At 40.0% G+C, this 57,671-nt stretch carries 48 protein-coding genes (1 of these 48 running past the window's edge); 27 read left to right on the forward strand and 21 right to left on the reverse strand.

The window, feature by feature from the left end; all coding sequences use genetic code 11:
• Positions 1 to 318: 318 nt before the first annotated feature.
• The 3 genes from abc-f to DC498_RS19555 all read right to left on the reverse strand — a co-directional run bounded on the left by abc-f (position 319) and on the right by DC498_RS19555 (position 6,817).
• Entirely contained in the window at positions 319 to 2,289 is a 1,971-nt protein-coding gene (gene abc-f, locus DC498_RS19545) for a ribosomal protection-like ABC-F family protein (RefSeq protein ID WP_116875849.1), read from the reverse strand.
• A gap of 109 nt (positions 2,290 to 2,398) precedes the next feature.
• Positions 2,399 to 5,704 (reverse strand): protein O-mannosyl-transferase family, encoded by a 3,306-nt coding sequence (locus DC498_RS19550; protein WP_116875850.1) that lies wholly within the window; start codon positions 5,702 to 5,704, stop codon positions 2,399 to 2,401.
• A 183-nt stretch (positions 5,705 to 5,887) separates the two neighbouring features.
• On the reverse strand, positions 5,888 to 6,817 hold the full coding sequence (locus tag DC498_RS19555; RefSeq protein WP_116875851.1) for an AraC family transcriptional regulator: 930 nt from the start codon (positions 6,815 to 6,817) through the stop codon (positions 5,888 to 5,890).
• Positions 6,818 to 6,954: 137 nt separating this feature from the next.
• Between DC498_RS19555 and DC498_RS19560 the strand changes: the two genes are divergently transcribed.
• Both DC498_RS19560 and DC498_RS19570 read left to right on the forward strand, forming a co-directional pair.
• The gene (locus tag DC498_RS19560; protein WP_116875852.1) at positions 6,955 to 8,487 is read left to right on the forward strand and encodes an aldehyde dehydrogenase family protein; all 1,533 of its coding nucleotides are present in this window, start codon (positions 6,955 to 6,957) and stop codon (positions 8,485 to 8,487) included.
• Between the two features lie 187 nt (positions 8,488 to 8,674).
• A complete protein-coding gene (locus tag DC498_RS19570; RefSeq protein ID WP_116875854.1) occupies positions 8,675 to 9,031 on the forward strand; it encodes a DUF779 domain-containing protein in 357 nt (118 codons plus the stop codon).
• Between the two features lie 9 nt (positions 9,032 to 9,040).
• Here DC498_RS19570 and nagA read toward each other — a convergent pair whose 3' ends face one another.
• From nagA to DC498_RS19585, 3 genes are read right to left on the reverse strand one after another with little or no spacing between them, the layout of a single operon-like run.
• Positions 9,041 to 10,144 carry an N-acetylglucosamine-6-phosphate deacetylase gene (gene nagA, locus DC498_RS19575; protein ID WP_116875855.1) on the reverse strand — a complete coding sequence of 368 codons (1,104 nt, stop codon included), beginning with the start codon at positions 10,142 to 10,144 and terminating at the stop codon, positions 9,041 to 9,043.
• 6 nt (positions 10,145 to 10,150) lie between these two features.
• Positions 10,151 to 10,966, reverse strand: a complete 816-nt coding sequence (locus DC498_RS19580; RefSeq protein WP_116875856.1) for an amidohydrolase — start codon at positions 10,964 to 10,966, stop codon at positions 10,151 to 10,153.
• A 54-nt stretch (positions 10,967 to 11,020) separates the two neighbouring features.
• Positions 11,021 to 11,677 (reverse strand): response regulator, encoded by a 657-nt coding sequence (locus DC498_RS19585; protein ID WP_116875857.1) that lies wholly within the window; start codon positions 11,675 to 11,677, stop codon positions 11,021 to 11,023.
• A gap of 368 nt (positions 11,678 to 12,045) precedes the next feature.
• Between DC498_RS19585 and DC498_RS19590 the strand changes: the two genes are divergently transcribed.
• Positions 12,046 to 13,293: an OmpA family protein gene (locus tag DC498_RS19590; RefSeq protein WP_116875858.1), complete on the forward strand. Its 1,248-nt coding sequence runs from the start codon at positions 12,046 to 12,048 to the stop codon at positions 13,291 to 13,293.
• An 85-nt stretch (positions 13,294 to 13,378) separates the two neighbouring features.
• Here the strand turns inward: DC498_RS19590 and DC498_RS19595 are convergent, their stop codons facing one another.
• Entirely contained in the window at positions 13,379 to 14,710 is a 1,332-nt protein-coding gene (locus DC498_RS19595) for a caspase family protein (protein ID WP_116875859.1), read from the reverse strand.
• A 210-nt stretch (positions 14,711 to 14,920) separates the two neighbouring features.
• Here DC498_RS19595 and DC498_RS19600 point away from each other — a divergent pair, with 210 nt between their 5' ends.
• Complete coding sequence (locus DC498_RS19600) at positions 14,921 to 16,351, forward strand: tetratricopeptide repeat protein (RefSeq protein ID WP_116875860.1); 1,431 nt, start codon at positions 14,921 to 14,923, stop codon at positions 16,349 to 16,351.
• Positions 16,352 to 16,384: 33 nt separating this feature from the next.
• Here the strand turns inward: DC498_RS19600 and DC498_RS26015 are convergent, their stop codons facing one another.
• The 3 genes from DC498_RS26015 to DC498_RS19610 all read right to left on the reverse strand — a co-directional run bounded on the left by DC498_RS26015 (position 16,385) and on the right by DC498_RS19610 (position 19,422).
• Positions 16,385 to 16,585, reverse strand: coding sequence for a hypothetical protein (locus DC498_RS26015; RefSeq protein ID WP_133176911.1), 201 nt, complete (start codon positions 16,583 to 16,585; stop codon positions 16,385 to 16,387).
• A gap of 137 nt (positions 16,586 to 16,722) precedes the next feature.
• Positions 16,723 to 17,598 (reverse strand): NAD(P)-dependent oxidoreductase, encoded by an 876-nt coding sequence (locus tag DC498_RS19605; protein ID WP_116875861.1) that lies wholly within the window; start codon positions 17,596 to 17,598, stop codon positions 16,723 to 16,725.
• Positions 17,599 to 18,009: 411 nt separating this feature from the next.
• Positions 18,010 to 19,422, reverse strand: a complete 1,413-nt coding sequence (locus tag DC498_RS19610; RefSeq protein ID WP_116875927.1) for an MATE family efflux transporter — start codon at positions 19,420 to 19,422, stop codon at positions 18,010 to 18,012.
• A gap of 828 nt (positions 19,423 to 20,250) precedes the next feature.
• Between DC498_RS19610 and DC498_RS19620 the strand changes: the two genes are divergently transcribed.
• The 7 genes from DC498_RS19620 (at position 20,251) to DC498_RS19650 (ending at position 27,952) form a co-directional block, all read left to right on the forward strand.
• Complete coding sequence (locus tag DC498_RS19620) at positions 20,251 to 21,459, forward strand: nucleoside permease (RefSeq protein ID WP_116875863.1); 1,209 nt, start codon at positions 20,251 to 20,253, stop codon at positions 21,457 to 21,459.
• Positions 21,460 to 21,492: 33 nt separating this feature from the next.
• The gene (locus tag DC498_RS19625; protein ID WP_116875864.1) at positions 21,493 to 22,683 is read left to right on the forward strand and encodes a Gfo/Idh/MocA family protein; all 1,191 of its coding nucleotides are present in this window, start codon (positions 21,493 to 21,495) and stop codon (positions 22,681 to 22,683) included.
• A 247-nt stretch (positions 22,684 to 22,930) separates the two neighbouring features.
• Complete coding sequence (locus DC498_RS19630) at positions 22,931 to 23,308, forward strand: hypothetical protein (protein ID WP_116875865.1); 378 nt, start codon at positions 22,931 to 22,933, stop codon at positions 23,306 to 23,308.
• A gap of 153 nt (positions 23,309 to 23,461) precedes the next feature.
• Positions 23,462 to 23,953 carry a YqgE/AlgH family protein gene (locus tag DC498_RS19635; protein ID WP_116875866.1) on the forward strand — a complete coding sequence of 164 codons (492 nt, stop codon included), beginning with the start codon at positions 23,462 to 23,464 and terminating at the stop codon, positions 23,951 to 23,953.
• Between the two features lie 136 nt (positions 23,954 to 24,089).
• The gene (locus tag DC498_RS19640) at positions 24,090 to 24,512 is read left to right on the forward strand and encodes a hypothetical protein (RefSeq protein WP_116875867.1); all 423 of its coding nucleotides are present in this window, start codon (positions 24,090 to 24,092) and stop codon (positions 24,510 to 24,512) included.
• A 12-nt stretch (positions 24,513 to 24,524) separates the two neighbouring features.
• The gene (locus tag DC498_RS19645; protein ID WP_116875868.1) at positions 24,525 to 25,964 is read left to right on the forward strand and encodes a TlpA family protein disulfide reductase; all 1,440 of its coding nucleotides are present in this window, start codon (positions 24,525 to 24,527) and stop codon (positions 25,962 to 25,964) included.
• A gap of 44 nt (positions 25,965 to 26,008) precedes the next feature.
• Positions 26,009 to 27,952 carry a peptidylprolyl isomerase gene (locus tag DC498_RS19650; RefSeq protein WP_165813905.1) on the forward strand — a complete coding sequence of 648 codons (1,944 nt, stop codon included), beginning with the start codon at positions 26,009 to 26,011 and terminating at the stop codon, positions 27,950 to 27,952.
• Positions 27,953 to 28,039: 87 nt separating this feature from the next.
• Here DC498_RS19650 and DC498_RS19655 read toward each other — a convergent pair whose 3' ends face one another.
• Positions 28,040 to 28,525 (reverse strand): DinB family protein, encoded by a 486-nt coding sequence (locus DC498_RS19655; protein WP_116875870.1) that lies wholly within the window; start codon positions 28,523 to 28,525, stop codon positions 28,040 to 28,042.
• A gap of 323 nt (positions 28,526 to 28,848) precedes the next feature.
• On the opposite strand from DC498_RS19655, the gene DC498_RS19660 reads away from it, so the two are divergent.
• The 3 genes from DC498_RS19660 (at position 28,849) to DC498_RS19670 (ending at position 34,189) form a co-directional block, all read left to right on the forward strand.
• The gene (locus tag DC498_RS19660; protein WP_116875871.1) at positions 28,849 to 31,830 is read left to right on the forward strand and encodes a SusC/RagA family TonB-linked outer membrane protein; all 2,982 of its coding nucleotides are present in this window, start codon (positions 28,849 to 28,851) and stop codon (positions 31,828 to 31,830) included.
• Positions 31,831 to 31,842: 12 nt separating this feature from the next.
• The gene (locus DC498_RS19665) at positions 31,843 to 33,525 is read left to right on the forward strand and encodes a RagB/SusD family nutrient uptake outer membrane protein (protein WP_116875872.1); all 1,683 of its coding nucleotides are present in this window, start codon (positions 31,843 to 31,845) and stop codon (positions 33,523 to 33,525) included.
• Positions 33,526 to 33,652: 127 nt separating this feature from the next.
• Positions 33,653 to 34,189 (forward strand): hypothetical protein, encoded by a 537-nt coding sequence (locus tag DC498_RS19670; protein WP_116875873.1) that lies wholly within the window; start codon positions 33,653 to 33,655, stop codon positions 34,187 to 34,189.
• Between the two features lie 159 nt (positions 34,190 to 34,348).
• Here the strand turns inward: DC498_RS19670 and DC498_RS19675 are convergent, their stop codons facing one another.
• On the reverse strand, positions 34,349 to 35,116 hold the full coding sequence (locus tag DC498_RS19675; RefSeq protein WP_116875874.1) for an exodeoxyribonuclease III: 768 nt from the start codon (positions 35,114 to 35,116) through the stop codon (positions 34,349 to 34,351).
• Positions 35,117 to 35,240: 124 nt separating this feature from the next.
• Here DC498_RS19675 and DC498_RS19680 point away from each other — a divergent pair, with 124 nt between their 5' ends.
• Positions 35,241 to 38,369, forward strand: a complete 3,129-nt coding sequence (locus DC498_RS19680; RefSeq protein WP_116875875.1) for an AsmA family protein — start codon at positions 35,241 to 35,243, stop codon at positions 38,367 to 38,369.
• 114 nt (positions 38,370 to 38,483) lie between these two features.
• Here the strand turns inward: DC498_RS19680 and DC498_RS19685 are convergent, their stop codons facing one another.
• Positions 38,484 to 39,296 carry a hypothetical protein gene (locus tag DC498_RS19685; protein WP_116875876.1) on the reverse strand — a complete coding sequence of 271 codons (813 nt, stop codon included), beginning with the start codon at positions 39,294 to 39,296 and terminating at the stop codon, positions 38,484 to 38,486.
• A gap of 502 nt (positions 39,297 to 39,798) precedes the next feature.
• Between DC498_RS19685 and DC498_RS19690 the strand changes: the two genes are divergently transcribed.
• Both DC498_RS19690 and DC498_RS19695 read left to right on the forward strand, forming a co-directional pair.
• On the forward strand, positions 39,799 to 40,158 hold the full coding sequence (locus tag DC498_RS19690; protein ID WP_116875928.1) for a PadR family transcriptional regulator: 360 nt from the start codon (positions 39,799 to 39,801) through the stop codon (positions 40,156 to 40,158).
• A gap of 14 nt (positions 40,159 to 40,172) precedes the next feature.
• Entirely contained in the window at positions 40,173 to 42,425 is a 2,253-nt protein-coding gene (locus DC498_RS19695; protein WP_165813906.1) for a PspC domain-containing protein, read from the forward strand.
• A 163-nt stretch (positions 42,426 to 42,588) separates the two neighbouring features.
• Here DC498_RS19695 and DC498_RS19700 read toward each other — a convergent pair whose 3' ends face one another.
• The 4 genes from DC498_RS19700 to DC498_RS19715 form a co-directional block, all read right to left on the reverse strand.
• Entirely contained in the window at positions 42,589 to 43,974 is a 1,386-nt protein-coding gene (locus DC498_RS19700) for a DUF3748 domain-containing protein (RefSeq protein WP_206197702.1), read from the reverse strand.
• 138 nt (positions 43,975 to 44,112) lie between these two features.
• Positions 44,113 to 45,423 (reverse strand): MFS transporter, encoded by a 1,311-nt coding sequence (locus DC498_RS19705; RefSeq protein WP_116875878.1) that lies wholly within the window; start codon positions 45,421 to 45,423, stop codon positions 44,113 to 44,115.
• 15 nt (positions 45,424 to 45,438) lie between these two features.
• Positions 45,439 to 46,260 carry an undecaprenyl-diphosphate phosphatase gene (locus DC498_RS19710; protein WP_116875879.1) on the reverse strand — a complete coding sequence of 274 codons (822 nt, stop codon included), beginning with the start codon at positions 46,258 to 46,260 and terminating at the stop codon, positions 45,439 to 45,441.
• Between the two features lie 87 nt (positions 46,261 to 46,347).
• Entirely contained in the window at positions 46,348 to 46,596 is a 249-nt protein-coding gene (locus tag DC498_RS19715) for a DUF3098 domain-containing protein (protein WP_116875880.1), read from the reverse strand.
• A gap of 228 nt (positions 46,597 to 46,824) precedes the next feature.
• Here DC498_RS19715 and DC498_RS19720 point away from each other — a divergent pair, with 228 nt between their 5' ends.
• Positions 46,825 to 47,958: a formimidoylglutamase gene (locus DC498_RS19720; protein ID WP_116875881.1), complete on the forward strand. Its 1,134-nt coding sequence runs from the start codon at positions 46,825 to 46,827 to the stop codon at positions 47,956 to 47,958.
• A 41-nt stretch (positions 47,959 to 47,999) separates the two neighbouring features.
• Positions 48,000 to 49,346, forward strand: coding sequence for a D-alanyl-D-alanine carboxypeptidase/D-alanyl-D-alanine-endopeptidase (locus DC498_RS19725; RefSeq protein ID WP_116875882.1), 1,347 nt, complete (start codon positions 48,000 to 48,002; stop codon positions 49,344 to 49,346).
• Positions 49,347 to 49,399: 53 nt separating this feature from the next.
• On the opposite strand, the gene DC498_RS19730 is transcribed toward DC498_RS19725, so the two are convergent.
• The 4 genes from DC498_RS19730 to mqnB all read right to left on the reverse strand — a co-directional run bounded on the left by DC498_RS19730 (position 49,400) and on the right by mqnB (position 52,630).
• A complete protein-coding gene (locus DC498_RS19730) occupies positions 49,400 to 50,365 on the reverse strand; it encodes an AAA family ATPase (protein WP_116875883.1) in 966 nt (321 codons plus the stop codon).
• The gene (gene pnuC, locus DC498_RS19735) at positions 50,362 to 51,030 is read right to left on the reverse strand and encodes a nicotinamide riboside transporter PnuC (protein WP_240628053.1); all 669 of its coding nucleotides are present in this window, start codon (positions 51,028 to 51,030) and stop codon (positions 50,362 to 50,364) included. The genes DC498_RS19730 and pnuC overlap by 4 nt, the downstream gene beginning before the upstream one ends.
• 18 nt (positions 51,031 to 51,048) lie before the next feature.
• A complete protein-coding gene (locus tag DC498_RS19740; RefSeq protein ID WP_116875884.1) occupies positions 51,049 to 51,900 on the reverse strand; it encodes a 1,4-dihydroxy-6-naphthoate synthase in 852 nt (283 codons plus the stop codon).
• A 70-nt stretch (positions 51,901 to 51,970) separates the two neighbouring features.
• Positions 51,971 to 52,630: a futalosine hydrolase gene (gene mqnB / locus DC498_RS19745; protein WP_116875885.1), complete on the reverse strand. Its 660-nt coding sequence runs from the start codon at positions 52,628 to 52,630 to the stop codon at positions 51,971 to 51,973.
• A 135-nt stretch (positions 52,631 to 52,765) separates the two neighbouring features.
• Between mqnB and DC498_RS19750 the strand changes: the two genes are divergently transcribed.
• From DC498_RS19750 to DC498_RS19785, 8 genes are all read left to right on the forward strand, one after another.
• On the forward strand, positions 52,766 to 53,176 hold the full coding sequence (locus tag DC498_RS19750; RefSeq protein WP_116875886.1) for a 6-pyruvoyl trahydropterin synthase family protein: 411 nt from the start codon (positions 52,766 to 52,768) through the stop codon (positions 53,174 to 53,176).
• Complete coding sequence (locus tag DC498_RS19755) at positions 53,136 to 54,737, forward strand: right-handed parallel beta-helix repeat-containing protein (protein WP_116875887.1); 1,602 nt, start codon at positions 53,136 to 53,138, stop codon at positions 54,735 to 54,737. The genes DC498_RS19750 and DC498_RS19755 overlap by 41 nt, the downstream gene beginning before the upstream one ends.
• Before the next feature lie 77 nt (positions 54,738 to 54,814).
• A complete protein-coding gene (locus tag DC498_RS19760) occupies positions 54,815 to 55,228 on the forward strand; it encodes a 6-pyruvoyl trahydropterin synthase family protein (protein WP_116875888.1) in 414 nt (137 codons plus the stop codon).
• Positions 55,229 to 55,255: 27 nt separating this feature from the next.
• Positions 55,256 to 55,852, forward strand: coding sequence for a GTP cyclohydrolase I FolE (gene folE, locus DC498_RS19765; RefSeq protein ID WP_116875889.1), 597 nt, complete (start codon positions 55,256 to 55,258; stop codon positions 55,850 to 55,852).
• A gap of 10 nt (positions 55,853 to 55,862) precedes the next feature.
• Entirely contained in the window at positions 55,863 to 56,579 is a 717-nt protein-coding gene (locus DC498_RS19770; protein ID WP_116875931.1) for a helix-turn-helix transcriptional regulator, read from the forward strand.
• 52 nt (positions 56,580 to 56,631) lie between these two features.
• On the forward strand, positions 56,632 to 57,084 hold the full coding sequence (locus DC498_RS19775) for a GyrI-like domain-containing protein (RefSeq protein WP_116875932.1): 453 nt from the start codon (positions 56,632 to 56,634) through the stop codon (positions 57,082 to 57,084).
• A 7-nt stretch (positions 57,085 to 57,091) separates the two neighbouring features.
• Complete coding sequence (locus tag DC498_RS19780) at positions 57,092 to 57,445, forward strand: DUF1801 domain-containing protein (protein ID WP_116875890.1); 354 nt, start codon at positions 57,092 to 57,094, stop codon at positions 57,443 to 57,445.
• A 105-nt stretch (positions 57,446 to 57,550) separates the two neighbouring features.
• Positions 57,551 to 57,671, forward strand: the beginning of a protein-coding gene (locus tag DC498_RS19785) for a glycoside hydrolase family 43 protein (protein WP_240628054.1). 740 nt of this gene lie beyond the right edge of the window; only the first 121 of its 861 coding nucleotides appear in the window; it begins with the start codon at positions 57,551 to 57,553; its stop codon lies beyond the right edge, outside the window.

Below are 57,671 nucleotides of genomic sequence, written 5' to 3' on the forward strand. Positions count from 1 at the left end.
AATTGACTGCCGGAAAGGTTTTGTGGTATCTTTTTCCATAACATGCAATATGCTCATCAACTCTTATACCTTTTCTATTTTTAATTATTAACATATGTGCATATCGTTTAATACAAGAGGCCTATTATCAGGAAAAAGGCAGTTCAAAAATCATACTAAAAAAGGGAGATGCAATAAAATGCCCTCCGGGTATTCCGCATTGGCATGGTGCAAGTGACGATATGGAATTTGTTCAGGTAGCCATTACAGGCAGAGAAAAAGGTGAAACGGTTTGGCTGGAAGAAGTGACGGATAAAGAGTATCATGATTAATACTGCATTATTTCGTTTTCTCTTCCAGCTCCATCAATTTGTCAAATATTGTTTCGTATTCAGCATTTGTTTTTTCTAGCGCGGTTGTGCACTGTTTATATGCTGTTTCGGTGGTGAGGAACTTTGTTTTATCCGAGTATATTTCCGGCAGGGCTAACTGATCTTCTAATTCCTTTTTTTGTTGGTTGAGACCTGCTAATTTTTCTTCCAGCAATTGCAGATTGCGTTGCTGCTTTTGTAATTCTTTTTTTAATTCCTTGTCAATCGGAGCATTTGATTTTTGAACCGGTTGTGGCTTTACTTCCTCAACAGGTTTTTGCTCCGGTTGCTTTTTTTCCTGCCTGGGTTGAGCCGGGTTTTGTTTTGCTGCTTCCGCTTTTTTTCTTTCCTTCCATTCCATCCATTCTTCATAGCCGCCGGCAAAATCTTTTATTTCGTGGTTATCAATCTCCCATATACGATTGGCAGCTTTGGAAATAAAATGACGGTCGTGGCTTACCAGTATTACCGTGCCATTATACCGGTTCAATGCTTCAATCAGCAGGTCAATGCTCAGCAGGTCAAGATGGTTGGTAGGCTCATCCAGTATAAGAAAGTTAGCTTTGCTAACAATGGTTTTCGCCAATGCTACCCTTGCTTTTTCTCCCCCGCTCAATACTTTTATTTTCTTTTCAACATCATCCCCGCTAAATAAGAAACAGCCTAACAATGTTCGCAGTTCCTGCTCCGTTTTCTGGCTGCCGGAGTTTTTCATTTCTTCCAAAATATTATCCTGTATGTTCAATGCCTCCAACTGGTGCTGGGCATAAAAACTCTCTTCTACATTATGTCCCCAAATTCTATCTCCTTCAAAAGGCTCTGTACCGGCTACAATGCGCAGCAATGTAGATTTACCCTTACCATTAGCGCCTATCAATGCAATCTTATCTCCACGGTTAATTTCCGCCGCGGCATTTTCAACAATGGTGTTACTGCCGAACCTTTTTGTTACATGCTTTAATGTGCATATTACTTTACCCGGCACTTTATCTAACTGGAAATTGATCTTTATTTCAGGGCGATCCAATGCTACATCCTCTATGCGCTCCAGTTTATCCAAACGCTTCATGGCACTTTGCGCCGCTGCAGCTTTGGTAGCTTTTGCACGAAAGCGTTCTATAAAACGTTCCTGCTGGCGTATATACTCCTGCTGGTTTTCAAAGGCGCGTTGCTGTAATTCAATGCGCATGGCTTTCTCGGTTTCATAAAAATCGAAATTGCCATTATAGAAATGCAGTTGCTGCTGGTATAGCTCCACAATTTTTGTAACCATCCGGTTCAAAAAATATTTATCGTGGCTTACTATAACAACAGCACCTTTATAGTGTATCAGGTATTTTTCCAGCCATTCAATAGAAGGAAGGTCAAGGTGGTTGGTAGGCTCATCAAGCAATAATAAATCAGGCTGCTGTAAAATCATTTTTGCCAGCAGCACACGCATCCGCCATCCACCACTAAACTCTTTATAAGGGCGCTGCAGATCGGTATTGGCAAATCCCAATCCCTGCAACACTTCTTCTGTTCTGTGATGAATATTATAACCGCCAAGCGTTTCTATCTCGTGCAGCTTATCCGAATATTCGTGCAGCAGGTCTTCATTCTCATGTTCTTTTTCAAGCCGCCTGCCTAATTTCTCGATTTCTTTTTCGAGCAATAATATTTTTTCGAAAGCGCTTAACGCTACCTGCAATATCGAGTCGTTGGTATCAAAGCTTAATAAATCCTGGTGAAGATAACCTATAGTTGTTCCGCGTCCGCGCTCAACACTTCCCGCTGAGGGAAGGTATTCACCAACCAGTACTTTAAGCAAAGTTGACTTCCCGGTACCATTGTACCCGATCAGCCCGATACGCTCGTAAGGCTGAATATGCCAGGTGGCATCGCGTACGATAGTTCTGGCGCCAAATTCAAATGTTACATCCTGCAAACCTGCCAGCATAATTCTAACTGTTGTTCTGTATACGGTATTTCATTGTGAGAAGAAAAAAGACAGACGTGAAAATTTCACATCTATCTTCTGTCGTTTCACAAAATAGTACTCTGGTTTTTTATTTTTTAGTACTGTCTGCTTCAGGAGATGAATCCTTTCCTGCCGCCGGGCTTTCTGTTTTAATTACACCAGGCGTTTCGGGATTATTGTTAACAGCGGGTGTGTTATATTTTCCTTCTATATAAGCCAAATAGCTTTGTATCTGGAAAGTGCGTTCAATTTCGCTATAAAGCCCACGCTGCTTATTGCTAAGCGCATCAGGATTTTGCATTTGCTGTACCAGTTCCTGTACCGGCATATTTCCCAATGCGGCATAATAATTCATCTGCTGCTCAATATCTTTCTTTACGGCCTGCAAAATTTTATCACCTAATGCTTTATAATCTGAACTATATGCCGCCTCTGCCATTGAAAGGCTTACTACGTTCTGCTGGTTATCCCTGCTCACTAAACCATAAGGCATATTTTTAGTGTCAATGCCTTTGTCAACTTTCTCCAATAGTTTTCTTGCCTGCTCTTTCCTGCCATCGTTTGCCATGCTTTGTGCAGCGGAGGAATAGGCCTGGCGAATGGTCATTAAGTGGCGACGGTTTTCTTCATCAAAATATACCCCGGGAGTGCCTGCATTGCCAAAACGGAATTTCTCCGTCATGTTTTTATAGGCCACTTCATCATTGACATTACCATCGTTCATTGATGTTCTTGGTTTGGGTTGAACCGGCACAAGACGGTAACTTAAACCATCAGCACGCAAGTATTGGCTAAAGCCAAGTGAACCGAACGGAGCAGTAAAATATATAGGACGTTTCCATTTATTGGCTGCTATTACATTCAATACCGCAAGATCGTTTTTCATTAACGCGTTTTTGTTAGGCGATAAATCAAAACGCAGCTCATTGACCACTACGTCATCCTGGTTAATGGTGCCGTTTTGGCGAACCAAAGCGGTATCTACAGGCACACTGAACTTACGAACCGGAAAAGTATTAAATGTATTATTAACACCGTAAGTAATCTGGTTTTTAGGGTCGTCACTTCCAATGATCTGTGTAAGTACCTGGTCGAGGTACACGTATTGGTTTTGAGGAATGCCGGGATTTTCTTTGAAGTATACCACATTTCTCTTGTCGCCCTCTGTTTTTTCCGGGCCCCATAATAGATCAATAGGATCACTATCATTTACTTTATAGTGCAACTGGTTAATATACCAGTCTATACCCAGCAAACTATAGTTGATTACTCTCACATCTTTACGAACGCCTTCCACTTCCTGCGCAAACCACAAGGGGTAAGTATCATTATCACCAAAAGTGAACAGTATTGCGTTGGGCGCACAGCTTTCAAGATAATCTCTTGCCAGGTCGGGCGCTAGTGTTTTTTTACTTCTGTCGTGATCATCCCACTCCTGGAAGCCCATAATAACGGGAACGGCCAAGGTACATACTGCCGCCGCGGCATAACCTGCCAGCTGGCTGCTCATTACTTTCTGAAACCATTCCTTTACCATCATTACACCAAGCCCTATCCATATAGCAAATGCATAATAAGAGCCTGCATACGCATAATCACGTTCACGAGGCTGGGGGCCCGCTGCATTTAAATAAAACACTATCGCAAAACCAGTGAAGAAAAAGAGCAGGAATGCAACCAGGAAATCTTTTTGATCGCGCTTGTATTGATACCACATACCTATTAAGCCAAGTATCAATGGCAGCGCAAATAATTTGTTATTGGCTTTATTGGCCTTCAGTGTGTCAGGCATTTTGCTCTGGTCACCATAAAACAGGTTGTCAATAAAAGAAATGCCGGTAATGGTATTGCCGTCTCTTACATTGCCCAGTCCCTGCAGGTCATTTTGCTTGCCAACAAAATTCCAGCCGAAATAACGCAGGTACATCCAGCCGATCTGGTAACCTATTGCCCAGCGTATATTGTCAATATAGGTTGGCTTGGCATCTTTATCAATTCCAAGCCAGCTACGGTAATAATCCGCGTGCCCCTGGTCGTTGCTCGCATCCCATATACGGGGAAGGAACATCATATCTTCAGCATCATATTCATATTCAATATTGTCACCAATATTGATATATTTTTTATCTCCCTTTTGCCAACGGGTTCCTTTAACATTCATTACAGGTAAACCATCGCTGGTTCTTTTTACATCTGCCGCAAAGGTTTGTCCGTATATCAGGGGAAAATCACCATATTGCTCACGGCCTAAATAACCTGTTAAGCTCATCGGGTTATCTACGTTATACATATCTACAGATGGATTTGCCGCAGAGCGTATCATGGTAGTAAGATAGGTAGAGTAACCAATCAGCATAAAGGCAAAACACCAAAGCCCAAGCTTTAAGAAGTTGAGTATTTTAGTGCGGTTATGATAAGAAGCGTATATAGCGAGCGCCGTTCCTGCTACAAACAACAGGAATGTTAGTACGGATGAAATAAATGGGAATGCAAAGAGGAAAATAAAAGCGGCAAGCCATATAGCAAAGCCTGTATAATTATTAATGAGCTTATCTGCCCTGCGTATACCAATTATAATAACAGCAGAAAGCAAAATAAAATAGGTGGTAAAGCCTGAGAAGAAAGGAAGGCTTAGCCCGTTCACAAACCAGCGGTCAAAAATACCGGCGCCGGTGATGGTGTACTGTATAACAAATTTTTGAGTAAACCCGGTAATAACACAACCCACTACAAAAGCCCAGAAAATGCCCCATTTTGTGGTATGGTATCTTTTAAAATAATATACCATCACAATGGCAGGAATAGTAAGCAGGTTTAAGAGGTGAATACCTATAGAAAGACCAATAACATAAAATATCAGCACAATCCATCTGTCTGCGCCTGGTTCATCAGCCGCATGCTCCCATTTTAATATCATCCAGAATACCAGCGCGGTAAGGAAAGAAGAAGAAGCGTACACCTCGCCCTCAACCGCGCTGTACCACAATGAATCACTGAAAGTACTTGCCATAGCGCCAACAAAACCTGCAGCCATTATCGTAAATATCTGCTCACCCGTAAGTTCCTTACTGGCCTTTTGGTATATTTTGCGGGCAAAGTGCGTAATAGTCCAGAATAAAAAGAGGCTGGTAAAACCACCTGCAAGCGCACTCATTACGTTAACAGCTTTTGCTGCAGTCATGGGGTTATCACCAAACAGTACTATGAAAATGCGCCCCATTATAACAAACAAAGGCGCCCCCGGCGGGTGGGGTATCTGCAGCTTGAAGCAGCTACTTACAAATTCGCCGCAATCCCAAAGGCTACCTCCGGCCTCAGCGGTTAATATATATACGGCACAAGCTATAACACAAACAATCCATCCAGTGATGTTGTTAATCCTGTTGAAATTCATATTAGTACTGTCTTTTATAAGATTGGCAAACCTACACGAAATTTGATAAGCTACAAAACTAAGGGAACGTTAATTTAAGGAGCTGAAAATAAAGAGAATGGGGTTAAAATTCAATTTGGAGTTTGAGGTTTGTCGTTTATCGTTTCAGACCTCACATTTATGCTCTCCTCAATTTCATATATATTAAGCGCTTTTCCTGCTCACCGCCCTGTATGCGCCGGGAGTAATGCCTTCCGTTTTCTTAAACAACCGCACAAAATAGTTAGGATCGTTAAAACCGCTTTGCCAACTGATCTCTGTTACAGATAAATTTGAATCAGAAAGTAAATGTTTGGCAAGTTTTACTCTTTCACGGTTAATATAGTCTACAGGTGTAATGCCAAATTGATCTTTAAACAGTTTAAAGAAAGCGCTCCGGTTCATATGGGCTTTAATGCTCAGATCATCAACCTGTATTTTATCGCTGATATGATTACGGATATAATCCAGTATGAATTGCAGCCTGCCGGAATTGGAATTGGTTTGCGAATCTTTTGAGATCTGTTGCAGATACTGGCTTTGAACAAGCCGTATCAGCAGTTCTTTAAGATTAAGGTCTGCGTATATATTTTTTACGACACTCTCACTCCTGCATATCCTGATCAATTTATTTATAAGGTCAGATACATCATTATCGTTGTGAAAATGATACTGGTTAAACTGAAGCTCCCAGGCATGATCATGTTCACGGGTGTTATAATATTCGTTAAGATAATTGAGTGTATTATGAATATAGCTTTTATCTACAGCCAGTGCTATACACTGTGTAGGATTATCCTGCTGCGCTTCGGGAAAATCAATTTTCATGGTTTCGTTAGCAGGTACTATAACCGTTTCTCCTGGAAGATAATCAAAAGGATCATCGCCTAATAAATGCATAACCTTTTTGCCTCTTACCATACTGGTAATAACAAAATCATTAAAGGTTAAAGGAACAAGATAGGCCTGCTGGTAGGATTCAAACACATTCATCTCACAGTTCTCCATATTAAATACCTGCCTGTTTTCTACCAGGGTTTGCAGGTATTTGGGATGGGTGAGGTCAATATGTTGTATGAATTTACCCTTTGACATAGCTACAATTTACAAAGCCTGCCTGTTAATATATAATTAAAATACAATTGTGCTACTAAAAGATACAATTGTGAGTGGCTTTCAAAATTCTTATAACCAAATTTAGGGTATTAATTCACTAACAAAAGCTTGCACATATGAGTACTACAGCAAAAGCTACCAGTAAGTCTACCCTCGCGTCCCGCCCGGCATTCAGAGAAAAATACGATCATTTTATCGGAGGTAAATGGGAAAAGCCTGAAAGCGGTGAATACTTTGATAATGTATCTCCAATTGACGGAAAAGTATTTACAAAAGCAGCCAGGGGCAATGCCAAAGACATTGAAAAGGCTATTGACGCAGCTCATAAAGCATTTGAAACCTGGAGTAAAACTGCGGCGGCTTACCGAAGTAACCTGTTATTAAAAATCGCACAAATTGTAGAGGACAATCTCGAATATCTTGCTACGGTAGAAACAATAGATAATGGCAAAGCCATCCGCGAAACAAGGGCGGCAGATCTGCCATTGGTAGTTGACCATTTCCGCTATTTTGCGGGTGTTATCAGAAGTGAGGAAGGAACAGTAAGTGAGCATGATGATACAACCGTGAGCATCAACCTGCATGAGCCTATTGGTGTGGTAGGACAAATTATTCCCTGGAACTTTCCATTACTGATGGCAGCCTGGAAAATAGCACCGGCACTGGCTGCGGGCTGTACCGTAGTAGTGAAGCCCGCAGAACAAACGCCCACAAGCATTATGTGCTTACTGGAACTGATTGAAGATGTGTTGCCTGCAGGTGTATTAAATGTAGTGACAGGTTTTGGTATAGAAGCCGGTAAACCCCTCGCGTCTTCTCCAAGAATAAATAAAGTAGCTTTTACAGGTGAAACAACTACCGGAAGACTGATCATGCAGTATGCGTCTGAAAATCTTATTCCCATAACAATGGAATTAGGTGGCAAAAGCCCGAATATCTTTTTTGAAAGCGTGGCAGATGCAGACGATGAATTTTTTGATAAAGCAGTAGAGGGCGCGGTATTGTTTGCGCTTAACCAGGGAGAGGTCTGTACCTGTCCTTCAAGAATACTGGTGCATGAAAAGATATACGATAAGTTCATGAGTAAAGTGGTACAACGAACCAAAGCCATTAAAATGGGCAACCCGCTTGATAGTACAGTAATGATGGGGGCACAGGCAAGTGAGGATCAGTACAATAAAATTTTAAGCTATCTGGATATTGGTAAACAGGAAGGTGCTGAAGTGCTTACCGGTGGAGAAGCATTTCAGCAGAACAGCGGATTGGAACACGGCTATTATATTCAGCCAACCATATTTAAGGGAAACAATAAGATGCGTGTTTTCCAGGAAGAGATTTTTGGACCTGTTGTTTGTGTAACCACTTTCAAAACTACAGAAGAAGCGATAGCTATAGCCAATGATACATTGTATGGGCTTGGTGCAGGCGTATGGACAAGAGACGCACATGAATTATACCAGGTGCCAAGAGCCATACAGGCCGGCCGTGTTTGGGTAAACTGTTACCATGCGTATCCTGCACATGCTCCTTTTGGAGGGTATAAGAAATCAGGCTTTGGCAGGGAAACACATAAAATGATGCTGAATCATTATCGCCAGACAAAAAACATGCTGATATCATACAATAAAAACAAACTTGGATTTTTTTAGAAACACCTGGGCATCAGAGAGAACAACAAAAGGAGCTGTACAAAGCACTGATTTCTTATTGGCAATTACCGTTAACCTTGCACATAAGCTTGTAAGAAATCGGCTAACCGTACAGCCCTTATTTATTTTATGGGAGACCAGGTTTAAGATTTTCACGTTTACCGTACAACAATTTTAAACAGCCACTATGCCTGAACGTATACTTGCAACAGATGCTGCCATAGCTTTAATAGAAAAACTTAGGCAAGAACATGGGAACCTGATGTTTCATCAGAGTGGCGGATGCTGCGATGGGAGCCAGCCAATGTGTTTTGCAGAAGGCGAATTTAAGATTGGCGGGAATGATATATTGCTTGGCGAAATTGCCGGCTGCAAATTTTACATGCATAAAGATCAGTTTGAATATTGGAAGCATACACAGCTTACACTTGATGTAACTCCCGGAAGAGGCAGCAGCTTTTCGCTTGAAATTCCATTGGGGGTGAGATTTATGATCAGGTCGAGAATTTTTACCGAGGAAGAACTCCATCAACTACAGGAGTAAATTTCGGGTTTAATAATTGGTAATTACTTTTTCAATATTCAAAGCATCATCAAAAACCACAAAGTCTGCGGCATAATTTTTTTCAATTCTCCCAAACTGTATTTTTTCATTCAGCAATTGTGCCGGGTATGTTGATGCCATTCTTAAAGCTTCTTCCAGGGAAATACCTGCAAAGGTTACTGCGTTTTTTACTGCCTGTATCATGGTTAATGCTGAGCCTGATAAAGTACCGTTGGGTAAGGTATACCTGTCTCCTTTGAATACATGTTGATAACCTCCTTTTGAAGCTTCAGTAACAGCATCAGTAATAAAAAATAATCTCTCGCCCATTAGTCTTTTGCTTATGCTCAAAGCCACAAAATCAACATGTATACCATCAGCTACAATACTGCTTTTTACATTACTGTTATATACCGCACCCACCATTCCGGGCTCCCGGCTTTGAAAGGGAGACATCGCATTAAACAGGTGTGTGGCGGCCGGAATACCTAAAGAGAATTTTTGCATTGCTTCGTGATAGGTTGCATTACTATGCCCGGCTGAAACAATAATATTATGCTCCATTAAATAGGTAATGATTTCTTCACTGCACATTTCAGGCGCCACTGTCATCATTTTAACAACATCTCTGCCCTTATCAAGCAACATCTTTACTTCGTCCATTGCAGGCGTTTTGATGCACTCATATATATGTGCTCCTTTTTTTTCAGGATTAAGATAGGGTCCTTCGAGATGAAGACCCAGCAAACCTTTACCTCCCTGGTTCCAGTATGCTCTTACCACTTCTATGCCTTTTAAAAATACATCTATAGTGTTGGTGGCTATGGTTATCATGAATTGCGAGCAGCCTCCGTCAACACAATACTGGTATGTTGCCTCCAACGCCTCAACATTCAACTCTGCTGAAAATAATTTTCCATTGCCCCCATATATCTGCAGATCAATAAACGCGGGTGCAATATTTAATCCTTTAAGATCTTCCTGCTGCCAGGAGATGTCGATATCTGTATCATTAACCACATCCAGTATGATGTTATTGTGAACCAGTATCGCCTTCCCAGTTAGTTTATCAGTGCCGGTAAAAATGCTGCAATTGGTATATGCTTTTTTCATTTGGTATTATGGTTCAATTGAAAAGTTGTCCGCATCTTTCCAAAACGGAAATTTTGATCTCACCTCTGCTAGTTTATCTTTCTGCAATATAATGGTGTGAACATCTTCCTCATTTGCTTTTGTATGTAATATTTCTCCCATGGGGTCAATTATCATAGAATCGCCACTATGGTAAATACCATTGCCGTCATCTCCAACCCGGTTCACTCCTGCAACATAGCATTGATTTTCAATGGCTCTTGCCTGCAATAGTGTTTTCCATGCGTGGTTGCGGCGTTGCGGCCAATTAGCTACATATATTATCAGGTCGTATTCAGGTAGTTTTTGTGAATTATCCAGGTTGCCGGTATTAATATTCTGCTGTCTTACCCATACCGGGAAACGCAGGTCATAGCAAACCTGCAGGTTTATTTTCCAGCCTTTTACTGATGCTATTAAGCGTTTTTCACCACCGGTATAATATTTATCCTCACCGGCAAAGGCAAATAAATGCCGCTTGTCGTACCAGCCAAAATTACCATCAGGCAGCATCCATATCAGCCGGTTAAAATATTGCCCCTTGTCTTCAATGATCAAACTTCCTGTTAAGATGATTTTTTTTTGAGCAGAAATAGTGCGCATCCAGTTCACTGTAAAGCCATCCATTGTTTCAGCTAATTTTTCCGGGTGCATCGAAAAGCCCGTACTGAACATCTCGGGTAATATCACAATTTCTGTTTTATCATTTATGCCGCTGATCTTTGATTCAAACATCTGCAGGTTTGCATCTCTGTCTTCCCAAAAAAGATTGGTTTGAATTGTTGTTAAAGAAATTGTTGACATAAAAAAGCAGGTTCATCATGAACCTGCTGCAAAATAATATATTAATACCAGAGATTAATTTATACCCGCATTATTAATAAAATTTACCAATGCCGCGGTGTTCTTTAAATTGAGTTTTTTAAGAATATTATGCCTGTGCACTTCAACAGTTTTCAAAGTTATATTTAAGTGTTGTGCTATTTCTCTGGAAGATTGTCCCTGTTTGATAAGATCAATGATTTCTACTTCTCTTTGCGAAAGCAGGTTTACATCCGGTTTTTCCGAATCTTCCAGTATTTGTTCTGAAAGGATGGTTTTTACTTCATTACAGATATATTTATGCCCCATGGCTACTTCGCTGATGGCAGTTATCATTTCTTCTTTTGATGAGTTTTTGGTTATATACCCAACAGCACCCATCTGCAGCATTTTTTTTGCGTAAGCCGGTTGTGAATGCATGGAAACACCAATGATTTTTGAGGATGGAGCGATCTTTCTTATTTCCTTGGTAGCTTCAAAGCCATTCATCGGGCTCATGTTAATGTCCATTAATATTATTTCCGGATGACTGCTGTTGGCCAGCTCTATGGCTTGTTGTCCTGAATCTGTTTCCGCAATAACGCGAAAACGATCATCACTGTTTAAAATAAATGACCATGTGTCTCTGATCAGTTTGTGATCATCAACAATAAGTATTGTGATTTTATCGGTTAGGGAAGAATTTGATAGCATGAGAGGATGAGGTTTTTTTAAAATTAAGAAATTATGACTTGAATTATAATTGACAAGAGGCAAAGATTGAGTGGGAGAATTCCATTGGGTTAGATGGCTATGCCTGACAGCAAATAATAAGCTTTTACAAACGTAAGTTAAAGTAAATCAAATATTTCCTATATGGTATATTCTTTTTTCAAAAAAAACTTCTAATAGGTTTTCTTTTATTTTTTAATACGCATAAACCATTATTAAATTAATGTGAATGCGGCAAATAAACAAGCTTTTGCATAACTATTTTTAATTATACCTTTACTTTTTCCCATGATGACAGGCAACCTTTGGTTTTAATTGCCCAACTATTGTTTAACTTAAAAAAAACCATTATGGCATTCAATCTCCTAAATGCTGTGAATAACTTATTCGACAGCAATCTCCTTAATAAAGCAGCAGCTGCTTTTGGAGAAAGCGAAACAGACATCCAAAAGGCAATAAGCGGTACAGTACCTTCTGTATTAACCGGATTATTATCTAAAGCCGATAGCGCCGATGGATTACAATCTATCCTGAATATTGCAAAGGATGCGGGAAGCAGCGGTATATTAAGCAATCTGTCAGGGTTTCTCGGCTCTGCAGGCAGTAGTTTTTCTGGTCTTACTTCAATGATCAATAACCTGTTTGGTGATAAGTTCGGAAGTATAGCAAATATAATTTCAGGTTTTTCAGGAGTAAAGCAATCATCTGCCACTTCATTATTAAACATGGTGGCACCAGCCGCATTGGGTGTTTTAGGCAAACATGCTTCCGAAAATAATATGTCTACATCCGGACTGGCTTCATTTTTATCTTCACAAAAGGATTCCATACTTTCAGCAATCCCTTCCGGGTTAAACATTGCCGGGGCGCTTGGATTGGGCAGCCTTTCTGGTGTTGGTTCAAAACTCAGCTCGTTTTTTTCCGGTGCAGAAAGCAAGGTGAGCCATGCAGCACATGAAGTGAAAGAAGCAAGAAAGCCAAACTGGCTGGTACCGGCCATTTTTGCCATAGCTGCATTCGCATTGTTGTTATATATCTTTAAAGGTTGTGGCGGAAGCAATGAAGCAGCCGTTGAGCCAAAGCACGATTCAGCTGAAATGAAGCACGAAGAAATAAAGCCTGCTGCTTCTGCAGAACCGGTGAGAGAATCTTTAAAAGTAAAATTGCCTGACGGTACAGAAATAGATGCGTATAAAGGTGGTATTGAAGATATGCTTGTAGCTTATCTTAATTCGAATGATGCGGTAAGCAAAGAAAAATGGTTTGACTTTGATGATCTGAATTTTGAAACCGGTAGCGCAACTATAACACAGTCGTCAATGAAGCAGGTGCAGAATATAGCTGCCATACTAAAGGCTTTTCCTAACGTAAAAATTAAGATAGGTGGTTATACGGACAATACAGGCGATTCTGTAGCAAACGTAAAGCTATCCCAATCAAGAGCTGATGCGGTTTTTGCAAAGTTGAAAGCATTAGGTGGTGAGAAACAACTTGATGGCGCTGAAGGTTACGGACCAACACATTTTGTAGCGTCTAATGATACTGAAGAAAATAAAAAGAAGAACAGGAGGATTTCTGTGAACGTAAGAGCAAAATAATAATTAATCAATATGTTGCTTAGCAGGCTATCTCTTGCAGGGATAGCCTTTTTTAATACCCATTTCTGATGGGTTGAAGGATAATTTATTGCTGCTCCAGCTTATATGTTGGTTTTTGTTTGCAAACAATTTTTCTTTCCTTATCGCACCATGTTCTTTGAGCTTTGACAACAGTTTGTTGTTCTGCGTTGTTTAATAAAACCGGCCATGAAACATTGTTGGCAAAGTGTCCTACCGATTTTTCAAGTGATTCCCTGAAGTTGAATGTAAAAATGCCACCGGTACTGTTCCCTGCAGATAATTCGCCTTTTGAGGCAGCGGTCATTAATATTGATGTTGGGCTGTTGCTGAGAAAAAGCGCTCTGCAGTTTTCCATATTCCAGCCGATAGATGAGCTGCGCGTGGTGGCAACATCTGTGCTGATCGTATTGCTTTGAGACGGATCGGCATTGCAGCAATCGCTTAATATGAGATTCAATCTTGCTCCTTTAGCTTTTATCCGGCTATAAATATCTTCCATATTCAGGGTGTATTCCCCGCCATAATTCTGATAGGCTTTGTCTCTCAGGTCGAGGTAAGGAAAAGTGCGGACATCTTTTACATTGGCAAAACCATGTCCTGAGTAATAAAAAATCACTATATCGCCAGGGTTTGGATTAATGCCATTGATGGCGTTGTCAACATTTACCTTTGTAAAGTCTTTTCCAAAAATCACTTTGGGTACAAATTGTATCTGCATGAATTCTGCCAGTTGGCTGAATGTTTTATAAGTAGCGTCTTTATCAACCACGCAGGTAGTGCCGATAGAAATATCTTCCGTATTGGCTACCAGTAACATGAACATGCGGATATTTTTTTGCTCAGGCAGAACAGGTCTTGTGGTGGCCTCTTCAAAAAAATTTTCATAAAAATCATCCTGTTCCGTAAAATATTTGGATACCAGTTGCTTTGTAAGGTCTTTCTCATCCAGCAACCGGTGGGTGAACTCTCCCTCAATATCTTTTCCATCATCGCCGGCAGAAATCACTGAGCCGGGTTCATATATACCGGTAGATGGATTTTTCTGGAACCAGAAAATATCGGGATCATATTTAAGGTCAGCAGGGCCAACCACTACCTGTGGATCATACCCCTCGAACACAAGAATGTTTTCATCCGTTTGTTTACCGTCTGCGTCAGCATTTAAATAATGTTCCTGCATTTGCAGGTCTACAATAACAGGTTTATTGGTTTCTTCATCAATAAAATTTACTCTCATAAAACCGGTTCCATCTGCGTTGCGCACCATAAAAGCATTGTATTTCTCACGGGTTTTGCCAATGTCAAAATAATAATCAAATTCATAAATAGTAGATTGGGAAAAAACAGGAATGCCGCAAACAATAATGCAACAAAGCAGGAAATACCTGGTGAGCATTGTGAAGTGTTTTAATAGACGAGGGATATTTAAAGCTACTCATCTATTGGTAGATTTCAAAATAATTTGTTTGATGCTATATGGTATTAAATGGTTAATGGAGATTTAAAGTGCAGTTCTGAAATGGCAGGAGCCGTTAAATTATTAATTGCCCATAAAGCGCCACGAAAGGCTTAAATAACTATATTGTATAGCCGAAATAGCTCATTAATGATCATCCCTTTTACTAAACTGCATTCCCGGCTAAGATATTTTCTTGCGATTATACTTGTTTGCGGCATTTATAGCACATACGCGCAAAAGCAAAAAGCCGATAGCCTGGAGAAATTGCTGGTAACTGCAGGAAATGATACAACAAAAGTAATATTGATGTGGCAGCTGGCCGATGCCGTTAGCATGTATCAGCCTGATACCGCTTTAAAAACTGTGCAGCAGGCTTTGTTCCTGGCAAAACGCATAAAGTATACAGAAGGTGAGTCAAGGTCGCTGGGTATAACCGCAGAAGTTTTCAGGAAGATAGGTAACTACCCTAAAGCGCTTGATTTTAATTTGAGAAAACTGAAGCTTGAAGAAACAAGACAAAACCGGTATAACCTCGCCAGTGTGTTAATGAATATCGGCATTGTATACGTTTTCCAGGAGGAATACAGGGAAGGGCTGAAATATTATTTCCAGGCAGATTCGATTATTACTACCTATAACATTGAACCGTTCAAATACCATATTGCGCTGAATGTGGGGGATGCATATTACAGGCTCAATATGCCTGACTCTGCGTATAATTATTTTAATAAGTCATTGCAGATTGCCCGCCAGCTCGGCGATGGAGATTTTATAGGTACATCAATGACGGGCCTGGCACATTGTTATTTAACAGAAGATGATTACCCGTTTGCATTGCTGAATTATCAGACAGCGCTCAAATATCTCAGTGCGGCCAATGATGATGATATATTTTGTGAGGCCGCGCTCGGTTTATCCAGGCTGTATAAGAGGATGAATAAAATGGATTCGGCAATACATTATGCCGGCATCTCTCTGTTCGTTGCTAAAAAAGATGGCTTTCTTACGCATGAACTGGATGCTACGGAGATGCTTGTTGATTGCTATAAGGAAACAAGGAATATAGACAGCGCCTTTACATATATGCAGCAAGTATACAAGCTTAATGATGCTATTAACAGCAGGGATAAGATCAAGGAAGTTCAAATCATTTCAAGCAATGAACAGTTAAGACAGGTGGAAAGAGAAGAGGAAAAAAGAATTGCATTGAAAGAGCGCTCACAGCAACTGCAACTGCTTTTTATCGGCATATTTATCCCTATCTTCTTTGCTTTAACGATTATACTGAGCCGTATAAACATACCCATAAGAGTAATTAAAGGCCTGGGGATTGTTTCATTATTATTCTTCTTTGAATACCTCACACTTTTGCTGCATCCCTATGTATTGGAAATAACCCATCACACACCGTTACTGGAAATACTCATTTTTGTTGTGATTGCAGCTATACTTATTCCCGCGCATCACCGTATGGAACATTGGTTGATAGAAAAACTGATGGATAACAGATCAAAAGTGCATAACAGGAAATTGAAACTGCTAAAAGTGCAGCAGGAGGATATTAACGGAAATGAATAGAAGCAAAGGTTAGCAATCAGCTAAACTGTAAAGTTAGTTGCCGCCTTTAACCGGTCTGGTGGTAGCGGTATCCATGTGGGTGGTGTCAACCGCAGGGGCTGTATCCACGGGCTTAACTGTTGCAGCCTCTTCTTTTTGCTGTGCTTCCTGGCTGTTACAGGCTGCAATAGTGAGCACTAACATAAAAATTCCCGAAAGAATGAGAAGGGTTGATTTGCGAAAATGATTAAGCATAATTAAAAAAATTTAGATACTAAGGTCAACTATAATATTTCAATCATCAAAAATATTTGGGGCAACTGATCAGTTAAAACATTTACCGGCGATTCTTCATCATTAAAGCAAAGGCAATTTCCGCAAGAAATGATTATTTATTCATTACCTGCCTTTATTATATCAATCACCATTGCTTCGTCCATATTTTTATAGTGTTGCCCGGCTTCTGCAAACCACTGTGCAGCTACTGTTCCAAGCTTCGCAACAAAGCCGGCATCCTTTGCTAATGCTAATGCATATAAGGCATCTTTATGGCGTAATGTTGTAGTGAACGAAGGATCCTGCAAAAATTTTTTTTCTGCCATTCTGCGTGTATAGCGTATCACCTGGGGACTTGCAGCAGCGCTGGTTTCTATAGATTCGATTACAGTTTCAGTATCCAGTCCAAGTTTTTCACATAGGGCTATACCTTCTGCCAATGCCGCAATCTGCACAGCTCCCATAAGATTGATCATCAGTTTATAACAGGTGCCCCTGCCTATGGCGCCAAAGTGCTTTATACTTTTTGAAAATGATTGTAATACCGGCACACATGCTTCAAGTTGATGTTTTTCTGCACCGGCCAATAACGTTAGCTTACCTTCTGCAGCTGCGCTCGGTATGCCGGTAACAGGGCAATCAATATATACTAATCCTTTTGCAATAACCGCCTCAGAAAGTTTTTGTACATAATCCAGCGATAAGGTTGAACATTCAATTACAAATGCTCCTGGCTTTATACTTTGCAAAGCGCCATTTTCGCCAAGCCATACTGTTGCTGATGCGGTATCATCGCTTAACATTGCTATTACAAAGTCTGCGTTTTCAGCAGCTTTTGCCGGCGTGTCGGCCCATTTTGCACCTGCGTCAAGCACCGGACCTGCTTTTTCAATACTGCGATTCCACACCGTAAGGTTTTCACCAGATCTTAAAATACTTAATGCTATTCCCTGCCCCATTTTGCCTAATCCTAATAAAGCTATTTTTCTCATAACAGTAATCCTTTTAAATACAATTAAGGTTTTTGCTTATGATGATTACCATAAGATACAATATTCACAACTTATTCACCGTTATTAGCATGGTTTAAATAACGCGTTGTTTTAACTCAGTCCCGTTTTTAAAAACTGATATCCTAAACGTCCGTCCGTAACTCTACTGATTACTTCCCCTGTCAAAATATTATTTGATCCGGGCCCTGTCATTTTAATCTAAAAAACAGTGTCTATGAAACAATTTATTACGCATTACGCAACAGCAGAAGTAAAAGTTTACCTTATTTCATTGGCATACTTTTCTGCCATGACCGTTTTCGCAATGTGGTATGTATAATACTCATCTGCGCTGCCAGTAAAAGCAAAGGCGGAGCATGAAGGAGCAACGCTTCGCCTTTCACTATATTCCTACACTTTTACCAGCTTCCACTTCCCTTTCCTGAAAATCACATAAGCCGCTATGGTAATGGCTGTTTCTGCAACGGGTATAGCTACAAACACACCTGTTGGTCCCCAGCCGAATGTATGTGCCATCAGCCACGCAACGGGTATCTGTAAAAACCAGAAACCAAAAAAATTGATCCATGTAGGAGTGCGTGTATCACCTGCGCCATTAAATGCATTACCTATCACCATGCCGATACCATAAAACACATATCCGGCACTAATGATGCGCATAGCTGATACCGCGTACTTTTTTACATCGGTTTCGTTTGTGAAAAAATTAATGATAAATTCTGCGAGAACCAGGAAAATCAGCGATACAACTCCCATAAAGATTGCATTATATTTTACAGTTGTCATTACCGATCTTTCTGCCCTTTCCGGGGCGCCGGCTCCAAGATTCTGACCAACCAGCGTTGCTGCAGCATTGCTCATGCCCCAGGCAGGCAGAATAAAGAACATTACTATTCTTAATGCTACCTGGTATCCGGCAGATGCTTCACTATGACCTGTACGCGCAACTATACTTGCCAGCACAATCCAACTGCCAGAACCAATAAGGAACTGTAATGTTCCGGGCCAGGCAATATTTGCAAGATTTTTCAACACCGGCCAATACGGTTTAAAATGATTCACCGTAATGCGGATGACCTTGCTGCCATTAAAAAGAGTATATAATTGATATATCACGCCTATACCCCTGCCTATAGTAGTGGCAACCGCTGCGCCGGTTAAACCCATAGCCGGTATGGGTCCCCAGCCGCGGATGAGCAAAGGGCATAATATGATGTTGCAGATATTCGCCAGCCACAAACTTTTCATTGCAATCATCGGGTTGCCTGCACCCCTGAAAATACCGTTGATAAGAAAAAGCAGCATGATTACCACGCTTGAACCCATAAGCAGGCGGGTATATGTCATACCTTCTTTTACAGTTGCTTCTTCAGCACCCATCAGGCGCAGAATATCTCCTGCAAAAACTACCCCACATATACTTACAATAACGGTTATCGCTATAGCCAGTATTAGTGATTGTACCGCAGCCTGTGAAGCGCCCTCTTTATTTTTTTCACCTACGCGCCTTGCCACCACCGCGCTTGCAGCCATGCTGATGCCCATGGCGAGTGAATACACGATCGTAATTACAGATTCGGTTAGTCCTACAGTGGATGTGGCATGTTTGCCAAGATGGCTTACAAAAAATATATCAACTACTGCAAATACGCTTTCCATACCCATTTCCAGCATCATAGGTATGGCTAATAAAAAAATTGCTTTTCGTATGCTGCCCGTAGTGTAGTCATGTTCCTCGCCACTAATGGCGTCTTTTATTGTTTGCCAGACAGAAGTATTTTGCCTGGTATTTGTTTCAGTCATATAAAAAATAGTAAAACTTGTATAATGAAAATTCAAGGCCGGATGACTCAGGGAATACAAATATCAGATTGGCCTTTTGGTCTTGCGGCTTCCCTGAGTATAATTACAATTTCATAATGCGTGTATTGAGAGTAGCAAAAATAATAATTCTGTTCGTATTTCAAAACATGGATTATGATGAGTGGTATTCCAGGCTGGTTTTCAGCCTTCCGGATGTCGCCATGCTAACAGTAATCGTAATGAATGCAGATGCCTTGTGCTTCTGTATACAGGCTTGCGGGCAGTAGTAGGCATTGGCATAAATGTTCAACTATTGTTCCACAGCTCAGCATTGTACTACAGTCTGTCACCCCGACGAAGGCGGGGTCTGCATTGAAAGTGAGAGATTAAATAATAACACATTTTTGATTTAGTGCTGATAGCAAAGTACAAACATTCTACTTGCCATTCGACCCCACCTCATGGAGATTGAATTAGAGTATGTTACAGCGGTTAAGAAATCTGTTGGGCTATAGTACAAAAGTTGAGCGTTAGCGCCAATATCCGGCAGATATCTCTCCCGCCAGAAGATATCGTAACTCAATATAACGTACAGGCGGGATCGATATGACGCTGCCCTCAGCCGTCATTGCGATCCCGCCCGCATGAAGTTAAAATTAAAGGTATGTTGCGGCGGGTGAAGCAATCTTTTACAACTTTCACAATTGAGATTGCCTTAGATTTTTCTGAAAGCTAAATCCTGATCAAATCATTAAATAGATTTAAAATTATTTTCCAATCACATTCTTTTGTAATTTCCGATTTCCAATCACGATTTCAGAAAAAAATATGAGTATATCAACAAAAGCCAGGCTGATGATAATGATGTTCCTTGAATATTTTATTTGGGGGGCATGGTATGTAACTATGGGAACCTATATGGGTGAGCATTTTAAAGGAGACGGAATTGATAAAATAATTGGCTATGCCTATTCTGCAATGGCATTAGCTACTATCATTTCTCCTTTTTTTGTAGGTATGATCGCAGATCGTTTTTTTGCAGCACAACGTATTATGGGTTTTTTACACCTGGGCGGTGCGGTGCTTTTATATCTTACTACAACTGTTACTTCCAGTACTGTTTTTCCTTTTGTTATTCTGCTGTATGCGCTGTTGTATATGCCTACTATTGCTTTATCAAACAGCATAGCTTTTGGGCAAATGAACGATCCGGGCAAACAATTTCCCTGGATAAGGGTATTTGGAACATTGGGCTGGATTGTTGCAGGCTTTGTGATCGGCTCATTAAAAATTGAAAAGGCGAATACTACTTTTTTAATTGCGGCAGCAATTTCAGCCGTATTAGGATTGTTTAGTTTTGCTTTGCCTAATACTCCTCCCAAAGGTAAAGCAGCTGAAAGCTCCGCTTCGGGTGCTATAGGCGCGGATGCTTTTGTGTTATTTAAAAATAAATCTTACCTCATATTTTTTATAGCAGCTATTTTGGTTTGCATACCCCTTTCATTTTATTATGGTTTTGCCAACCCGTTTTTAAATGAACTGAATGTAAACGAGCCTGCTAAAAAAATGATACTTGGGCAGGCCTCTGAAGCGATATTCATTTTAGCTATTCCGTTTTTGTTTACACGCATTGGTGTAAAGAATATGCTCTTGCTGGGAATGGTTGCCTGGATACTCCGCTATGTATGTTTTGCCTATGGCGATGCTGGCAGCAATCTCTGGATGCTGTATGGAGGGATTATATTACATGGCATCTGTTATGATTTCTTTTTTGTGACAGGTTACATGTATACTGAGAAGAAAGCGGGACCAAAAATCAAAAATGCCGCACAAGGTCTCTTCACGTTTGCAACATATGGCGTTGGTATGTTGATCGGCACATGGATATCCGGAATTATTGTAGACCTGTATAAGCACACAGACGGCGGGCATGACTGGATGCGTATTTGGTTTGTGCCGGCGTATATTGCTGTTGCTGTGCTGATATATTTTCTTTTATTTTTTAAAGAGAAAAAAGAAATTGAACAGGCTGTTTAATATCTGATTGCTAAAAATTAAAATAACTTACACATGAACATTGCTATGCTCGGTTCCGGCTTTATCGGCAGGTTTTATGCAGACTCCCTGCAGGGATACAGAAGCAAGGATAAGATCGTAACTATTTATTCAAGGCGGGAAGAAAGCGCTAAAAAATTTGCACAGGATTATAATGTTGCGTTCCGGACCACCAAAATGGAGGAAGCCATTGCACGCCCTGAAGTGGAAGTAGTCTGTATTTCACTTCCCAATAATTTGCATGAAGAAGCGGTTATGCTTTGCTGTAAGCATAAAAAAGCGGTTATCACCACAAAGCCTTTAGGCAGGAATGGCGAAGAAGCTAAACGCATGCTGGAGGCTGTGGAGAAAGCCGGCATCTTTAACGGTTATCTTGAAGACCTTGTATATACGCCGAAATTCATCAAGGCTTTTGAAAGCGTGAAAGGCGGCGCCCTGGGAAGAATACTCTGGGCTAAATCGAGAGAAACGCATCCCGGCCCGCACAGCGACTGGTTCTGGGATATTGAGCAGGCAGGCGGTGGATGTATTCTTGATCTCGGCTGCCATTGCGTTGAAATTACCCGCAGTTATATTGGCAAGGATATTAAACCTGTTGAAGTAATGTGCTGGGCAGATACGCAGGTAAAACCTATTGACGCGGAAGATCATGCTATTGGACTGGTAAAATATGAAAACGGCTCCATAGGACAGTTTGAAGTAAGCTGGACTTTCCGCGGAGGTCTGGATCTGCGTGACGAAGTAATGGGAACAGAAGGTACCATCTGGATCAACAGTTTTTTGCGTACAGGTTTTGATATGTTCACCACCGGTAAAGGCGCTGATTATGTTGCCGAAAAAGCAGAGAGCAACAGCGGCTGGTTATTCCCGGTAGGAGATGAGTTGAATGAATTGGGATATAATCATATGTTTATGGATATGTTCAATGCTATGGAAGCCGGCACTGCACCCAAGGAAACTTTTTATGATGGATATGTGGTGAACTGTGTACTTGACGCAGCTTATCGCTCAGCAAAAAGTAAACAGTGGGAGCCTGTTAAGCTGGATGTGTGGAGGGGGAAAACAGGCGTATCAAAAGATAGCCACCTGGTTTCTTACGATGATGATCATTATCTCGTAAAGGAAGAGGTAACGCATTACGGCGCAAAGAAGCTCATTTTAAAAGAAAAAAAATCAGGGAAGATTGTAGAGAAGATATTGGAGTAGCTGATAGCCATCAGGTATCAGCGGTCAGCCATCAGCTGATGATGGCCTCCGGCGAGTTTCCCGTGCAGGGGTAGAGACAAGGCAGGACTTGTCTCTACGTTTTTATGGCTAATAGCTAATAGCTGACCGCTGACCGCTGACTGCTGTTAAACCCTTTCACAATAGTTATAAAATTGTTATACTCCTGAAACTGTTTAAGCATTTTTCTTTGTTTTGAGTCTTATATGCAGACTTAAAATTAAAGAGTATGAAAAAGATAATTGTGATATTAGCAGTAACATTTTTAGCGACAGGAGTATTCGCTCAAAAAGGTCCTCGTGGCGGTGTAAGAGTTATAGCTCCGAGGCCTGTGCTTGTAATGGGCGCTTATTCTCCATTTTATTATGGATACAATCCTTACTGGGGCTTCGGTAATCCGTATGCATATAGCCATTTTTACAATCGCCCTACAAAGCTTGATCTGCAGATAGCTGATATTAAAAACGATTACCAGCAAAAAATTAAATCTGCAAAAAGCGATAAGAGCATTTCAAAAGCTGAAAGAAAACAAGTTGTTCGTGATTTAAAGCACGATCGCGACCAGGAGATCATTGAAGCGAAAAGAAATTACTATAAGATGCGGTAATGTAATTGTAAAAGTATTTGCTACAAAAGAGTCATGCTTTAATGTGTGGCTCTTTTATTTTGGGCATGTTAAAGATGTTATTTTAAATTTTTAAAACCATTTTTATAAATGCGTAATTCGTTAATTTAATAGCATAAGCTCAACCTTATATCAATGCATATTTCAGCAGGCACTATATTGATCAGCTCATCTTTAATGGATGATGAAAATTTCAGGAGATCAATTGTTTTTATTGCGGAACACAATGACAGGGGCGCATTGGGCTTTGTGGTAAACAAAGTATTTGACCGTTCCCTTAATGAATTGGTAGAATTCAGTAAAAGTCCTGCGTTTCCTTTATATACCGGCGGCCCGGTAGACAGAGAACACCTTTATTTTATTCACAGGCGAAGTGATCTTATTACAGCAGGCATCCCGGTTACAGATAACATATACCTGGGCGGAGATTTTAAACAGGTAATTGAGCATATTAATAATAAGATGTTGTCTGCTGCTGATATCAAAATATTTATTGGCTACTGTGGTTGGGATACTGATGAACTTGAGAAGGAAATCGCAGAAGGCAGCTGGATTATAATAGACTGTAGTAATGACGTGGTTTTTTCGGAATACCCTGGAGTGTTTCCCGGAGGTTTTTTTGATTGAAGTAACCGAACGAAAATATGTGTAACCCCAGGGTAAACGCACAATACTTAACTACACTATAACTTTTGTTTAACGGATATTTGCAGGGCTAAACGTTTTTATTGCCAATTATCTCCATAAATCATAAATATTATCTTTGAGACCGATAGACAGGCTATACAGGTATCTGAATTACAAAAAAATAAAACCTTACACTTTTGAGCAGTCTTGTAATATTTCCAATGGATATTTAAACAAACAGTTCAAAGGCAAGGGTGCAATAGGATCGGATATAGTAGAGAAAATTCACAAGAGATATGAGGATCTGAACCTTAAGTGGGTGCTGACAGGGACAGGGGAAATGATTGTAAGAAATGATAATGACCCTGTAGCTGGTAACTTTAGCCGGGGAGGCGCCGCGCCGTTATCAGCCAGGGAGGAAGTAATTGTTCTGCTACGAAAGCAGGTGGCTGTGCTGGAAGCAGCGGTGGCAGATAAGGACAGGATCATTGCTTTGCTTGAAGAGCAGCTCAATCTCAAAAAAAATTCCACATTTAAAAACGTTAACAAAGAAGATTAGCGTTCTATACATATGAAGAAAAGTATTTTTTTCGCCATCTTTATCCTTTTTCAATTTGCAGGTATCGGGCAAGCAGGCTACCAGATTAAGGTTACACTCAAACCATTTACAAAAGGGTATTTATACCTGGGGCATCATTTTGGCAGCAAGCAATATATTATTGATTCTGTAGCGCTGAATGATAAAAGTGAAGTAACATTTTCGGGGAAAGACAAACTTCCGGGCGGTGTATATATGGTTATTTTTCCTGCAAAAAACGGGTGGTTTGAAATGCTGATAGATAAACAGCAACACTTTTCTGTTGCTGCAGATACAACTGATATTATCGGCAAAATAAAATTTACCAATTCCCCGGACAATGACTTGTTTGTGGCATACCAGAAAATTGCACAGGAAAAAGGAAGGGCAATTGTTGGTCTTCAAAAGCAGTTGAAAGATAATCCTGCCAATCCCGATACTGCAAAAATTAAAACACAGATCACAAAGCTGAATACGGAAACAACAGAATACCGGGAACAATTTGTAAAAGCACACCCCACGCATTTGTTGTCTGCCATTTTTAATGTGCTGCAGGAGCCCAAAGTGCCTGATGCAACAAAACATCCGGGGGGCAAATATGACTCATTGTTCGCTTACCAATATTATAAAAAACATTATTGGGATGGCGTTTCATTTGCGGATGAGCGTTTGATGAGAACGCCGGTATTTGAACCTAAGTTTCAGCGGTATTTCAATAATGTATTGATACAACATCCGGATACATTAAGCAAAGCAGCCAATACCATTCTTGACATCTCTTCATCCAACAAGGAAATGTTCAAATACCTGCTTTCCACGCTTACAGAAAAATATATTAACCCAACATATATGGGTCAGGATGCTGTATTTGTAAATCTTTTTGAAAGGTATTATGCTCCCGGAAAAGCAGATTACTGGATGAGTGAAAAATATAAAAAGGCTGTATTTGACCGGGCTTACAGTGTGATGGCAAATTTGATTGGCGAAAAAGCCGCTGATATGAATATGGTTGACACTTCAGGAAAATCCAAACCCCTGTATAGTGTGAACGCGCCGTATATTGTTTTATGTTTTTGGGATGCTACATGCGGGCACTGCCAGGTTGAAGTGCCAAAGCTCGATTCACTTTTTCAGCATAAATGGAAAAAGCAGGGAATACAGGTATATGGTGTAATGACGGATGGAGGCAAAGATGCCTGGCTCAAATTTATACATGAACATCAGTTGAAAGACTGGATACATGTATACCAGTTACCCGAAGTTAAAGATGCTGAATACAATGCCGGAAAACCCGGCTACAAACAATTGTTTGATGTGTATCAAACACCAATGCTTTACCTGCTTGACAAAGACAAGCACATTATTGCCAAAAAACTGAATTACGAACAATTGGATGAGCTGATAGAGGTGAAATTGAAAGACAATAAAAAGTAATTATTGCCGTATACATGGTAAGCACAATAATTAAGCCGGAGCATATGAAACAAATCTTCATTGCCGTTTTTTTGGTTATATACAGTATCAACCTGTATGCACAAACATTGTTTACTTATAAAGGAGAGAAAGTAGACAAGGAAGAATTTTTACGCGCTTTTTATAAGAATAATACCGGCGATAAAAGTGAGCAGGCTATGCGTGAATACCTGAACCTTTTTATTGCTTTTAAGTTAAAGGTAAAAGCAGCTAAAGATATGCGGCTTGATACATTGGCTGGCCAGAAAAATGATGTTCAAAATTTTCGTGCGCAACTGGAAGAGGAATATACCAATGATGAAAAAATGATCCGGAGTTTAAGCAGGGAGGCTTTTGAAAGAAGCCAGAAAGATATACGGTTATCACATATTTTTATTCCGTTTGATAAGAATGCCACCAGGCGGGCCACTTCATATACCAATGGTGTTTTTTCAGATACCGCTGCCGCGTTTGCAGTGGCGCAGCAGGCATATACTGCACTGAACAATAAAGAGAATTTTACAGCTGTAGCCATGAAGTATTCACAGGATCCATCTGTGGAAACCAATAAAGGAGATATTGGGTATATAACTGTTTTTACCCTTCCTTATGCGCTGGAAAACATTGCGTATAATTTAAATACAGGTGATTATGCTCCCCCCTATAAAAGCAACCTGGGCTATCATATTATTATGAAAACAGGAGAGCGCCCGGCATTTGGCAGGATGAGCGCAGCGCAGATATTGCTGGCATATGCTACTCAACCAACTGCAGCAGAAAAAGCCGCACAATCACGCCTGGCAGATTCGTTGTATTCAATAATTATAAAAGGTGGAGATTTTGAAGCATTGGCGCGGCAATACAGTGGTGAACGAAATGCCGCTGCAACAGGCGGATTAATGCCTGATTTTGGTGTTGGACGATATGAACCGGTATTTGAAAATGCGGTATTTTCTTTACAGAAAGATGGTGATGTTACAAAGCCTTTTGAAACACCTTTCGGCATTCATATTGTAAAACGAATTAAGCATCAGCCCGTTGCGACAGATACACTGCAGATAAATACTTTGTTCAAAGACCAGGTATTGCAGGATAGCCGTGAAAAAATGGCAAGGGAGCAATTTGCTAAAGAGGTACTTAATAAAACAGGATATAAAAAAATATTTCAGAACGACGAAGAATTGTGGAACGCGACAGACAGCTTTTTAAATAATAACCGCATTATACCTTTGAAAGGTATAAATGAAAAAACAGTTTTATTTTCTATAGGCGCCGACCAGGTAACCATGAGTGACTGGACAGCTTATGTACAGGAAACGAGAAGAACAACTATTCTGCCCTATAATGAAATGATGAAACAATTTGTTGCATTAAGAGCAAACAGCTACTATCGCCGTAACCTTGAAAAATACGATAGCCGTTTCCGCGACCAGGTTGCAGAATTTTCTGATGGTAATTTATTATTTGAGGTAATGGAGAGAAAGGTTTGGAATAAAGCTGGGGAAGATAAAACAACTTTAAAAAAATATTATGATGAACATACGAGTAAGTATATGTGGGGAGAAAGTGCCGGCGTAATATTTTTTACCGTAGCAGATAAAACAACCGCAGAAGAAATAAGGAAAGATATTCAACCTTATATAAAAAAATGGAAAGGATTATCAGAAAGTACATCAGGAAAAATTATAGCGGATTCCGCCAGGTTTGATATAGCTCAGATTCCCGGCATTAATACCAGTATACAACCTGGCAAACTAACGGAAATGGTTACTGACAGTTCTGACGGCAGCGTGAATTTTGTATATATCATCAATACATATAAAGGGCCTGATCAAAAAAGTTTTGAAGAAGCCCGCGGGCTTGTAATGAATGATTACCAGGCTGTACTGGAAGAGAAATGGCTTACAGAATTAAAGAAAAAATATCCCGTTAAAGTGAATGAGAAGGTATTTAAATCATTGGTACAGTAATCAGCATGAAGTTTTACCTGTAACGTATTCATTTATTCCCGGCGCCTTTAATGTTTGTTTCCCCATGTGCAGCAAAAAATCGTGATTTCAGTTATTATTCCTGTGCGCATCATACTGTTTGGCAAGTATAACAATTTGCCCAAGGTGGTATGTGTCGTGAGATACAATACCGGAAATAAAAAAATGATAATTATAATTTCTTGCAGGAACTGTTTTTTCAAAAGATGATGTGTTGGATATTAATTCCAGCAATTCATGTTGTGTTTTTTCCAGAATGGCTTTGATATTACTCCATGCAATATCATTCTCTTTTCCAAATGCTGTAGTATCAAAAGAAGCTTCCTGGTCTAATTCCCATTTCTCTATACCATTCAAAACCTTTATCAATGCCTGCCGCCATGCAATAATATGACAAACAATCGCTGCAATAGAATGAACATTTCCATGTGGTTTCCAGAATGCTTTCCCGGTTTCTATCGTAGCCAGTGTATCCTTCAGCGGAATGCAAAGCCAGTTAGGACCTTCATACTCACTTTTTAGTCCTTCTGTTAACATTCCCGGAATTGTAGTCATAAATATGCAATGATAGATTTTGAAATAATTTGTAATAACATCAATAATGTTGCCGGAAGATGAGTTTCAATTGCTTAAATAATAATATTTTTTTCTTAACAGCTTAACATTTACGTAATGCTTAGATATTTTTTTTGCATAATGCTATGGCAATTGCGTTCAATTGCTCATTTACACTGATACTTGCCTTGTTACATCAATTCCCGGGAATATTCAAATTACAAAAAAATGCAAACGTTTGCAAGAGTTGTGAACTAACCAAATCAAAATTATAATACTATGTTTACCTGCAACAAATTAATTAACCAAAATTACCTAAGCTTATGAGACAACGATTGCTATGGTTAATGGTATTGCTATTACCATTATCTCTGTGCCTGTCGGCGCAAGCTCAAAAAACCGTAACCGGTACCGTTAAAACCGAAACCGGTGAAGCAGTTGCCGGTGCTACTGTTACGGCAGAAAATGTTTCCTCCAGATCGAGATCAACCGTTACAACTGATGGCGAGGGCGTATTTACTTTTTCAGGACTCGCAAACGGGCGCTACAATTTTACTATAAGTTATGTAGGTTATGCTACAGAGTCAGTAAATGGCACTGTTGGTGATAACGGTCTGCAGCTTTCAGTTACTTTAAGAGTGGCTGCCCAAAACCTTGAAGATGTGGTGGTGGTGGGCTACGGTACCCAGCGTAAAAAAGATGTGACGGGTGCTGTAAAATCAGTAAAGGCTGAATCTTTTAACAGGGGTATTGTAAATAACCCGCAACAATTATTGCAAGGTAAGGTTGCCGGTGTAAACATCACCAGCACAAGCGGTGAGCCCGGCGCCAATACAAATATCGTAATTCGCGGGGCTGGTACTGTTAGAGGTGGCAGCGGGCCTTTGTTTGTGATTGATGGCGTTCCGCTTGATAATGCAGGTACCGGCGGCGGAGATCCTTTGAACTTTTTAAATCCACAGGATATCGCGTCAATGGATGTACTTAAAGATGCATCCGCTACAGCTATATATGGTTCACGCGGCGCTAATGGTGTAGTGATTGTTACTACCAAAAGAGGACGTGCCGGAACTTCTACTTTAAATTATACCTCCAGTGCCGGCATTTCGAATGTAGCACGCATGCTGCCTGTATTTTCTACTGAAGAATTTAAAAAGCAGGTAGTAGCTGTAGGCGGAGATCTTGAAGACGAAGGTTCTTCAACCAACTGGCAGAAGGAAATTTTCAGGAAAGGAACAACTTTCGAAAACAATCTCACATTAAGCGGCGGTGCTAATAAGCTGGTTTATTATGCTTCATTAAATGCGCAAAATCAAAACGGTATTTTAAAAGGAAGCAACCTCAAGAGATATACCGGAAGATTTAACGCTACACAAAAATTTCTTGATGATCGTTTATCCGTTGACGTTAATCTGACGGCAAGCAATACGAATAATCGTCGTCCGCCGATAGAATCTTTATTGGGAAGTGCTATTTCCAATAATCCTACTTTTCCTGCACGTGATGCTGATGGCAATCCTGCAAAATTCGAGAATATGAGTAACCCGTTGCTCGAATTGGAATTGTATAAAGATGTGGCAAGCATCAACCGTATAATGGGAAATATTTCCCCTACCGTCAAAATAATTGACGGACTTACTTACCGTCTTAATTTTGGTATTGACAACTCCAACAGTACCCGCGATTATGTTTCTTATGCAAGCGCGGTTCCTCAAAGGGACGGAAGACTTGAAACGCAATTGACACATATCCGCAACAGGCTTATTGAAAATTATCTTACTTATACTACTGATATAAACAAGCATAGCATTTCTGCTTTAGCAGGTCATTCTTATCAGAATATCCTGTATCATTTCCGGGGTTACAGTGTAAATAAACTACCGATTAATGATCTTGATCCTGTTTACAATCCCGGTAGCGGACAAGAGTTAACGCTTGCAAATAATAAGCCTTATGGTAATGCAAACATTAATGAGATACAGTCTTTTTTTGCACGTATCAACTATGGCTTTGATAACAGGTATATGCTGACTGTTAATTTCAGGATGGATGGTTCAACCAAATTTGGAGAAAACAATAAATACGGCTATTTCCCGTCATTTTCTGCCAAATGGAATATTAAAGGAGAAGAATTCATGAAGAATTCCGCTTTCAGTGCATTGGCACTCAGGGCTGGCTGGGGATTGACCGGTAACCAGGAAATTCCACCAAAAGTTACACAGGCATTATATCAAACAACCGTTTCTTCAGGTTCAAGTTATCCTTTGTATCCAACAGGAGCTTACCCCGGCGGTACGGTATATTCAAGGTTGGCTAATCCCAACCTCAAATGGGAAGTTTCCCGCCAAACCAATATCGGCTTAGACTTTGGATTACTGGATGGTGCATTGAGCGGTTCAATAGACTGGTTCCATAAAGTATCAGAAAACATTTTATTATCTATTCCTCCACAAGATCCTGTTCAGCCAAGTCCCCAGTACTGGGCTAATATACCAGGCATGGAAATTACCAACACCGGCGTGGAAATTGACCTGGAGTACAGAAAAAAATTCTCTGCTAATTTAACCTGGGGTATTGGTGGTAATGCCACTTTCATGAAAAATAATGTAACCGGTTCTCCCTACCAGGTAATATTCTCTGGTTATGCAACCGGTTCAGGGCTTACCAGCGCTACATTAAATGGTTATATCAATAATCAGCCTATAGGCACATTTTACCTGCTTGAATTTACAGGTATAGGTGCTGATGGTACAAGCCAGTATGCAGATACGGATAAAGACGGCGTGGTAACTGCAAAAGATCGTATTGCAGCCGGTACAGCTGTACCAAAATACCTCTACAACTTCTTTACCAATCTTTCTTACAAAGGTTTTGATTTCAGTGTGAACTTTAACGGCGTTGGCGGTAACAAGATTTATGACAATACTGCTACATCTAATTTTTACAGAGCAAAAATTGCCAAGAATGTAAATACCACTTCAGAAGCGGTACAGTATGCTAATGAATCCATTAATAACCCGGCAAGTGTTAGCACAAGGTATCTGAAAGATGGCGCCTTCCTGAGGCTTAATAATGCTATGTTGGCTTATAACTTCAAAACAAGCAGCCTTGGTATTCAGAAATGGATTACCGGTTTGCGCCTGTCTGTTACAGCGCAAAACCTGTTTGTAATTACCAAATATGATGGATACGATCCTGAGGTAAATGGCGAAAGACCGATTGACGGGGTATTGTCTTACGGTATAGATTACCTGAGCTATCCCAAAGCGCGTTCGGTTATTTTCGGTTTAAATCTGTCATTCTAAAATTTGAACAAAATGATCAAGAAAATATTTTATATCCTTTCATTATCTGCAGTAGTAACTGTGCTCGGCAGTTGTACTAAGTTAAATGAAGAAATACTGGATGAAACATCCAGTACAGGATCAACAGATAAAGAAATTGCGGAAGGTATTATAGCGCCTGTATATGCCATTCTTCCGGGCTTATTTCAACATACGCAGTATTTCGCATTACAGCAAATATCAACTGATGAGGCTATTCTGCCATACAGGGGCGGAACAGACTGGGGTGATAATGGTATTTATATTTCGCTGCACAAGCATGAAACAACCAGTAGTGATCCGAATGTTAGGAATGTTTGGAATAACATTACCCAGGGAATTTCAAGAACTGTTTTAGCGCTCAATACTTTGAATACTAATACAGATTCAAATACCCCTTTATTTATTGCAGAAGCAAGGGGCATGCGTGCCTATTATAATCTTTTGTGCCTCGATTTATTTGGAATTGCTTTTCAGAAAGATAACCTGGATGTAACTTCTACTGTTTTAAGAGGGAGTGAGGCAATAGAATACATTAAGTCAGAACTGCTTGCGATTGAGCCCATCGTTCGCGATGATACAGGGCCGGGCAGGATTACAAAAGCGGCTGTATGGGGATTGCTCGCAAGATTACATTTGCAATCAGCAGTATACAGGGATATTTATGCATCATCATTCTCCTTTACCAGCGATGATATGGATAAGGTGATCCAATACTGCGATAATATCATCAATTCAGGCAAGTTTGCGCTTTCACCTGAATATTTTGAAGTATTTGATGATGAAAATCACACCAATAAAGAATTGATTTTCGCGGTGGATCAGAGAGCAGATCTGAACGGGCATAACCGTATGGCATACTTCTCCCTGTCCGGCGATCAGTTTCCTTTACCTGCTTACCCTGGTGCAAATGGCACAGATGGTCCTGGCATTACTTCAGATTTTTATCAGTCATGGGCACAGGCCTATGCACCTGATGATCCTGCTGATATGGATGGACGTTTCCTTAAACGTAATCTCGATACAACGCAAACCTGCCTTCCTGCCAACCAGTTTGAAATTGACCGTGGTATATTAAGGGGGCAACAATATGGACTGATAAGAACAAATGGTGTTTTTGAAACCTGTGGTAACGGAGATATGAAGGTGGGCAAGTTATATAACAATACCCGTAACCGCCCTGATTTGCCTGTGTACTTTACAGAGTTGATTGATTTCACTACTGCAGGCAGCAATTACAACAACGGTTACAGAGTAGAGAAATATGAATTCAGCAAAGGTTCAGTAAGTGGCAGAAATTTTGGAGAACATGATATTGTTATTTTGCGCCTCGCTGATATTTACCTGATGCGTGCCGAAGCTAAACTGCGTAAAGGCTCAGGTAATGAAGCTGCTGCTCTTGCAGATGTAAATACAGTACGTGCTTCAAGAACAGCCCGTATAACTCCCCCGGCATTAACGGAGATGAATCTCGATTTACTTTTCCGTGAAAGAGGTTTTGAATTGTATTGGGAAAATGTTCGTCGTACCGATATGATCCGTTTCGGAAAATACGAAGGTACATGGACAGAGAAAACAAACTCAGATACTAAAAAGAGAATATTCCCCATACCGCAAAATGCCATTGATGGAGCATCGAGCCTTCCGGGTTACCTGGTGCAGAATGACGGATATTGATATTAATTTATAGAAATAGAAAACCGGGGTTGCATAATGCAGCCCCGGTTTTTTATTTCAGAACAGGGAGGCTATTGAAAGAAAATATCTTTTTTTATACAGCGTTTTAGGTAAAACTCTTTCGCGTATGAAACTGGTTTTTTATGCTATCGGCTGCACTTTCGCTTTATGGTCAATCTCCTGCAAAAAAATTTCGGAGTTAACGAAGTTTGATATGAAGTATAATTGCGAAACAACAATACAAGCCGGAGTAGCAACACTCATCCCATTCGACATTAATACTCCCGATGTGGAAACTCAATCTGAAGATCAGTTTGAGGGACATAATACTGCTAAAAATCTTATTGAAACAATCACATTAAAAGAGATGAAAATTACGATCACCAATCCTGAGGATCAAAGCTTTGATTTTTTAAAAAGTATTGAGGTATATATTTCTGCAGATAGCCAGGAAGAACTGAAAGCCGCCTGGAAAAATAATATGCCGGATGCCGGTGTGAAGGAGATCGTTTTAGAGTGCAGTAACGCGAATTTAAAACCGTACCTGATGAACGATAAATATAAGCTTCGTTTAAAAACCACAACTGATAAAGTGCTGAATAAAGATGTAACCATCAGGATATCCAGCACATTTCGTGTTGATGCTAAGATATTAGGATTGTAACCATGATTGCCTGCAAGATACAAGCCATGCTTATTGCGCATTTCTGTGGCTATTTAACGAATATTTCTGGCTGTAACACCCCCCTGCAACCTGCAACAAAATTCAGGCTCACATCTATCCTTTCACTTCTCAGGTTTTACTAATTTTCCATTCACTAACTTACCGCTTTATCTCCAGGTATACCGGGCAATGATCACTATGCTTTACATCAGGATATATTTCCGCATCAACCAGCCTGTTGCGCAAAGGTTCGGTAACGTTTATATAATCAATTCTCCAACCTTTATTATTTAGTCTTACGCTCGGAAACCGCTGGCTCCACCAGCTATATCTATGTGGTTCCGGATGAAATACGCGAAAAGTATCAATCCATTTACTTTCAATATACTTATCCATCCAGGTTCTCTCCTCCGGCAAAAATCCGGAAGACTTTTTGTTTCCTTTGGGATCATGAATATCTATTTCTTTATGCGCAATATTGTAGTCACCACATAAAATAAGATTAGGGAATTGCAGCCGTAATTTTTCGAGGTATACAAAAAACTCATCCAGCCATTCATATTTGAATGATTGCCTTTCATCGCCGCTGGTGCCGGAAGGGAAATAAGCATTGATCAGCCGGATATCTCCAAAATCGAGCTGAATTACCCGTCCTTCATCGTCACTTACCTTATGCCCCGTACCAAACACAACATTATCCGGCCTTATTTTAGTAAATACTGCCACACCGCTATAGCCTTTTTTTTGAGCACTATACCAGTAATCGTGGTAGCCAAGATCATTGAAAAGGGTATGATCAACGTTCTCTTTTTGCGCCTTGGTTTCCTGGATGCAGATAACATCCGCAGGATCGGTTTTCAGCCAATCTAAAAAACCTTTATTAATAGCGGCACGAATGCCATTGAGATTATAAGATATAATACGCATATATAATTTGATAAAACGTTATAAATGCAAGATATGATAAGCGATGCAAAATAGGTATTAGTATATAATTGCTTATTATATTTATATTAATGTGGTAGTTTTGCCGCCGTTATTATTCAAACTTATGAAACCATTTACGAAGGGGGCGCTTGTGAAAGCGCTGAAAATATGTAGTATAGGTATACTTTCCATACTCGCGCTTTTATTCATATTACCATTCATCTTTCCGGAGGCTATTTCAAAAAAGATCAAAGCATTTGCTAATGAATCCATTACCAGTAAACTGGACTTTTCCGGCGCTTCCCTGTCTTTCTTTAATCATTTTCCTTCGCTTACGCTTACCATAAAAGATGTAAGCATTTTAGGGTCAGCACCATTTCAAAAAGATACACTGGTGGGTGCTAAGGAAGTGGCATTTGGTATTGACGTAACTACCATTTTTTCTGATGCCATAAAGATCAATAAAATATATTTCTCCAATGCAGATATTAATGTTAAGGTGAATAAAGAAGGTAAGGCGAGCTACAATATTTACAAATCTTCCTCAACAGAAAGTACAGATACAATTGCTTCCAATACCGGCCTGCGCCTCGAAAGCATAATACTGGAAAATTGTAACCTGCATTATGATGATGAATCTGTTCCTGTCGCCATTATAGCCAATAACCTGAATTATACCGGCAAAGGAGACCTCTCAAAATCCGTGTTCGATTTAGATACACGGATGTCTGCTGACTCTTTCAGCTTTGTTTATAACGGTGAAGCCTACGTGAATAAGAAACCGTTGAAAGCCAAACTTATTACAAAAGTAAATACCAATTCGCTTGCGCTTGTTTTTGAAAAAAACAGGATACGCATTAATCACTTGCCGGTGTTCTTTGAAGGCCATTTTGATTTTCTGAAGAATGGTTACGATATGGATTTCAGGTTATCTTCTACCAAAGCCACCTTAGAAGAGATCATTTCCGCTATTCCACCCGACCTGGGAACCTGGCTTGATGATACAAAAGTGAAGGGTAAAGCTAAATTCAATATGCAGTTGAAAGGTATCTACAGTAAGGAAATGAACGCCGCGCCGGATCTTGATCTGTCTGTTGATATCAATGGCGGGTATATATCACATAAAAACGCGCCGGTTCCTGTGGAAAATCTTTTGATCAGGCTTGATGCAGATATCCCGTCGCTTAATACCGACAGTATGCATGTGAATATAGATACGCTTTGCTTCACTTTAGGCAAAGGATATTTCAATGCAGTTTCTCATACAATAGGTTTAGCCCAACCGTTTATCAATTCGGTTGTAAAGGCGGATATTGATCTTGAAAATTGGGACAGGGCATTGGGTTTGAATGATATAGATTTAAAAGGACAATGCACCATTGATTTTAAAGCAAATGGCAAATACACAAAAGCCCAGAATCCAGCTAAATGGCGGAAGGATATTATCATCACCAGCATACCTGTATTTCAATTGCAATCAACAATAAAAAACGGCTACGTCAAATTTACTTCGCTGCCGCAGGCATTACACGATATCAGCTTTGATATTAAGAGCGCCTGTGCAGACAGCAATTACAGGCATACTACTGTAGAGATAGATAATATTAACGCAGTTGCATTGAATAATAACATCAAAGGTTATGCGAAAATTGCTAACCCTGGCGAGCCGGAAATAGAAGCTGATATAACATCCAGTCTTAAACTGGAGGATATCAAACAGTTTATTCCTGTTGAAAAGTTTAATATAGCCGGCGACCTCGTACTGGCTGTAAAAGTAAAAGGCGTATACAGCCCGGAAAAAAAATTATTCCCGGTTACAGAGGGAAAACTGCAGCTACAAAACGGAACACTGCAAACAATATATTATCCCAATCCTGTTCAAAAAATAAATATTATAACGGATATAGTTAATGCAGACGGCACATTGGCAGGTACCGCTATACAGGTTCAACCGGTGAGTTTTGAATTTGAAGGACAGCCGTTTACCATAAAAGCTGATATCAAAAATCCTGATGATGTGCAGTATAATATTCAATCAGCAGGAACCATTGATCTTGGTAAAATATATAAGGTATTTGCGGTAAATGGTTATGATGTTACCGGATTAATAGAGGCAAATCTTAATATAAAAGGAAAACAAAGCGATGCCGCCGCCGGAAAATATCAACTACTGGTAAATTCAGGAGAGCTGAAATTGAAAGAGGTAAAATTGTACGCCGAATCATTTCCTTTGCCATTTACTATACATACCGGCATCTTCGGTTTTAAGCAGGACAAAATGTGGTTCAATGAATTTAATGGCGGCTATGGGTCATCTTCTTTTATAATGAATGGATACCTTAATAATGTGATCAATTATTTTGTGGGTAATGATGAAAAGCTTTATGGAAAATTTTCGGTAAAATCTGATTACATAAATGTAAGCGAGTTTACCGCGTTCGCATCCGGTGATTCAACACAACAATATACAACCGATACTGCTACAGGGCAGGGTGTGGTGATGATCCCGGATAATCTTTCCGTAAGCCTTGATGCCAATATTAAAAAGGTAAATTACGATAGTATATTCATCAATGATTTTAAAGGACAACTTGCTGTTGATACGGGGAAGATCACATTAAAAGATGTTGCTTTCAAATTAATTGATGCTTCTTTTAAAATGAATGCTTCTTATTATGGCGAAACACCGGGCAAAGCTTTTTTTGACTTTAAAGTGAAGGCTGACTCATTTTCTATAGCAAAAGCATATAACGAAATTCCTATGTTTCGCGCAATGGCTTCCTCAGCATCTTCCATACAGGGAATTACAGGACTTGACTATACATTAGCAGGAAGACTTGATAAAAATATGAATGTAGTATATCCTTCTTTAAAAGGCGGTGGTGTGCTAACATTAAAGCAGGTAAAGCTTATGGGTTTTAAAATGATGAATGCCGTAAGCAGGGAAACAGATTATAAGGATTTAAAAGATGCCGATGTTAAAGGTGTAGCAGTAAAAACAAAGATCAATAATAATATCATTACCCTTGAAAGAGTTAAACTTCGCATAGCCGGTTTGCGTCCGCGGTTTGAAGGGCAGGTTAGTTTTGATGGCATGTTAAACCTGAAAGGAAGAATTGGCTTACCGCCATTAGGCATTATAGGTATTCCGCTTATGGTTTCGGGTACAAGCGATGAGCCCAACGTAAAATTGAAAAGAGATAAAGAAGGTAAATTGCTGCAGGAAAAAGAAGATGAGGCTGCAGAAGAGTAGAAACCAGGTATGCCTTAATTGGTGCGGAGAATAGAACACGGATGAAACGGATGTGACGGATATTCACGGAAACTACCCGCTTTATCCGGTGCCATCTTTGTATTCCGTGTGCCATTAACCCTTACTTCTTTTCCCTATCGGAACATTTGCCCCCACATTTAAAATCATTTCATAAGTACCGAAAGCATGTTTGGCTGTGCCTTCATAAATTTTAAGATTAGAATAACGGGCATAATCCAATTTGTTGGCATACTCAATAAAACCGTATTTAAAAAAGCTTGCTTTTAAAGTTGCTTCAACTCCAACATTCCAACCGCCCAGCTGAAAATGAGGTTTATTTTTATTTCCAAAAAAGCTGTTCTCTACATGCGGTATTACAGGACCTACACCTGCTTTGCCAAGAAAGTCCAGTTTAAAATTACCATGGCTGCTTTCAAATATTTTATAGCGCTTTACCACATTAAACAGCAGGAAATTTGCCCCGTTATTGAGATAATAAAAAAAGCCATCCCTGTTGGCAAATCGAATAGTGGTATCAACATTCCGCCCGTTCAGCTTTCCTGTCAGCGATATATCCTGCTCATCTTCAATAATAAACTTGGTGTGGTCAAAATTGATCTCAAATCCCCAGCCTTTTTCAGGATTAAAAAAATAGCCAAGCCTGTAACTATACTGGGGGATGGTAATGGGTTTTTGCAAAAGCTTGCTATCCCAGCCCCTTCTGTCGTGTCCTTTTACGCGGTTAAAAGTATAATCGTTGCCTAAAGATGGCTGGTTAATGCGTACGTTGCTCCTGGTATACCATTCTGTATTATATCCCCATGAAAAATAGAGCTCACCTTTGGATTTTTTATTTTCCTGTGCGAGCAGGTTGCCTGTCAATAATATACAAACTAAAAAGGTGAGGGTTGCTGTTGATTTCTGCATAGTGAATGGTTGAGCGATGCTTTTCGATGTTTTACTATTTTGGGTGGCAAAGCTAAGTAATTGAATTAAAGAGAGTTATTTTATTTTGGTTAATCAATAATAAACGGAAAATCATTCAGGTTAATTGTTCTGCAGTAATTCCTGACTTTACTGCCATCTCTTCATTACCATTTATCAATTAAATATACCACTCATCCAATCATGAAACTTTTTTTAATAACGTAAAATTTCATGAAATGCAGTGTGGTAGCGTATTCTATTCAAAACCTATAATTATTCACTACCAACTACTGAAATAAAAATGGTACTATGTATTGCATAGTATTAAAAAAGTATTTAGATTTGTGTCAGATTAGTAATCAATCCAAAATAGCCGGGTAAATATTGAGAAAGGAAATAACGAACAGGCGATTTTAGAATAGGATTGAAAAGGATGGAACAAAATTTTTCACAGCCCCCATCATTCACGGCCGGAAGGATGAGGGAAAAATCTCCTAAGATTATGAATATCGAGAACACGCAGAGTCAGATGAGAAAAGGAGTGCTTGAGTTCTGTATTTTGTCTATCATAAAACGCGGGGAGGTCTACCCGAGTGATATAATAGATGAAATGAAAAAAGCCAACCTTAATATTCTGGAAGGTACACTGTACCCCCTGCTTACCAGGTTAAAGAACGCCGATTTACTAACTTACCGGTGGGTGGAAAGTACCGGAGGACCACCCCGTAAGTATTTCTCGCTAACGGATAAGGGTGCAGCATTTTACGCCGAACTGGAAGCAACATGGAACGAGTTAGCTGGCGCAGTGCAGGCTCTTACTCAAAATGGAGTAAACATCAACTCCGGCAACTTCAACCAATAAAAATTGAACAGATCATGAAAAAGGTAATAAATATAAATTTTCAAGGCAGGGTAATACCCATAGAAGAAACGGCTTATGAAGCGTTGAAGCAGTATATAGAAAGCCTGCGTCGTTATTTTGCCCATGAAGAAGGAAGGGATGAGATCATCAATGATATTGAAAACCGTATTGCTGAGTTGTTTGATGAAAAATTAAAGAAAGGAGCGGTTTGTATTACTGATGAAGATGTGAACGCTGTAATGGTAAGCATGGGCCGGCCGGAAGACTTTGAAGAGCAGGATGCAACTTACGCAGGCAGTGCTACAGATTATGCAAAAGCTGAAAGCAGCCAGTCAACTACTGCCCAGCAGGTATACGAAGAACCGCGCAGGTTATCAAGAGCTGCTAATGATAAAGTATTAGGAGGTGTTTGCGCAGGTATAGCACATTATATGAAAATTGATCCTGCAGTAGTGCGTATCATATTTGCTTTGATTGCTTTTGGAGGATTTGGATTTGGGGTTGTGCTTTATATTATCTTATGGATCATTTTACCGGTAAGGTCTTTGCAAACCAATGTGCGCAAAAGGCTTTACCGCGATCCGGATAACAAGCTGATAGGTGGTGTGGCCGGCGGTTTGAGTGCCTATTTTAATATAGATACCTGGATACCCCGTTTGATCTTCCTGCTGCCGTTTTTATTTGGTATGCTTCCTAATCTTTTCAGCGGGTTCTGGTGGCATTGGAGAGGTCCCTGGGTTGCATTCAGTGGTTTGGGCGGTACTTTTTTTGTAACCTATATTATTCTTTGGATTGTATTACCCAAGGCTGTAACGGCAAGTGAAAAACTGGAAATGCGTGGTGAAAAAATTGACCTGGAAAGCATTAAGAATACCGTGCAGGAAGAGTTGCAGAGTGTAAAAAGCCGCGGCGAGAAATTGGGTACAGAATTTAAGGAAAAGGCAAAGGTGGTAGGTGAGGAAATGAAAGATACGCTTAAGCAGAGAACACAATCTTTTGCATCTGAAGTAGGCCCGGTAGCAAGAAAAACAGGCACAGGCATTGGTAATGCGATCGGGATATTGTTTAAAGCTTTCTTTCTCTGCATAGCCGGCATCATAGCTTTTTCTTTGCTGATTGCATTAATGGCAATATTATATAGTGGAGTGGCGGTATTCCCTCTTAAAAATTTCTTACTCGAAGGTTTTTGGCAAAATTTCTTTGCATGGAGCGTGATCACTTTATTCATAGGTGTTCCCATTATTGCGCTGGTTGTTTGGATTGTAAGAAGGATTATGAGAGTAAGGTCAAAAAACCCATACCTGGGTTACACCTTCGGCAGCTTATGGATTTTAGGATTGATCAGCTTGTTTGTGTTGATAGGAATGGTGGGTAGAAATTTCAGGATAAAAACAAGTGTGAACGAAGATGTGACAATTACACAGCCCGCTAATGGCAATATGTTCATAAAAGTGATGGATGGAAAAGTAAGATATTATAGTTCAGATTGGTTTGATGGTGATTTTCCTTTTCTTTCTTTGAATGAGGATAGCATGTTGCTGAATACAGTAAGACTAAAGATTGTTAAAAGTGAAGACAGCATATACCATATTAAGCTGGTTAAATTATCACTGGGCAATACACTCGCAAGTGCGGAGAATAATGCAAGCAGCATCAGTTTTCCGATAACCCAACAGGATAGTGTATTTTATTTTCCAAAAGGGTTTCCTGTATCAAGCACTAACAAGTTTCGTAATCAGCAGGTAATGGCAATTGTTGAAGTGCCTGTTGGTAAAAAGATTATGGTTGACGGAAGCATAGATCGTTACGATTGGTTTGATATAAATTTTAATCGCAGAAGGGGCTGGAATATAGACTGGAAGGACAGGTGGGACAACTCTTATTCATGGGAAGATAACGTGCAATATATAATGACCGATAATGGATTAGAGAGAACCGATAAAAAAGAGAGAAATAAGCATATGGACAGTAAAAAAATAAAGAACGGAAAATTCAAACTTAAGGCAGATGATAATGGTGTGGAGATAGAAGCGGAAGGTGAACTGGAAGATGGTAAAGGCAGTTACCGGTATAAAAAAAGCGGGGATAATGAGAAAGTAGAGATTGACACAGTTAAGCCAGCAACGCCGGTATCACCCAATCCACCCAAGCCTGCGCAAAGAAAAATAACAGCTGCTGAAAATAAAAACGCCAAAGAGGAAATCGCGGGGAAAAATATTTCAGAAGATTTTCATCCACCCTTTCTTTTTCTTACTACCGGCAGATAGAAAATAAAGGTTAAAGATCGTTTCAATAGAAAGGTTGAAGTTGAAACAAACACTGCCCTGCAGGTAATGCTGCGGGGCAGTTGTATGTTTTGGGTGAATGGTGAATAAGCAACATTGAAACTTTGTAACCTGAAGCCATTGTCTATTCACCATTCACGATTACTTATTCATCATAGCCTCTTTTCAACACAAAAACCTGGTAATACATGCCATCTCCATCCTTCACCTTACGGTTAAAGACCAGCATTTTTCCATCATTCGACCATATAGCTGCACCGGAAGGAGCCGCATTTTTATCCGCCGCATTCAACCTGTAGGATTGATGTGTTTTAATATCGGTAATGAATACACTGTTATCGGCTATATAAGCAATATACGTATCATCAGGACTAACATTGATCGGACCTTCTACCGAAAATTCATTAAAAGATATTTGCTGAATATCTCCTCCGTTGGGCGAAACAGAAAATACCTGAACAATGTCTTTTTCATCTTTGGTAAGAAAGAAAATCTTTGATCCGTCAGCAGCCGATTTAAGCCAGTGCCTTGGACCAACTATACCTTTTTCTGTGTGCGTTATTCTTCTTTGTATAACACCCTGCGGAACTCCAGGTCTTGTTGTGGCTGTGCCTTCGAGCGGCTTGCCCGGAACAGCTTTAGTAATATCATCCGGGATATCTGTTACAAAAACTTCGGCTATGGTCTGCTGTTGGTTGTTCTTAACATTACCCTGGAAAGCTATTGCACGGTTTTGCCATGTACCGTCACTTTTTTTGTACCCCTTCTTACCTACCCAGCCTTCATCAAATGCCTTATCTATTTCATCGCTGCCGGGCTCCGGGTTTTCTTTTACTTCCGCAACTACAGCCGCAAATTTTTCACCACTGTTATTGTCCATGGTTGAATCATCCCGGACATTCACTTTGCCTGGCGCCATTACGGCTATGGTACGCAAATCTTTCACTGATGAATCTGTTTTACCGAGTTGATCAATAATATAGTCGTTATACGTAAAACATATCCATTGTCCGTCACCGCTCCAGGTATAGGCATGTGTGCCACCTCTTAAAGCGCCCGGGGTAAAAGGTGCTGTAATATCACGGCCATCCATAAAAATGGGGTCAAAGGGTTTATTAATATCAATGGCTACAGCCGTTCTTCTTGCAAAACCATATGGCTTTTTTTCATCTGCATTGCGAATGCCATGAATAAATAATACGGTATCGGCAACAGGACTAAAAGTTGCCGCGCCTACACCGGGTCCGAATTTTGTTTGATTGGCTGTTTTGTACAATTGCTTTATTGCTCCTGTTTCCACATTCACCATTTCTATACTGCCTGTAACGCCAATACCGCCATCATCATTCCTGGTATCGTATACAATCCATTTATCATCCGGCGAAAAAACCTGTGTTGAATTTAGAAAATGCCCGTATTTATCGTGTGTGAGCTGCGATTCATTAAAATACATATTGCCTTCTTTTTGAGCGTTGGTACAATTAAAAAAAATAAAACAAAGCATTGCCGAGGCCAGAAATACTTTGTTCATATGGTTCTGAGGTACAATCATAACTGGTAAGCTGGCAGTGCTGCCAGTGTATAAATATACATAGAGAAAAAAGGAGGGAAATGATACTGCCTTAATTGCCACGCCCTTAAGGGCGTGGCAATTAAGGCATAGAGACTTTTACTCTCTCCTGACCGCCTGCCTTGTATAAAACAATGCAATAAGTGCGGCGGCAAAAAATGCGATCAATACTAAAACTGAATTTCTTATGCTGCCGGTAAACTCCTCCAAAAAGCCAAAGGAGAATAACCCGATAACCAGGGCTATTTTTTCTGTGACATCATAAAAGCTGAAGAAGGATGTAGTATCTTTCGTTTCAGGTAAAAACTTGGAGTATGTACTGCGGCTCATGGATTGTATACCACCCATTATCAGCCCGACACATGAAGCCAGTATATAAAACTGCATTTGTGTTTGCACATAATATGCCCAGATGCAAACAGCTATCCAGATGCAAACGGTAATAATCAGCACTTGTATATTGCCAATGCGCTTTGAAAGTCTGCTCATGGCTATGGCACCTGCAATTGCAACCAACTGTATAAGAATAAGTGTAAATAACAGTTTGGGTTCATCTTCCGGGGCAGGAAAAATTTCTTTTTTACTGAATCCTGCTGCAACAAGCATAATGGTTTGCACACCCATGCTATATAAAAAGAAGGAAAGTAAAAACCGCTTCAATACCGGCATCTGCTTTAACTGCCGGAAAACAATACCCAGCTCCTTAAAACCATTGGTAAGCACATTTTTTTTCTCCTGCCGCTCTTTTTTGCTTGGCAAGGGCAAAACACGCAGGGTTATTTGCGCAAACCCAATCCACCATAAGCCGGTAAGCAAAAAAGAAACACGAACCGGTAAGGTTTTATCTTCTGATACAAGTCCAAAAAATGCTGGTTTTACAATTATTACGAAGCAGATAATCTGCAATAATACACTTCCGATATAACCAAGGGTATATCCCCTGGCACTTATCTTGTCCTGGTCTCCGGGTGCTGCAATATCAGGTAAATAGGAGTTATAAAATACAAGACTGCCCCAATAACCTAATGCCGCTATAGCGTAAATAATAACGCCATACTCAATTTTGTCAGGATAAAAAAAGAATAATGCAGCACATGAAACTGAGCCTACTATGGAAAAAGCGGTGAGATATACCTTTTTATTACGCCGGTAATCCGCTATGGATGACAGGATAGGTGATGAGATAGCAACAATTAAAAAAACGATGGACAGGGCATAATCCAGCAATGTTGTATTCACAAATTCCCGCCCGAAAAAATTTACTTTATGCTCGCCATTGCTATTACCTATCTGGGTAATACCAACATAATATGCCGGAAAAATGGTGGTGGTTATAACAAGATTGTAAACGCTGTTAGCCCAGTCGTACATGGCCCAGCCGTTTACCACTTTTTTAGATGCTGTCTGCATGCAAAAGGATTGATACTATTTCAGGTATCCCGCATAAACCAGGATAAGCAAAATTGCTCCCGCAATAATACGGTAAATACCGAATAGTTTAAATCCGTGTTTTTGGAGGTAGCCGATAAAAAATTTTATGGCAAGTATGGCAACTATAAATGCTACCACATTACCAATAATGAAAGCCTGTGTATTGGCTGCATTACTGAATACGATATCAACCCCTTTTACTTCTCCCTGGGGGGTTGAATATTTTTTAAGAAACAGCTTATATGCCGTTGCCGCAAACATGGTAGGTACGGCAAGAAAGAAAGAAAATTCCGCGGCAAGCGTTCGGGTAAGTTTTTGCTGCATACCACCAATAATACTGGCAGCGCTGCGGCTCACGCCCGGTATCATTGCTATGCATTGCCACAATCCTGTTATAAATGCGTTTTTATAGGTGATGTCTTTATCGTGTGCTATGGTTGGATTTTTAAAAAACCTGTCAACATACAGCAGCACTATACCTCCAAGTAATAGTGTAATGGCCACGGTGGTCGGGCTTTCCAGCAGTTCATCAATTTTATCCGATAATAATTTGCCCAATACCAGGGCCGGAATAACTGCAATGATCAGTTTTACATAAAACTGCCATTTGCTGAAATCAAAAAATTTTCTCCAATATAAAACCACCACAGATAATATTGCTCCTAACTGAATAGCTATTTCAAAAATCTTGGTAAAATCGCTATCGGAAATGCCCATTAAAGAGCTGGCTATTATCATGTGCCCGGTTGATGAAACGGGAAGAAATTCGGTAAGCCCTTCAATTATTGCGATTATGATTGCCTGTACTATACTCATGCTCTATTCATTTTAAAGCAGGAAAGCCTTTTTAAAAAAATGCGATGGGAGGCTCCATCGCATTTCAATAACTATTTTTCAGCGTTTTTATTTTTCAGAAGCCTTAGGTTTACGCATAATAGCGTACACTTCAATCATTAAGCCAATCATTAATAGTATTGGCGCCACAGTAATACGTGTTTTACTATATACCTGGTTATAATCAAAAACCTTCGGATCGTCACTTTTTCCCCCTGCCATCAGCAATAAACCTATAGCCATTACCACACCGCCTATAGCCATCCACATATAATTCTGCTTATTGAATAAAGTGCCTGTGGCTTTCTTATCTGTCATATATGCAAAATATTAAGGCTGCAAGATAAGCAAACAAAGGGTTTTTATCATACAAAATTTATATTTAACACCCCTGTTGCAGGCAGGGCTGATAGGGCGATATCTTGCAGTAACATTGTGCATAACCGGCGACACAAAAGCCCCGGGACCATTGTTTTTCACAACATGTTAGTAGTTTCATACTGCATTTTTGACTAATATCATTTAGGTTTGTAAAAATTCATTTCTATGAGTGACGTGCTGCACATCACTGATTTCCTTGACCCGGTTAACCGGCATTATTTATCCCACGATGAGGGTTATGCAGATGGACAGATCGGCAGCATTATTGAAGCGTACGAAGAAACGATACCCGATTTAAGCAATGCAGATATTGTTTTGGTAGGCTGCGGAGAGCAGCGGGGAGATGGCTCGGGCGTATACTCACTTGCGCCTGATGTAATACGCGGACAGTTTTACAATTTATATTACTGGCATAAAGAAGTAAAAATTGCAGATGTAGGCAATATAAAATGTGGCGCGTCTTTAACAGATACCTATGCGGCATTGCGCACGGTTATAACTGAATTATTGGGTATCGGCAAGAAGGTAGTCATTCTCGGTGGCAGTCACGACCTTACCCTTGCACAATACGATGCCTATAAATGGCTGAACCGGATTATAGAAACAACGGTGGTAGATGCAGTGATTGATTTGTATATGGACAGTCCGCTGACGAGCAAAAACTTCCTGATGGAAATGCTTACCGGAGAACCTAATTTCATGCGCCACTATAATCACATTGCTTTTCAAAGCTATTTTGTAAACCCCAATATGCTTGAAACAATGGATAAGCTGCGTTTTGACTGCTACAGGCTTGGTGTGGTGAGAGAGCATATTGACGAAATGGAGCCTGTGCTTCGCAACAGCGACCTGCTTAGCTTTGACATTAGTGCTATACAGCGTGCTGCCGCTCCTTCAAACTATCTTTCTCCTAACGGGTTAGACGGGGAAGATGCCTGCCAGTTAAGCCGTTTTGCAGGTATGAGCCCGGCTTTAAGCACTTTTGGCATTTATGGATATACTGTTGAGAACGACATTCAGCAGCTTACCGCAAAGCAGATCGCTCAAATGCTTTGGTATTTTGTAGATGGTATCTGGCAGGGCAAGCACGAAGCTATGCTGGCACAACGTGATAACTTTATTGAATACAATACCGCGTTCGCGGAAATAGATACCGTGTTTCTGCAAAGCAAAAAAACCGGCAGGTGGTGGATGCAGTTGCCGGACAAATCTTATATAGCCTGCTCTTACCAGGATTATATACAGGCCAGCAGCAATGGAATTCCCGAACGCTGGTTAAGAGCACAGGAAAGGAGTTAAGCGTTATTTATTATTACCTTCGGCATTAATTGTGTTAATTGATGCAAATACCTGTTAAAAATCTTACAACTATTTTTTCGCTGGTTGCCTTTGTGCAGCTTTTTGCCTCCTGCTCTGCTTCTAAAAATATTCAGCGTTTTGCAAGCACTAATCTTATTTCCGATTCTGTGCTGATGGATGCGCATATAGGCATCGCCGTTGTAGATGCGGAAACAAATAAACCTGTATATACTTATAACAGCAATAAATTTTTTATTCCTGCCAGCAACACAAAGATCATTACATTATATGCCGGCTTAAAATATCTTAAAGATAGTTTGCCGGGCATACGGTATGAAGAGCGTGCTGATTCCATTATACTTTCACCCACAGGCGACCCTGGTTTTCTTCACCCGGATTTTACGAAGCAACCCGTGTTTGATTTTTTGAAGAAACAAACCAAACCCATTGCCATAACCACTACCAACTGGAAAACGGATGCTTATGGTGAAGGCTGGATGTGGGATGATTACAGCAGCGGCTATATGGCGGAACGAAGCCCTTTCCCTGTTTATGGCAATGTAATACGGTGGACACAGGTCAGGGATTCCGGAAGTATTTCGGCGCTTGCGCGGCAGGAAGCATTTATATATTCAGACCCTGACATTAACTGGAAAGTAAACTTCAGCTCAGATACCGGCGCGCTAACGTTTTCGGCTCAACGATTTCAAACATCCAATACCTTTTTTATAACACAGGGTAAGGAGCCAAATGTAACACTTGAAGTTCCTTTTATAACGTATGGGTTAACCAGCGGATTGGAACTGCTGAAAGACAGTTTACTAAAAACAATAGATACAACCTCAACCCCGGTAAATGCCAAAGGCATTATTTATTCGCAGCCGGTTGATTCTCTTTTTAAATTGATGATGTACCGGAGCGATAATTTTTTTGCAGAGCAAACATTAATGATGGTTTCCGGTGAACGATATGGCGTGATAAATGAAAAGAAGTTAATAGCAGATCTCTTACAAAACGATTTAAAGGAATTTCCACAGGCCCCTGTTTGGGTTGATGGCAGCGGATTAAGCCGCTATAATTTATTTACGCCTGAAGATTATATATGGCTGCTCAATAAATTAAAAAACGAATTCGGACTGGAGCGCCTCAAAAAAATATTACCTACCGGCGGCACCGGCACCTTGCTGAATTATTATAAAAACGACAGCACATTCATTTTCGCGAAAACAGGCACACTGTCAGGTGTTGTTGCTCTCAGCGGGTATTTGTATGGAAAAAGCGGAAAGCTGATGCTGTTTTCCGTACTGGTAAATAATCATACACAAGCCGCCTGGAAAATAAGAAGAAAGGTTGAGGTATTTTTGGAGAAGGTGAGAGCGGAAAATTGAGTTAGGGCTGATCATGTTTCAGTATGTGATTTTTGCTTTTACAAAAAGCAGCGTTAGTTTATTATCTTATCTATTACTTCCTTTACCTTCCGCTCCCGGGCTTCATAACTCCCCGAGATCAATACATATTCAATCTTTCTCTTCTCCAGCTCTTTCCTGAAAATTTGCATCATTTCTTTCCTGTGGTGTCCCTGATCGCGGAGGGGGTCGGCAATCCAGGGTATGTCAATATCAAGCAGAAAATACAGGTCGTAGGTAGTTTGTTCTTCAAACTCATAAATCTCACGTGGTACTTTGCCAAGATAATGTTGCGAATAGATTTGCGTGGTAATAGCGTCAGTATCGCAGAATAATAATTTATTGGCTGTTTTTAATTTCTCCTCAATGTATTGGTGTTGCAGGTTACCGATAGCTATAATTTCTTTCTCTCTAAAATTATTAGATATTAAAATATCTCTTGCGGCTTCAGGCACAAATTCGGTATTGTAATGTGCTGCCATTTTTTTTGCCAGGGTTGATTTACCCGTACTTTCAGGCCCGTAAAAACAAATCTTCTTTACAAAATATGGTTGTATATGCGCGGGAATATATTGCCAGTTGGTTAAGGGTTTACTTCGTATAGCTGTTGCCGATATTGGAACGGATATTCTTTCCTTATCAAACATGATATGCTCTGCTGCAAGGTTCGCTGCAAACGCTTCTCCATAAAGTTCTGAGCTGATCAATGCGTCTATCCGTGGATAAACATCATTCATTTTTTCCGCCCATACTGCCGTGCGTTCTGCTAACGGCAGTTGTTCATTATCAAAATCATCTTTAATCATACGGGGAAGTATGGCAGGATTACTGTTGAATTGTTCCTTTATCCAGTTAAAGCGCAATTGCGGATCAATAGGATCAGTATCGGCAAAACTCATAGAAACAATCAACTCATCACATTGTGAAACAGCAAATTCAATCAATGCGATATGACCTTTATGCAGGGGCATGAATTTCCCTATTACTAATCCTCTTTTCATGGGGTCTGCCTGGTGTAAGATTTGTATTCTCTTATCCAGTGCCACAAACCAAAGGCTGCAATACCACAAAATACCAGGTACTCAAAACTGTAGAATTTTATGCCCTTTATATAGTACAGAAATGTAGCTACAATATCCACTATAATCCATATCACCCAGCATTCTATTTTCTTTTGTATCATGTAAAAAGTGGTAATTATGCTCATTACCATGATAAATGAATCTACGTATGGATAAGCGCTGGGCATGCTGAATACCAGGGGAAACCATTCATGCAGGCGGCTGGCAAAATTACCAAGCAGCAAGGTGCCGGCAATGGTAGTTGCAATGGTAAATATTAACTGAGATCGTTTCATATAACTAACTTTCAGCTCATCTTTCCTGTCGGCTTCTTCCGGTTTGGGGTGGCTCCACCGCCACCAACCCATAATATTGGTAATAAAGAAGAAAGCCTGCAAAAACATATCCGGATACAATTGCACCTGGTAGTATAATATGAACGAGAGGATAACATTGATGATGCCTACAGGCCAGCTCCATATATGCGCTTTGGCAGAGAGCCAAACTGCTACCAGTCCGCTCAGTACACCAAAAAACTCTATATAACTCATGGAGTAACCCAGCAGGTTGAAAAACTCGTTGTTTACGTTGAACAGTTCTTTCAAAATAATTGCATTTACAGGTTAGTGTTGTATAAATACATTGTGATCAATGGAAGATACAGGATTATTATGTTCATAAATATGTAGAAATTCATTCACGGCTTCTTTGCCATCTTTGCCTATATCAACAGAGTAATTGTTTACATACAGATCAATATGCTGCCGCATTACGTTTTCTTCCATTTCCTGTGAATGACAGGTTACATATTCAGGCAGATATGGATAATTGCTGAAAGCATATTCAATGCTTTGCTGTATAAGCTGATCTATTTTAGTTAGAATAGCTGGCGATATATTTTTTTTGATGGCAATGCCGCCTAATGGTATAGGATAACCAGTCTTCTTTTCCCAAAAATCACCGAGATCTATTAGTTTGTATAAGCCTTTTTGTTGGTAGGTAAACCTGTTTTCATGTATAATAACTCCCAATGTTTTTTGATCAGTACTGTTCAACAGAAAGCCTTCAATCTCATGAAAAATTTTAAAGATTTTATTTTTCGCACCGGGAAATGCCAGTGAAAAGAGCAGGTGAGCCGTAGTATGTTCTCCCGGGATCGCGATGGTATAATCATTGATGTTGAAACCTTCAGCATTAATATCAACCGGATTTGCAGAAATTAATAATGGTCCCACGCCTTTGCCCAATGCCCCGCCGCTGTGTAAAATTTTATACTGCTGCACTATCAAAGGCAACACGCCGTAACTTATTTTGCTGATATCGAGTTTGCCATCTATTGCCCACTGGTTCAGGGTTTGTACATCTTCCAGCACCACGTCAAATTCAAAGTCACCGGTATCAATTTTTTTATTTACCAGTGCGTCAAAAATAAAAGTATCATTGGGGCAGGGAGAAAATCCAAGTGTAAATTTCATTAGCGTGTTAAGTTAAAATGTTGCCACAAATGCACAAATGTATTATTGTATTCCCGGCGATATACTTATTTCAATGACATAATAAAGGTCTTATCGCTGCGATCAATTCCCTGTTCAGGTTCTCAATGGCTTCTTTTATAAGCCACCTCGATTTATCGCGCTCTCCCACAAAGTTGGAAACAGCCCTCATCTGAACGAATGGAATATCTTCCTGCAAACATACATAATGAAACGCGGCGCCTTCCATAGATTCAACCAATGCATTATACTTTTCCATGAGATGGTGTATCCTTCCTGCGTTAGTTGTTATTTCGTTTACGCTAACTCCTCTTATCTTTCTTAGTTTTATATTATCCAGGATAGTAGTATGAGGGTTGGCAAGCAATTTATTGGAGAAAGGAAAACTATTGTTTGCAAGATGCATGTCAAAAATATCTCTAAACACGCCCTGTTCTTCTACGCCAATATCCCCAAAAATTTCTTCATGAACTATATATACTGATGCAGGAGCATAAAAGGGATGGAAGCTGCCACCGATGCCAGCCTGAATAGCCAGGTCTGGTTTGTTTTTTAATACATATTTTGAAAGCGTATAAGTGGTATTTACCAGGCCAACACCGGTTATTAAAGTATACACGCTGCAGTCCTTACGCTGGTATCTTTTTTCAGCGAGATATTGCCGGGTAATGGCAACTTCCTGTGGCGTAGCAGCTACGATCAGAATATTCATATTACAAATTTCAGGATTTAGGTATACAAAAAGCCAACTTAGCCGGGGATTTCGCTTTTAAAACTCAAAACAGTAACAAAACACAAACCCAAAGAGGTGATATTATACTTTACCTTTGCGAAAATTTGAAGCAGCATGGTATATCTTACCCGCATAGAACATTTTAACGCGGCGCATAAACTTTATAATGAAGCCTGGAGTGTTGAAAAAAATGAAGAAGTCTTCGGGAAATGTGCTAATGAAAACTGGCATGGACATAATTACGATTTATATGTAACTGTAAAAGGGAATCCTGACCAGGATACGGGTTTTATTATGGATGTAAAAAAACTGAGCCTGCTTATCAATGAATTTGTGCTTGAAAAGCTGGATCATTTAAACCTGAATGAGGATGTGGACTTCATGAAAGGACAGTTTTGCTCAACTGAAAATCTGGCTGTTGGTATATGGAATCAATTAGCAAACCGTTTGCCGGCAGGAGTACAGCTGCATTGCATTAAGTTGTATGAAACGCCACAGATATACGTGGAGTATTATGGGGAGTAAAATGAAGAACCAGGTATTTGAACACATATTTGAGCTTCTTGGTTATACAATATTTATTTCATGCCTGCTTTCCTGCACCCAGCAAAATCGCGGCAGGGCCTATTATTTAAGCAATAATGGAGATGATGGTAATGATGGCAGTATCTCAGCGCCATTCAAATCTATTGGTAAATTAAATGTTCTTCAACTTCAACCCGGTGATACTGTTTTCTTTGCAGCAGGACAAACATTTACCGGTAGTATATTGCTTGATTCTTCGGATAGCGGATTGGATAAACAGCCTGTTGTTATTACTTCCTTCGGAGCAGGTAATGCTACAATAGATGGCGATAGCGCAACGGCACTCACGCTGCATCAGTGCAAGTTTGTACAAATAAAAAACCTGCAGTTTAAGGGATTGGGCAGAAAGGAAGGCAATATAAAAGATGGCATTATTGTAAATGAATGCAATAATATTTTCCTGGATGGTTTGTCTGTAAAAGGGTTTCAGAAAGCAGGGATGCTTATTTACAATAGTTCAAACATAAATATCAACCGTGTAACCGCAACAGAAAACGGCTTTGCAGGAATAAGCATAAGCGGCACGGGAAAGAAAACTGATTGTAAGAATATTAATATACGCAATTGCAGGGCAGAAAATAATCCTGGCGATCCGACCAATTTTACCAACCACAGTGGTAACGGTATTATAGCAGGTTATTGTACAAATGTGACGATAGAATACTGTACAGCTACCAATAACGGATGGGACATGCCCAGGAAGGGAAACGGACCGGTAGGCATCTGGTGTTATGAAGCAGATAGTGTAGTCATACAGCATTGCATTTCGTACAGAAACAGAACAGCACCAGGGGCCGCGGATGGAGGCGGTTTTGATTTTGATGGGGGTGTTACCAACAGCATTATTCAATACTGCCTGTCATACGAAAATGAAGGCAGCGCTTTCGGATTGTTTCAGTATGCCGGTGCGGGCAACTGGTATAATAACACCATACGGTATTGTATAAGCGAAAATGATGGAAGCATTTCTCCGGCACATGCGGGCGTGTTTGTGTGGAACAACTCCGGTGATCCGGCTCAGTTAAAAGATTGCTATTTCCACAATAATACTATTTATAATGCGAAAGGCGCGGCAATCAGTTACGAGCCGCAAAGCCTTCACAGTAATTTCCATTTCTATAATAATATTTTTGTTGGGAGGGATTCATTGATCATTGGCAAAAATTCCGGTAGTAACTTTTTAGGTAATAACTGGTATAGTTTGAAAGATGGATTTAATATAAAAGGTAGCAGGACATTACAGGAGTGGTTTGCAACAGGCAGGCAAGAAGGGTATAACGGAAAAGTAGTTGGGCTGAATATTAACCCGCAGTTTGATAGTGCTGCAACCCGGATTACGAACCCTGATTCGCTGAAATATTTTAACAAATACCAATTGGTACCATCATCTGCATTAAGGAAGGGTGGCATTAATTTAGAACAGGCTTTTAACATCAACACCGGCGGTAAAGCGTTTAATCAAAATGACGCACCTGTAAATGGAATAGGTGCTGTTTTCTGATTATGCTTTAGCTTCATGGTCAAACTATATCCTACTATTCCGGTTTGTACGTATTTTTGCCCATTGATTACATTGAGATGAGCAAAAAAGTAGCTGTATACAGAAGAGAACGTTTTAATGCTGCACACAGGTTAAATAACCCTGCGTGGGATGATGCCACTAATTTTAAGGTATTCGGCAAATGCAGTAACCCCCATTATCATGGGCATAATTATGAACTGGAAGTGAAGGTAATTGGTGAGCCTGCCGCAGAAACCGGTTTTGTAATGGATCTGAAAGTATTGTCGGATATTATTAAAGAAGAAGTGGTTGAACGGTTCGATCATAAAAACCTGAATCTTGATACAGCAGAGTTTAAGAACCTGAATCCTACAGCAGAAAATATTGTGGTTGTAATTTACAGCCTGCTTCGTTCGCGTATTGATGCTAAAAACGATATACAGGTAAGACTATACGAAACACCAAGAAATTTTGTTGAATATCCTGCGTAATTATTCGCATTAAAATTTAATCTGCACATGGCATACAAAAAGGTTGAGCAATATGATGGAGATACTACTGCCTCATTGATTGAAACTTACGAAAGGGCATTGGGATTATTAGGTGAGGATCCTCAGAGAGAAGGTTTATTGAAAACCCCGGAGCGCATAGCTAAAGCAATGCAGTTCATGACCCAGGGATACCAGCAAAGTTCCCGCGATATTCTTAACTCTGCCAAGTTTCATGAGCCAATCAGTGAAATGATTATCGTAAAAGATATTGAAGTATACAGTATGTGCGAGCATCATATGCTGCCTTTTTTCGGGAAGGCACATGTGGCGTATATACCCAATGGCTGGATAACAGGATTGAGTAAGATAGCAAGGGTGGTAGATGTTTATGCCCGCCGCCTGCAGGTGCAGGAAAGACTAACCACGCAAATACTAGATGCTATAAAAGATGCTTTGCAGCCTTTGGGCGTTGCTGTAGTTATTGAAGCTTCACATTTATGTATGATGATGCGTGGCGTGCAAAAACAAAACTCTGTTACTACTACATCAGCATTTTTTGGAGAGTTCGAAAAGAATGAAACACGAAGTGAGTTTATACGATTAATCGGTTCTTCGCTACATTAAAATGAACAATATGGCTGATACGGAAGTTTCACGTTTATCGAGACTCACAGCTATATTAACCTATCTTCAGTCGAGGCGGCTTGTTACGGCAACGGCTATCGCAAAGAAGTTCAATATCAGTACCCGCACTGTATACAGGGATATAAGAGCACTGGAATCCGCAGGTGTGCCCATCCTTACCGAAGAAGGCAAAGGCTATACTTTATCAGATGGCTATAGCTTACCTCCGTTAATGCTGAGCGAAGCAGAAGTAAATGCCTTGATTACCGCGGAACAACTGGTGTTAAAAAATAAAGACTCGTCATTTGTGCAACACTATACGGATGCAGTAACAAAGATCAGGGCATTACTGCGATACAGTACAAAAGACAAGGCTGAACTTTTAGCAGCCAGGATACATATCCGGTATAATAATCCCGGCGATACCACGAGTAATTTCTTATCTGTTATACAACTTTCTATTACCAATTATACCGTATTGAGCATCGGTTATAAATCTATTGAAACAGGGCTAACCACCAATCGTGAAATAGAATCATTGGCATTATACAGCACCAATGAAAACTGGATACTGATTGCATGGTGCAGGATGAGAAAAGCATTGAGGTCATTCAGGCTCGACAAGATTCAGCAACTGCATGTAAGCAGCGAAAAATTTCAGCCTCACGATTTTGATCTTGAAAAACATTTTGAAACCTGCCGCAAAAATTCTTCTGCCAACCCCTGACATACTGTTGACACAAAGCGTTAATAATTTTGTTTTAATTAAAAATGCAACAATGATAAAACAAAATGAAAATGTAATTATTGCCGGGTTGTCAATCAGAACGACCAATGAAAATGGGCAATCAGCCCATGATATTCCCGCCCTATGGCAGCGCTTTTTTGCAGAAGATATGCTGAATAAAATACCCGGTAAAATTGATAATACGCTGTATTGTATATACACCGATTATGAAAAAGATCATACCAGTCCATATACCACCCTGCTCGGTTGCCGCGTTCGGGTGGAAGTAAATGAACCAGGCATAACAACAAAAGTTTTTACCGGGGATAAGTATTATGTATTTATTGCCAAAGGGGCTTTGGACAATGGCATAGTTTATAAAGAATGGCTGAAAATATGGAATGCAGATATAGGGCGTTTATATACTACCGATATTGAGATATACGGTGAAAAATCCCGGGATAAATTAAATGCTGAAATTCCGATATTAGTAGCCGTAAAATAATTGGATAATGCCTACGCTCCGCCCGATAGATGTTTTCTTTCTTGAAAAAGAAGAGCCGGTAAAAAGCTGTCTTTTGTTTTTACGCGGCTTTATTCCAAAACAGGATAAACGTATTACTGAGGAATGGAAATACGGTTTGCCCTTCTATTACCTCAATGGTAAAATGTTTTGTTATTTATGGATACATAAAAAGTACAGGCAACCTTATATTGGTCTTGCTGAAGGGAATAAGATCAATCACCCGGATTTATTGCAGGAGAAAAGAGCAAGGATGAGAATTTTACTCATTGATCCTTCAAAAGATATTCCTGTAAAGAAAATCAAATCGATTTTGAAAGAAGCAATTGCACTGTACAAATAATATCTTTGAAGCAAAGATGATTTTATGCATAACAAAATACGGTTGTTGATTGTTGGGTTGTTAATGAGTTCCCTTCACACTTTTTCCCAAAATGATACAATATACATGTTCTCTTATTTTAAAGGAAACGGAGAAGATGGTTTGCATCTTGCATACAGCAGGGACGGTTACAGTTTTACAGCTTTAAATAATGATCAGTCTTTTTTAAAACCCGAACTGAGCAAAG

This window comes from Terrimonas sp., assembly GCF_003075435.1.
GTDB lineage: Bacteria > Bacteroidota > Bacteroidia > Chitinophagales > Chitinophagaceae > Agriterribacter.

Coding starts and splice junctions, on each gene's coding strand:
- DC498_RS19585 (WP_116875857.1), bottom strand. CDS start 11,677: ATGCTATCAAATTCTTCCCTAACCGATAAAATCACAATACTTATTGTT.
- DC498_RS19660 (WP_116875871.1), top strand. CDS start 28,849: ATGAGACAACGATTGCTATGGTTAATGGTATTGCTATTACCATTATCT.
- DC498_RS19740 (WP_116875884.1), bottom strand. CDS start 51,900: ATGAAATTTACACTTGGATTTTCTCCCTGCCCCAATGATACTTTTATT.
- DC498_RS19675 (WP_116875874.1), bottom strand. CDS start 35,116: ATGCGTATTATATCTTATAATCTCAATGGCATTCGTGCCGCTATTAAT.
- DC498_RS19665 (WP_116875872.1), top strand. CDS start 31,843: ATGATCAAGAAAATATTTTATATCCTTTCATTATCTGCAGTAGTAACT.
- DC498_RS19750 (WP_116875886.1), top strand. CDS start 52,766: ATGGTATATCTTACCCGCATAGAACATTTTAACGCGGCGCATAAACTT.
- DC498_RS19560 (WP_116875852.1), top strand. CDS start 6,955: ATGAGTACTACAGCAAAAGCTACCAGTAAGTCTACCCTCGCGTCCCGC.
- DC498_RS19580 (WP_116875856.1), bottom strand. CDS start 10,966: ATGTCAACAATTTCTTTAACAACAATTCAAACCAATCTTTTTTGGGAA.
- DC498_RS19775 (WP_116875932.1), top strand. CDS start 56,632: ATGATAAAACAAAATGAAAATGTAATTATTGCCGGGTTGTCAATCAGA.
- DC498_RS19725 (WP_116875882.1), top strand. CDS start 48,000: ATGCAAATACCTGTTAAAAATCTTACAACTATTTTTTCGCTGGTTGCC.
- DC498_RS19650 (WP_165813905.1), top strand. CDS start 26,009: ATGAAACAAATCTTCATTGCCGTTTTTTTGGTTATATACAGTATCAAC.
- DC498_RS19605 (WP_116875861.1), bottom strand. CDS start 17,598: ATGAGAAAAATAGCTTTATTAGGATTAGGCAAAATGGGGCAGGGAATA.
- DC498_RS19670 (WP_116875873.1), top strand. CDS start 33,653: ATGAAACTGGTTTTTTATGCTATCGGCTGCACTTTCGCTTTATGGTCA.
- DC498_RS19555 (WP_116875851.1), bottom strand. CDS start 6,817: ATGTCAAAGGGTAAATTCATACAACATATTGACCTCACCCATCCCAAA.
- DC498_RS19550 (WP_116875850.1), bottom strand. CDS start 5,704: ATGAATTTCAACAGGATTAACAACATCACTGGATGGATTGTTTGTGTT.
- DC498_RS19610 (WP_116875927.1), bottom strand. CDS start 19,422: ATGACTGAAACAAATACCAGGCAAAATACTTCTGTCTGGCAAACAATA.
- DC498_RS19625 (WP_116875864.1), top strand. CDS start 21,493: ATGAACATTGCTATGCTCGGTTCCGGCTTTATCGGCAGGTTTTATGCA.
- DC498_RS19755 (WP_116875887.1), top strand. CDS start 53,136: ATGAAACGCCACAGATATACGTGGAGTATTATGGGGAGTAAAATGAAG.
- DC498_RS19655 (WP_116875870.1), bottom strand. CDS start 28,525: ATGACTACAATTCCGGGAATGTTAACAGAAGGACTAAAAAGTGAGTAT.
- DC498_RS19695 (WP_165813906.1), top strand. CDS start 40,173: ATGAAAAAGGTAATAAATATAAATTTTCAAGGCAGGGTAATACCCATA.
- DC498_RS19690 (WP_116875928.1), top strand. CDS start 39,799: ATGAATATCGAGAACACGCAGAGTCAGATGAGAAAAGGAGTGCTTGAG.
- DC498_RS19600 (WP_116875860.1), top strand. CDS start 14,921: ATGATCATCCCTTTTACTAAACTGCATTCCCGGCTAAGATATTTTCTT.
- DC498_RS19770 (WP_116875931.1), top strand. CDS start 55,863: ATGGCTGATACGGAAGTTTCACGTTTATCGAGACTCACAGCTATATTA.
- DC498_RS19645 (WP_116875868.1), top strand. CDS start 24,525: ATGAAGAAAAGTATTTTTTTCGCCATCTTTATCCTTTTTCAATTTGCA.
- DC498_RS26015 (WP_133176911.1), bottom strand. CDS start 16,585: ATGCTTAATCATTTTCGCAAATCAACCCTTCTCATTCTTTCGGGAATT.
- DC498_RS19710 (WP_116875879.1), bottom strand. CDS start 46,260: ATGAGTATAGTACAGGCAATCATAATCGCAATAATTGAAGGGCTTACC.
- DC498_RS19780 (WP_116875890.1), top strand. CDS start 57,092: ATGCCTACGCTCCGCCCGATAGATGTTTTCTTTCTTGAAAAAGAAGAG.
- DC498_RS19715 (WP_116875880.1), bottom strand. CDS start 46,596: ATGACAGATAAGAAAGCCACAGGCACTTTATTCAATAAGCAGAATTAT.
- DC498_RS19720 (WP_116875881.1), top strand. CDS start 46,825: ATGAGTGACGTGCTGCACATCACTGATTTCCTTGACCCGGTTAACCGG.
- DC498_RS19680 (WP_116875875.1), top strand. CDS start 35,241: ATGAAACCATTTACGAAGGGGGCGCTTGTGAAAGCGCTGAAAATATGT.
- DC498_RS19730 (WP_116875883.1), bottom strand. CDS start 50,365: ATGAAAAGAGGATTAGTAATAGGGAAATTCATGCCCCTGCATAAAGGT.
- mqnB (WP_116875885.1), bottom strand. CDS start 52,630: ATGAATATTCTGATCGTAGCTGCTACGCCACAGGAAGTTGCCATTACC.
- DC498_RS19705 (WP_116875878.1), bottom strand. CDS start 45,423: ATGCAGACAGCATCTAAAAAAGTGGTAAACGGCTGGGCCATGTACGAC.
- folE (WP_116875889.1), top strand. CDS start 55,256: ATGGCATACAAAAAGGTTGAGCAATATGATGGAGATACTACTGCCTCA.
- DC498_RS19700 (WP_206197702.1), bottom strand. CDS start 43,974: ATGAACAAAGTATTTCTGGCCTCGGCAATGCTTTGTTTTATTTTTTTT.
- DC498_RS19595 (WP_116875859.1), bottom strand. CDS start 14,710: ATGCTCACCAGGTATTTCCTGCTTTGTTGCATTATTGTTTGCGGCATT.
- DC498_RS19685 (WP_116875876.1), bottom strand. CDS start 39,296: ATGCAGAAATCAACAGCAACCCTCACCTTTTTAGTTTGTATATTATTG.
- DC498_RS19760 (WP_116875888.1), top strand. CDS start 54,815: ATGAGCAAAAAAGTAGCTGTATACAGAAGAGAACGTTTTAATGCTGCA.
- DC498_RS19635 (WP_116875866.1), top strand. CDS start 23,462: ATGCATATTTCAGCAGGCACTATATTGATCAGCTCATCTTTAATGGAT.
- DC498_RS19590 (WP_116875858.1), top strand. CDS start 12,046: ATGGCATTCAATCTCCTAAATGCTGTGAATAACTTATTCGACAGCAAT.
- abc-f (WP_116875849.1), bottom strand. CDS start 2,289: ATGCTGGCAGGTTTGCAGGATGTAACATTTGAATTTGGCGCCAGAACT.
- DC498_RS19620 (WP_116875863.1), top strand. CDS start 20,251: ATGAGTATATCAACAAAAGCCAGGCTGATGATAATGATGTTCCTTGAA.
- DC498_RS19630 (WP_116875865.1), top strand. CDS start 22,931: ATGAAAAAGATAATTGTGATATTAGCAGTAACATTTTTAGCGACAGGA.
- nagA (WP_116875855.1), bottom strand. CDS start 10,144: ATGAAAAAAGCATATACCAATTGCAGCATTTTTACCGGCACTGATAAA.
- DC498_RS19570 (WP_116875854.1), top strand. CDS start 8,675: ATGCCTGAACGTATACTTGCAACAGATGCTGCCATAGCTTTAATAGAA.